The organism is Amycolatopsis sp. NPDC049252 (assembly GCF_043197175.1).
Taxonomy (GTDB): Bacteria; Actinomycetota; Actinomycetes; order Mycobacteriales; family Pseudonocardiaceae; genus Amycolatopsis.
The window spans coordinates 1-57,671 of record NZ_JBICSQ010000032.1; the positions used below are offsets into that span (position 1 = coordinate 1).

The 57,671-nt window shown below is 71.5% G+C and carries 41 protein-coding genes and 1 pseudogene (1 of these 42 running past the window's edge); 25 read left to right on the top strand and 17 right to left on the bottom strand.

Going from position 1 to position 57,671, the window contains the following annotated elements; translation table 11 throughout:
• Positions 1-2,701, top strand: a 2,701-nt coding sequence (locus tag ACGFMK_RS27935) for an amino acid adenylation domain-containing protein (RefSeq protein WP_392769125.1), incomplete at its 5' end; no start/stop codon positions are given.
• 69 nt (positions 2,702-2,770) lie between these two features.
• On the opposite strand, the gene ACGFMK_RS27940 is transcribed toward ACGFMK_RS27935, so the two are convergent.
• Positions 2,771-4,006, bottom strand: a complete 1,236-nt coding sequence (locus ACGFMK_RS27940) for a cytochrome P450 (protein WP_392769127.1) — start codon at positions 4,004-4,006, stop codon at positions 2,771-2,773.
• 249 nt (positions 4,007-4,255) lie between these two features.
• Between ACGFMK_RS27940 and ACGFMK_RS27945 the strand changes: the two genes are divergently transcribed.
• Positions 4,256-5,029 (top strand): ABC transporter ATP-binding protein, encoded by a 774-nt coding sequence (locus ACGFMK_RS27945; protein ID WP_392769129.1) that lies wholly within the window; start codon positions 4,256-4,258, stop codon positions 5,027-5,029.
• On the top strand, positions 5,014-6,978 hold the full coding sequence (locus tag ACGFMK_RS27950) for a hypothetical protein (protein ID WP_392769131.1): 1,965 nt from the start codon (positions 5,014-5,016) through the stop codon (positions 6,976-6,978). Before ACGFMK_RS27945 ends, ACGFMK_RS27950 begins: the two co-directional genes overlap by 16 nt.
• Before the next feature lie 70 nt (positions 6,979-7,048).
• Here ACGFMK_RS27950 and ACGFMK_RS27955 read toward each other — a convergent pair whose 3' ends face one another.
• Genes ACGFMK_RS27955 through ACGFMK_RS27965 form a run of 3 tightly spaced genes read right to left on the bottom strand, consistent with a single transcriptional unit; the run spans position 7,049 to position 9,417 of the window.
• Complete coding sequence (locus tag ACGFMK_RS27955) at positions 7,049-7,600, bottom strand: DUF1707 domain-containing protein (protein WP_392769134.1); 552 nt, start codon at positions 7,598-7,600, stop codon at positions 7,049-7,051.
• Between the two features lie 42 nt (positions 7,601-7,642).
• On the bottom strand, positions 7,643-7,831 hold the full coding sequence (locus tag ACGFMK_RS27960; protein ID WP_392769137.1) for an acyl-CoA carboxylase subunit epsilon: 189 nt from the start codon (positions 7,829-7,831) through the stop codon (positions 7,643-7,645).
• A complete protein-coding gene (locus ACGFMK_RS27965) occupies positions 7,828-9,417 on the bottom strand; it encodes an acyl-CoA carboxylase subunit beta (RefSeq protein ID WP_392769140.1) in 1,590 nt (529 codons plus the stop codon). Before ACGFMK_RS27965 ends, ACGFMK_RS27960 begins: the two co-directional genes overlap by 4 nt.
• A 218-nt stretch (positions 9,418-9,635) precedes the next feature.
• Here ACGFMK_RS27965 and ACGFMK_RS27970 point away from each other — a divergent pair, with 218 nt between their 5' ends.
• A complete protein-coding gene (locus tag ACGFMK_RS27970) occupies positions 9,636-10,382 on the top strand; it encodes a thioesterase II family protein (protein WP_392769143.1) in 747 nt (248 codons plus the stop codon).
• On the opposite strand, the gene ACGFMK_RS27975 is transcribed toward ACGFMK_RS27970, so the two are convergent.
• Positions 10,383-14,279 (bottom strand): AAA family ATPase, encoded by a 3,897-nt coding sequence (locus ACGFMK_RS27975; protein WP_392769145.1) that lies wholly within the window; start codon positions 14,277-14,279, stop codon positions 10,383-10,385.
• 476 nt (positions 14,280-14,755) lie between these two features.
• On the opposite strand from ACGFMK_RS27975, the gene ACGFMK_RS27980 reads away from it, so the two are divergent.
• Both ACGFMK_RS27980 and ACGFMK_RS27985 read left to right on the top strand, forming a co-directional pair.
• Entirely contained in the window at positions 14,756-19,273 is a 4,518-nt protein-coding gene (locus ACGFMK_RS27980; RefSeq protein ID WP_392769147.1) for a hypothetical protein, read from the top strand.
• 272 nt (positions 19,274-19,545) lie between these two features.
• Complete coding sequence (locus ACGFMK_RS27985) at positions 19,546-21,213, top strand: phosphotransferase (protein WP_392769150.1); 1,668 nt, start codon at positions 19,546-19,548, stop codon at positions 21,211-21,213.
• Positions 21,214-21,238: 25 nt separating this feature from the next.
• On the opposite strand, the gene ACGFMK_RS27990 is transcribed toward ACGFMK_RS27985, so the two are convergent.
• Positions 21,239-21,676, bottom strand: coding sequence for a hypothetical protein (locus tag ACGFMK_RS27990; protein ID WP_392769152.1), 438 nt, complete (start codon positions 21,674-21,676; stop codon positions 21,239-21,241).
• A gap of 464 nt (positions 21,677-22,140) precedes the next feature.
• On the opposite strand from ACGFMK_RS27990, the gene ACGFMK_RS27995 reads away from it, so the two are divergent.
• The 4 genes and pseudogenes from ACGFMK_RS27995 (at position 22,141) to ACGFMK_RS28010 (ending at position 25,111) form a co-directional block, all read left to right on the top strand.
• A complete protein-coding gene (locus tag ACGFMK_RS27995) occupies positions 22,141-23,913 on the top strand; it encodes a trehalose-6-phosphate synthase (protein WP_392769155.1) in 1,773 nt (590 codons plus the stop codon).
• A 76-nt stretch (positions 23,914-23,989) separates the two neighbouring features.
• Positions 23,990-24,202: a hypothetical protein gene (locus ACGFMK_RS28000; protein WP_392769158.1), complete on the top strand. Its 213-nt coding sequence runs from the start codon at positions 23,990-23,992 to the stop codon at positions 24,200-24,202.
• A 70-nt stretch (positions 24,203-24,272) separates the two neighbouring features.
• A pseudogene (locus ACGFMK_RS28005) lies at positions 24,273-24,596 on the top strand (NAD-dependent epimerase/dehydratase family protein); the annotation flags it as partial.
• Positions 24,597-24,607: 11 nt separating this feature from the next.
• Positions 24,608-25,111 (top strand): hypothetical protein, encoded by a 504-nt coding sequence (locus tag ACGFMK_RS28010; RefSeq protein ID WP_392769298.1) that lies wholly within the window; start codon positions 24,608-24,610, stop codon positions 25,109-25,111.
• 350 nt (positions 25,112-25,461) lie between these two features.
• Here the strand turns inward: ACGFMK_RS28010 and ACGFMK_RS28015 are convergent, their stop codons facing one another.
• Both ACGFMK_RS28015 and ACGFMK_RS28020 read right to left on the bottom strand, forming a co-directional pair.
• Positions 25,462-26,886, bottom strand: a complete 1,425-nt coding sequence (locus ACGFMK_RS28015) for a PLP-dependent aminotransferase family protein (RefSeq protein ID WP_392769161.1) — start codon at positions 26,884-26,886, stop codon at positions 25,462-25,464.
• A gap of 12 nt (positions 26,887-26,898) precedes the next feature.
• Positions 26,899-27,951 (bottom strand): glycoside hydrolase family 43 protein, encoded by a 1,053-nt coding sequence (locus ACGFMK_RS28020; protein WP_392769164.1) that lies wholly within the window; start codon positions 27,949-27,951, stop codon positions 26,899-26,901.
• Between the two features lie 257 nt (positions 27,952-28,208).
• On the opposite strand from ACGFMK_RS28020, the gene ACGFMK_RS28025 reads away from it, so the two are divergent.
• Positions 28,209-28,667, top strand: a complete 459-nt coding sequence (locus tag ACGFMK_RS28025; protein WP_392769167.1) for a hypothetical protein — start codon at positions 28,209-28,211, stop codon at positions 28,665-28,667.
• A gap of 412 nt (positions 28,668-29,079) precedes the next feature.
• Here the strand turns inward: ACGFMK_RS28025 and ACGFMK_RS28030 are convergent, their stop codons facing one another.
• Positions 29,080-29,760 carry an HU family DNA-binding protein gene (locus tag ACGFMK_RS28030; protein WP_392769169.1) on the bottom strand — a complete coding sequence of 227 codons (681 nt, stop codon included), beginning with the start codon at positions 29,758-29,760 and terminating at the stop codon, positions 29,080-29,082.
• A 712-nt stretch (positions 29,761-30,472) separates the two neighbouring features.
• On the opposite strand from ACGFMK_RS28030, the gene ACGFMK_RS28035 reads away from it, so the two are divergent.
• Genes ACGFMK_RS28035 through ACGFMK_RS28050 form a run of 4 tightly spaced genes read left to right on the top strand, consistent with a single transcriptional unit; the run spans position 30,473 to position 37,802 of the window.
• Positions 30,473-32,215, top strand: a complete 1,743-nt coding sequence (locus ACGFMK_RS28035) for an ATP-binding protein (RefSeq protein WP_392769170.1) — start codon at positions 30,473-30,475, stop codon at positions 32,213-32,215.
• Between the two features lie 46 nt (positions 32,216-32,261).
• A complete protein-coding gene (locus tag ACGFMK_RS28040; protein ID WP_392769171.1) occupies positions 32,262-33,422 on the top strand; it encodes an exonuclease SbcCD subunit D in 1,161 nt (386 codons plus the stop codon).
• 1 nt (position 33,423) lies between these two features.
• Positions 33,424-36,825, top strand: coding sequence for an AAA family ATPase (locus tag ACGFMK_RS28045; RefSeq protein ID WP_392769173.1), 3,402 nt, complete (start codon positions 33,424-33,426; stop codon positions 36,823-36,825).
• The gene (locus ACGFMK_RS28050) at positions 36,822-37,802 is read left to right on the top strand and encodes a hypothetical protein (RefSeq protein ID WP_392769175.1); all 981 of its coding nucleotides are present in this window, start codon (positions 36,822-36,824) and stop codon (positions 37,800-37,802) included. Before ACGFMK_RS28045 ends, ACGFMK_RS28050 begins: the two co-directional genes overlap by 4 nt.
• Before the next feature lie 57 nt (positions 37,803-37,859).
• Here ACGFMK_RS28050 and ACGFMK_RS28055 read toward each other — a convergent pair whose 3' ends face one another.
• Positions 37,860-38,360 carry a hypothetical protein gene (locus ACGFMK_RS28055; protein ID WP_392769178.1) on the bottom strand — a complete coding sequence of 167 codons (501 nt, stop codon included), beginning with the start codon at positions 38,358-38,360 and terminating at the stop codon, positions 37,860-37,862.
• A gap of 162 nt (positions 38,361-38,522) precedes the next feature.
• On the opposite strand from ACGFMK_RS28055, the gene ACGFMK_RS28060 reads away from it, so the two are divergent.
• Positions 38,523-40,574: a glycoside hydrolase family 3 C-terminal domain-containing protein gene (locus ACGFMK_RS28060; RefSeq protein WP_392769180.1), complete on the top strand. Its 2,052-nt coding sequence runs from the start codon at positions 38,523-38,525 to the stop codon at positions 40,572-40,574.
• 7 nt (positions 40,575-40,581) lie between these two features.
• Positions 40,582-41,115: a hypothetical protein gene (locus ACGFMK_RS28065; protein ID WP_392769183.1), complete on the top strand. Its 534-nt coding sequence runs from the start codon at positions 40,582-40,584 to the stop codon at positions 41,113-41,115.
• Positions 41,116-41,233: 118 nt separating this feature from the next.
• Here the strand turns inward: ACGFMK_RS28065 and ACGFMK_RS28070 are convergent, their stop codons facing one another.
• Together ACGFMK_RS28070 and ACGFMK_RS28075 are read right to left on the bottom strand one after the other, a co-directional pair.
• A complete protein-coding gene (locus ACGFMK_RS28070) occupies positions 41,234-41,809 on the bottom strand; it encodes a hypothetical protein (protein WP_392769186.1) in 576 nt (191 codons plus the stop codon).
• Positions 41,810-41,871: 62 nt separating this feature from the next.
• On the bottom strand, positions 41,872-42,129 hold the full coding sequence (locus ACGFMK_RS28075; RefSeq protein ID WP_323331844.1) for a hypothetical protein: 258 nt from the start codon (positions 42,127-42,129) through the stop codon (positions 41,872-41,874).
• A 113-nt stretch (positions 42,130-42,242) separates the two neighbouring features.
• Between ACGFMK_RS28075 and ACGFMK_RS28080 the strand changes: the two genes are divergently transcribed.
• Complete coding sequence (locus ACGFMK_RS28080; protein ID WP_392769190.1) at positions 42,243-42,557, top strand: nuclear transport factor 2 family protein; 315 nt, start codon at positions 42,243-42,245, stop codon at positions 42,555-42,557.
• A gap of 22 nt (positions 42,558-42,579) precedes the next feature.
• On the opposite strand, the gene ACGFMK_RS28085 is transcribed toward ACGFMK_RS28080, so the two are convergent.
• Positions 42,580-43,281, bottom strand: a complete 702-nt coding sequence (locus ACGFMK_RS28085; RefSeq protein WP_051183801.1) for an IclR family transcriptional regulator — start codon at positions 43,279-43,281, stop codon at positions 42,580-42,582.
• A 153-nt stretch (positions 43,282-43,434) separates the two neighbouring features.
• Between ACGFMK_RS28085 and leuC the strand changes: the two genes are divergently transcribed.
• From leuC to ACGFMK_RS28105, 4 genes are all read left to right on the top strand, one after another.
• The gene (gene leuC, locus ACGFMK_RS28090; RefSeq protein ID WP_392769193.1) at positions 43,435-44,862 is read left to right on the top strand and encodes a 3-isopropylmalate dehydratase large subunit; all 1,428 of its coding nucleotides are present in this window, start codon (positions 43,435-43,437) and stop codon (positions 44,860-44,862) included.
• A 22-nt stretch (positions 44,863-44,884) separates the two neighbouring features.
• Positions 44,885-45,487: a 3-isopropylmalate dehydratase small subunit gene (gene leuD, locus ACGFMK_RS28095; protein WP_392769196.1), complete on the top strand. Its 603-nt coding sequence runs from the start codon at positions 44,885-44,887 to the stop codon at positions 45,485-45,487.
• 209 nt (positions 45,488-45,696) lie between these two features.
• On the top strand, positions 45,697-46,431 hold the full coding sequence (locus ACGFMK_RS28100; protein ID WP_392769199.1) for an HU family DNA-binding protein: 735 nt from the start codon (positions 45,697-45,699) through the stop codon (positions 46,429-46,431).
• A 576-nt stretch (positions 46,432-47,007) separates the two neighbouring features.
• Complete coding sequence (locus tag ACGFMK_RS28105) at positions 47,008-49,746, top strand: BTAD domain-containing putative transcriptional regulator (protein WP_392769201.1); 2,739 nt, start codon at positions 47,008-47,010, stop codon at positions 49,744-49,746.
• 96 nt (positions 49,747-49,842) lie between these two features.
• On the opposite strand, the gene ACGFMK_RS28110 is transcribed toward ACGFMK_RS28105, so the two are convergent.
• From ACGFMK_RS28110 to cofC, 3 genes are read right to left on the bottom strand one after another with little or no spacing between them, the layout of a single operon-like run.
• Positions 49,843-50,796 carry an NUDIX domain-containing protein gene (locus ACGFMK_RS28110; protein ID WP_392769204.1) on the bottom strand — a complete coding sequence of 318 codons (954 nt, stop codon included), beginning with the start codon at positions 50,794-50,796 and terminating at the stop codon, positions 49,843-49,845.
• Complete coding sequence (locus ACGFMK_RS28115; RefSeq protein WP_392769207.1) at positions 50,793-53,162, bottom strand: RNA degradosome polyphosphate kinase; 2,370 nt, start codon at positions 53,160-53,162, stop codon at positions 50,793-50,795. Before ACGFMK_RS28115 ends, ACGFMK_RS28110 begins: the two co-directional genes overlap by 4 nt.
• A gap of 55 nt (positions 53,163-53,217) precedes the next feature.
• Positions 53,218-53,850 (bottom strand): 2-phospho-L-lactate guanylyltransferase, encoded by a 633-nt coding sequence (cofC, locus tag ACGFMK_RS28120; protein WP_392769209.1) that lies wholly within the window; start codon positions 53,848-53,850, stop codon positions 53,218-53,220.
• A 481-nt stretch (positions 53,851-54,331) separates the two neighbouring features.
• Here cofC and ACGFMK_RS28125 point away from each other — a divergent pair, with 481 nt between their 5' ends.
• From ACGFMK_RS28125 to ACGFMK_RS28135, 3 genes are all read left to right on the top strand, one after another.
• Complete coding sequence (locus tag ACGFMK_RS28125; protein ID WP_392769211.1) at positions 54,332-55,036, top strand: lysophospholipid acyltransferase family protein; 705 nt, start codon at positions 54,332-54,334, stop codon at positions 55,034-55,036.
• Entirely contained in the window at positions 55,036-56,052 is a 1,017-nt protein-coding gene (locus ACGFMK_RS28130) for an NAD(P)H-dependent glycerol-3-phosphate dehydrogenase (protein WP_392769214.1), read from the top strand. The genes ACGFMK_RS28125 and ACGFMK_RS28130 overlap by 1 nt, the downstream gene beginning before the upstream one ends.
• Positions 56,053-56,253: 201 nt before the next feature.
• Positions 56,254-56,739, top strand: a complete 486-nt coding sequence (locus tag ACGFMK_RS28135; RefSeq protein WP_392769295.1) for a cysteine dioxygenase — start codon at positions 56,254-56,256, stop codon at positions 56,737-56,739.
• A gap of 59 nt (positions 56,740-56,798) precedes the next feature.
• Here ACGFMK_RS28135 and ACGFMK_RS28140 read toward each other — a convergent pair whose 3' ends face one another.
• Positions 56,799-57,671, bottom strand: the 3' portion of a protein-coding gene (locus tag ACGFMK_RS28140; RefSeq protein ID WP_392769216.1) for an asparaginase. 105 nt of this gene lie beyond the right edge of the window; the window shows 873 of its 978 coding nt (coding positions 106-978); its start codon lies beyond the right edge, outside the window; the stop codon is at positions 56,799-56,801.

Below are 57,671 nucleotides of genomic sequence, written 5' to 3' on the forward strand. Positions count from 1 at the left end.
CCTCGTCTTCGACACCATTTCCGCCGCCGTCTTCTGCACCGAACTGGCGAAGGCCTACGAAGCGCTGGCCGTCGGACGCTCGTGCCCGGCCGTGCTGGCGGGCGAGGTCCGCGCCACCCCCGACGTCGTGCCGACCGAGACCGGGATCGCCTACTGGCGCGAACACCTCACGGGGTTCGACGCCACCGCTCTCGAGCTCTCGGTCGGCACGCCCGAGCCGTCCGGGTCCGTCCTGGACGGGGACTTCGTAGAACACCGGCTCTCCCGCGAGGCCCTCGCCGCCCTCGACCGCCTGCGGCGCGAGCTGCGGGCCCCCGACGCGGTCGTCCACATGGGCGCCTACTACCTGCTGCTGGCCCGGCACGGCGCCGGGCCGGACCTGGTCGTCGGCACGCCGGTGAACACCCGGCCGCCGCACGTCCAGTCCGCCGTCGGCTACCACGTGAACGTGCTGCCGCTGCGGGTCGGTGTGGAGTTCGGCGCCGGCTTCGCCGACCTCGTCGCCCGCACCCGCTCGGTGTACTTCGACGCGCTGGCGCACGCCGACGTCCCGGTCGACCTGCTCCTCCCGGAGCTGCCGCGGGCGAGCTCCGACTGGCGCAGCACGATCTTCCGGCACCTGTTCAACTACCAGCCGGGCGGCGGGCTGCCGCGCTTCGGCATCGGCGGGGTGCACACCCGGCCGGTCAGCGTCGAGAACGGCACCAGCAAGTTCGACCTGGAACTGGTGGTGCAGGCGGACGCGGACGCCACCGTCCTCAAAGGACGGTACGCGACCGGCTCGCACACCCGCGCCGACGTCGAGGCGCTGCTGCGGCGCTACGACGCGCTGCTCGTCGCCGCCGGCGCCGACGCGCGGCGGCCGGTGGGGGAGCTGCCGCTGTTCAGCCCCGCCGACCGGGCCGTGGTCGACGCGGCCAACAAGACCCGGCGGCCGGCTCGGGCGCGCACAGTCCTCGAGGCGGTCGCCGACCACGCCGCCACCCAGCCGGCCGCGGTCGCCGTCCGCGACGGCGACCGGGCGGTGACCTACCGCGAGCTGTGGCTCACCGCCCAGGCTACCGCCGAACTGTTGCGCGGCCAGGGGGTCGGCCCCGGCGAGGTCGTCGGCCTCGTCGGCCGGCGCGGCGCCGAGCTCGTCGCGGCGGTGTTCGGCTGCTGGCTGATCGGCGCGGCCTACCTGCCGATCGACCCCGACCACCCGGCGCACCGCGTCGAGCACCAGCTCACCGACTCCGGGGCCCGGGTACTGCTGGCCGGCGACGGCGTCTCCCTCGACTCTCTCGGTGTCGAAGGCCGGACCGTGCTGCCGCTGCCGGGCATCACGGCCGACGGACCGTCCGTTCCGGACACCCTTGTCGTGGAAGGTGACGAGGCGGACAACGCACCCGCGTACCTGATCTACACCTCGGGCTCGACCGGCAAGCCCAAGGGCACGGTCCTCGCGCACCGCAACCTCGCCAACCTGGTCACGCACTTCCGGGCCGAGACCGGGCTGGGCCCGGGCGACGGCGGGCTGTGGATGACGACGTTCGCGTTCGACATGTCGGTGATGGACCTGTTCCTGCCGCTGTACGCCGGGGCCACGCTCGTCGTCGCGCCGGACGAGGCCCGCACCGACGGCAAGTCGCTGCGTGCCGTGCTTTCCGAGCACCGCGTCGACTTCCTGCAGGCGACGCCCACGACGTGGCGGCTCGTCCTGGACGACGTCGCCGACCTCCTGGCCGGGGTCAAGGTGGTCTGCGGCGGCGAGCCGATGCCGCCTGCGCTGTTCCGGCGGCTCGTCGCCACCGGGTGCGAACTGCGCAACCTCTACGGCCCGACCGAGACGTGCGTCTGGTCCACCGCGGCGCGGCTGACCTCGCCGGACGACGCCGTCGTCGTCGGCAGGCCGATCCGCAACACCACGGTGTTCGTCGCCGACGACGCCGGGCGCGAGCTCCCGCCGGGGGTGCACGGCGAGCTGTGCATCGCCGGCGGCGGCGTCGCCATCGGCTACCACAACCGGCCCGAGCTGACCGCGGACAAGTTCCGCGAGCACCCGGTGCACGGGCGCTTCTACCGCACGGGCGACCAGGGCCGCTGGCGCCACGACGGCACGCTGGAACTGGTTGGCCGGGTCGACCGGCAGATCAAGCTGCGCGGCAACCGGATCGAGCTCGGCGAAGTCGAAGCCGTGCTGGCCGAGCACCCGGAGGTGTCCGGCGTTGCGGTCGTCCTGGTCGGCGAACCGAGTGCGGGCGGCATCCTGGTGGCGTTCGTCGAAGGGGCGGACTCACCGGGGCTGGCCGACCGGCTGTGGCAGCACGCCCGGGCCGAGCTGCCCCGGGCCGCCGTCCCGCACGAGTTCGTCCCCCTCGACCGGCTGCCGACCACGGTGACGGAGAAGATCGACTACCCGGCCCTGACCCGCCTGGCCGCCGCCCGGCGCACCGAGGCCGGGCAGGAACCGGGCTCCCCGGCCGCCGACGGCGACCTGCTGGACACGCTGATCGGCCTGTGGGCCGGCCTGCTGGGCCGCCAGGACGTCGCGGCGGACACGAACTTCTTCGTCGTCGGCGGGCACTCCCTGCTCGGCGTCCAGCTGGTGCAGCACGTCGAGGACCTGACGGGCGTGGGTTTGAAGCTCACGGACGTCTTCTCGATGCCCACCCCGGGCCAGCTCGCGGACCACGTCCGCGACCTGCTCCGGACCCCCTGACCACCCTCCCCCTCGGACCCCGGCGCGCCCCTCCGCGCCGGGGTCCCTCCTTTTTTCGGCGCGGGAGGGTCAGGCGGTCACCGGGAACGCGTGCAGGCCGCGGATGAAGGGGGACGTCCGGCGCGTCACCTCGCCGGCTCGTTGCAAGGTCGGGAAGCGTTCCTGCAGCACGCGGAACGCGACGTCACCCTCCAGGCGGGCCAAGGGGGCGCCGACGCAGTAGTGGATGCCGCTGGAGAACGAGATGTGGTCCGGGCCCGGCGGGCGCCGCAGGTCGAAGACGTCCGGGCGGTCGAACGCCTCCGGGTCGCGGTTGCACGCGCCGGTCAGGATGGTCACCTGGCTGTCGACCGGGATCCGCTTGCCGCCCAGCTCGACCTCCTCGTGCGCGAACCGCGCCTGCATCAGCACCGAGGTGTCGTAGCGCAGCGCCTCCTCGACGGCCTTCGGCGCGAGGTCCGGTTCGGCGCGCAGCAGGTCCCACTGCCCGGGGTGCTCCAGCAGGGCGAGCGTGCCGTTGCCGATCAGGTTGACCGTGGTCTCGGTGCCGGCCAGCGACAGCATCCCGCACATCGCGACCAGCTCGTCCGCGGTCAGCTTGTCGCCGTCCACCGACCGCAGCAGCCGGCTGACCAGGTCGTCGCCCGGTTCGACGACGCGCATCGCGAGCAGCTCGGTGAACAGCGCCGTCATGCCGTCGACGGCGTCCTGCAGCCGCTTGGCCTCCTCGAGCGAGACGACGCCGTCGAGCACCAGGCTCAGCCCGGCGGCGAGCTCGTCGAACTCCGCCTGGCGCGATTCCGGAATTCCGAACAACGTCGCGATCACCGCGCACGGAACGCGTTTGGCGTATTTCTCCATCAAGTCGAACGGTTTGCTGGAATCGACGTCGTCGAGCAGTTCACGGCACGCCCGTTCGATATCCGGGCGCAGCGCCCCGATGGTCTTCGGGCTGAATGCCGGCATCGCGAGTTTCCGCAGCCGGGTGTGTTCCGGCGGGTCCATCGCGAGGAAGGAATTGTCGAACGTGGACGTGCCCTGCGGCCAGTAACCGCCGAGCGTGCGGCGGCCGAACCGGCGGTCGCGCAGCACGCTGTCGGCGAGGTCGCGGCCGAGCACCGCGTAGATCCCGATCCGGCTCTTCTGCACCGGCCCGCGGGCCCGCATCTGCGCATACACCGCGTACGGGTCCTCCGGGCCGAGCATCAGCGTGGCGATCCGGTCGCCCAGCGCGCCGAGCGAGGTCAGCCCGGCCCGCGCGGTGCGGAGCTGGGCCTCCAGGTCGCTGTCGGTCGATGTCGTCATCGGCTCTTCCCTCGGCTCGGAATTGCTTTTGCTGCCCGGGGTGGTTAGTCTGATTCGGCCGGTTTGGTCGACTTGGCAGTTGGCTGCCACCTTATTTGCGCGACACGCCGATTCGTAACCCCTATGCCCACCCTTATCCGGGGGCACGAACTGTTCAGTTGTGCCGCGTTCTCTTTTCCCCGCCCGGCCGCTACGCTGTGCCCGGTAAAGCGCGGCCGGCGGGCCGCCCGAACCATGGGGATGAGCCACGTGCCTACGATCGACGAAAGTGCACCCGCGCTCCGGCTGTCCGGGTTGCGCAAGAGATTCGGCCGGAAGGTCGCGGTGGACGGGGTCGACCTCGCCGTGCCGAAGGGTTCGTTCTACGGCCTGGTCGGGCCCAACGGGGCGGGCAAGACGACGTCGCTCTCGATGGCCGTGGGCCTGCTCCGCCCGGACGCCGGCGCGTCGCACATCTTCGGCGTCGACGTCTGGGCCGATCCGGTGCACGCCAAGGCCCTCGTCGGCGTGCTGCCCGACGGCATGTCCCTGCCCGAGCGCCTCACCGGCCGTGAGCTGCTGACGTACCAGGGCCTGCTGCGCGGGCTGCCGGAGGCGCAGATCGACGAACGCGCGAGCGAGCTGCTGGAGGTCCTCGAGCTGACCGAGGCCAACCGCACCCTGGTGATCGACTACTCCACCGGCATGCGGAAGAAGATCGGCCTGGCGACGGCGTTGCTGCACGCGCCCAAGCTGCTGGTGCTGGACGAGCCGTTCGAAGCGGTCGACCCGGTCTCCGCGGCCACCATCCGCACGATCCTGCAGCGCTTCGTCGCCTCCGGCGGCTCGGTCGTGTTCTCCAGCCACGTGATGGCGCTGGTCGAGCAGCTCTGCGACCACGTCGCGGTGATCGCCCGCGGCCAGGTCGCCGCGTCCGGGCCGGTGGACGAGGTCCGCGCCGGCCGCGGCCTCGAGGACGTCTTCGTGGAGCTCGTTGGCGCCCGCACCGGGGGGATGGAGGGGCTGGCGTGGTTGGCGTCCTGATCCGGATGAAGCTGGCGGTGCTGCGCCGCTCGATGAGCGGGCAGCGCGCGGCCAGCATGCTCGCGGGCGGGTCGATCGGCCTGGTCCTCGCGATCGGCACGCTCGTGGTCGGGTTCTCGCACTTCGGCTCGCCCGAAACCGCGGTCGCGGTGCTGTCCCTGCTGCTGATGGTGTGGACGCTGGGCTGGCTGTTCGGCCCGATGCTCACCGGCGGCGACGCGGTGCTGCGGCTGGAGTACTTCACCCTGCTGCCGATCCGCCCGCGCACCCTGGCCATCGGCATGGTCGGCGCCGGGTTCGTCGGCATCACGCCGGTGGTCGCGCTGGTCGCGTTCGCCGTGCTGATCGTCTACGGCGCGCACCTCGGCCTGGTCGCGGCGCTGGTCGCGATCCCCGCCGTGCTGCTGCAGCTGTGGTTCGTCGTCGTGCTGTCGAAGGTCGGCATGCAGGCGCTGGGCCGGCTGGTCCGGTCGCGCTTCGGCTGGGAGCTCTCGTCGTTGGTCGTCGGGTTCGTGCTGGGCCTGCAGAACACCGGCTGGATGGACATCGGCCTGGCGATCCGCACGTTCAGCGGCGGCTGGGCCGACGGTGGCGGCATCGTGCTGCGGATCCTCCCGTCCAGCTGGGCGGTCGTCGCGGTGGACGCGGCGGCCAAGGGGAACTGGGGCACCGTCGCACTTTCCCTGGGCGGTCTCGCCGTCCTGGGCGCGGTGCTGTTCTTCGTGTTCTCGGCGCTGCTTTCGCGCCAGCTGGTCCGGGGTCTCTCGGACGGCGGCACGACACAGACCGGCGGCGACAGCCTGGCCACCAAGCGAATCCTGCCGGGCGGGCCGTTCGGTGGCGTGCTGGGCAAGGAACTGCGGCTGTGGGTCCGTGACCTGCGCCGCGCCCGGTTCCTGAGCATCGCGCTCTGGGCGGGCCTGTTCAGCGGGCTGTTCCCGCTGCTCGACGGCAACACCGTGATGCTGCCCTTCGCGGGCGTGATCACCGCGCTGTTCGCCGGCGCGCTGTCGGCGAACGTCTACGGCCTCGACGCCGGCGCGCTGTGGCTGACCCTGGTCGCCCCGGCGTCCGAACGCGTCGACGTCCGCGCCCGGCAGGTCGCGTGGCTGCTGCTGGTCGCCGTCCCGGTGCTCGTGCTGACCGCGCTGCTGACGCTGGTCAGCGGGCAGGGCTGGGCGTGGCCGTGGGTGCTGGCCGTGCTGCCGGCGATGCTCGGCGGGGCGGCGGGCCTGGTGCCGCTGGTTTCGCTGGTCGGTGTCGCGCCGTTCCAGGACCGCCCCGGCGGCAACCCGATGGACGGCTTCACCGACGAAAGCGGCGACCAGGTCCGGCTGAAGATCTTCGGCATGCTGTTCGGTCAGATCCTGCTGGCCGTGCCGGCCGCGGTCGTCGTGCTGATCGGGTTCCGCACGGACAACACGCTGCTCGGCTGGGCGGGTGTCGCGGCGGGCCTGCTCACCGGCGCGTTCTACTACTGGCTGTTCGGCAGGCTTGCCTACCGCCGCCTGGAGAAGGCGGGCCCGGAGATCCTCGACCTGATGCGCAAGGGCGTCCGGGCCGAGGTCAAGGTCTCCGCCGACGAGCTGGCGGAGGGCGAGCAGGAGGAGCCGGAGAAGAAGGACGACCTCAGCGGCCCCCAGAACGCCTTGGTCGCGCTGTTCGTCCTGCTCGGTGTCCTGCTGGTGATCCCGCAAGGGTTCGTGTCGCTGGGCCTGAGCCTGTTCGGCGCGACCCTGCCGGGCTGGTTCCTGGTCGCCCACGTGCCGTCCGGGCTGCGGGTGCTGGTGGCCATCGGCTCGATCGTGCTGGGCGCCTGCTCGTTCGGCATGGTCGTGCTGATGCACCGCGTCGCCAAGCGCAAGGCGGAAGCCTTGGCGGCGGCGGAGGAAGCCGAAGAGCCGGAAGAGGAGAAGGAGAACGGCCGCGAGCACGCGGCGGCCCGCTGAGCGCAAGAGAAAGGCCCGGCTCACTCGGTGAGCCGGGCCTTTTCGCGGGTGCGTGGCAGAACGGCGGCGTTCAGCGGGGGTGGCGGAAGCGGATGTTGCCCGCGGTGACCCGGCAGTGCGCGCGCAGCACCGGCAGGCCGGGCTCAGGCGGTGCGGTGACCTTGTTGGTGATGTCGCCGGCGCCGGTCTCCATGGCCTCGAACACCAGGGTCCAGCCGCGCGGCACGATGACGAGGATGGTGCCCCAGCCGCAGTCCAGGTTCAGCGTGACCTCCCGGTGCGGGCACGTCGCTTCGCTGAAGTCGATCCGGACGTCGCCGGAGGAGCACTTGGCGTCGATGCGGCTCGGCACGTCCCACGGGCCGGTGCGCTTGACGTCGCCCATGCCCGCCTTGAGCACCAGCGGCGGCGTCTCGATCGCGGCGAGCGGTGCTTCGTGGGCGGCGGGCAGGTCGGCGAGCAGCGGCGCGAGGTCGCCGCGGGTGCGCGCGGCCGCCGCCGCGGCCGAGCGCTGGGCGAACTCTTCGATGTCCAGCATGCCTTGGCCGAGCGCGTCCTGCAGCAGGCGCGCGGCGCGTTCTCTGTCCACATTGGACACACGGAGTACGTCTTGGTCGCTCATGCTTCCACGCTAACCAGCGGGCAAGAACGAAGGCACCCCTACTTATCGGGTGCGGCTCATCCAGGCGCCCGGTGGGGTGTACCCCGCGGCGCGGCGCCACGGTGCGGGGGTGGGCGGCCGGTCCCGCTTCGGGCGTTTCGTGCGGCCCAGCGCGCCGAAGACGGCGAGCACCGCGGCCAGCTCCTCGTCGTCGGGGTAGCCGTTCGACACGGTGAGGAAGAGGTCGCTCATACCGGCGGGTTCCCGTGCTTGCGCGCGGGCTGCGCGGCGTACTTGGTCCGCAGCACCGCGAGCGCCTCGATGAGGACCGGCCGGGTCTCGGCAGGGTCGATCACGTCGTCGACCAGGCCGCGCTCGGCGGCGTGGTAGGGGTGCATCAGCTCGGTCCGGTACTCCTTGATGCGCTGGCGGCGCGCCTCTTCCGGGTCGTCGGCCGCGGCGATCTCGCGCCGGAACACGACGTTCGCGGCCCCCTCGGCGCCCATCACGGCGATCTCGTTGGTGGGCCAGGCGAAGGACAGGTCACAGCCGATCGAGCGGGAGTCCATCACGATGTACGCGCCGCCGTAGGCCTTGCGCAGGATGACCTGCACCCGCGGCACGGTCGCGTTGCAGTAGGCGTAGAGCAGCTTCGCGCCGTGTCGGATGATGCCGCCGTGCTCCTGCTCACGGCCGGGCAGGAACCCCGGCACGTCCACGAGGGTCACGAGCGGGATGCTGAAGGCGTCACACGTCTGGACGAACCGCGCGGCCTTCTCCGACGCGTGGATGTCCAGCACCCCGGCGAAGGACGACGGCTGGTTCGCCACGATCCCGACGACCTCGCCGCCGAGCCGCGCGAGCCCGCACAGGACGTTCGGCGCCCAGCTCGCGTGCACCTCGAAGAAGTGCCCGTAGTCGACGATCTCCTCGATGACCTCGCGCATGTCGTAGACGCGGTTCGCGTCGACCGGCACCAGGTCCAGCAGCGCCGGGTTCGGCCGGTCCACCGGCTCGCCGGGCGGCAGCGACGGCGGCAGCTCACGGTTGTTCGACGGCAGCATCGAGATCAGGTGCCGGACCTCTTCGAGGCACTCTTCCTCGGTGTCGTGGACGAACCCGGCGGCGCCGGACACCCCGGCGTGCACGTCCGCGCCGCCGAGTTGCTCGTGGGTGATGTCCTCGCCGGTGACCGAGCGGACGACGTCCGGCCCGGTGAGGTACATCTGCGCGATGTCGCGGACCATGAACACGAAGTCGGTCAGCGCGGGCGAGTAGGTCGCGCCGCCGGCGCACGGGCCGAGCATCACGCTGATCTGCGGGATCACCCCGGACGCCTTGACGTTGCGGCGGAAGATCCCGCCGTACCCGGCCAGTGCGGCGACACCCTCCTGGATCCGCGCGCCAGCACCGTCCGAAAGGGACACCAGCGGCGCGCCGGCGGATTCGGCGAGGTCCATCAGCTTGTGGATCTTCTCCGCGTGCGCCTCGCCGAGCGAGCCGCCGAAGATCCGGAAGTCGTGGGCGTAGACGAAGACGCGCCGGCCGAAGACCTGGCCCCAGCCGGTGACCACGCCGTCGGAGTAGGGCCGCCGGTCCTCGAGCCCGAAGCCGGTGGCGCGGTGGCGCCGCAGCTGCTCGATCTCGTGGAAGGTGCCCTCGTCGAAGAGCAGGCCGATCCGCTCCCGCACGGTGAGCTTGCCCTTGGCGTGCTGCTGGTCGGTCGCGCGCTGGGAAGGTGACACGGCGTGCGCCCGCAGCTCGGCCAGCTCGGCGACCTTCGCCTCGATGTCGAGCGACGGCAGGTCACCGACAACGAAATCCTCGGTGGCGGTCATGACTCACCCCATGGTGTTATTTCGGCGGGTTCCCCTCGCGGCCGGATGCCGGTTCCCGGTAAGCCATTCAAACCGGCGGGCATCGTCCAAACCAGCACGTCGGCCCCCTGTCTGCCCCGCCCGGCCCCCAGAACCCCTGATCCGGAACCTAGGGGTCGACCCGCGCTTTCCCGCCTGAGAGATTCGGCGTGTACAGCCGAAACGCGGAAGGACCGGCCATGACGCTCTCCCTGGACAGCCAGCTGTGGATCCGGCGGTTCCACCCGGCCCCGGCCGCGAAGGCCCGCCTGGTCTGCTTCCCGCACGCCGGGGGCTCGGCGAGCTACTTCCACCCCGTGTCGTCGGCGCTTTCGCCGTCGGTGGAGGTCCTGGCCGTCCAGTACCCGGGCCGCCAGGACCGCCGTAACGACCCGCTGGTGGACGACCTGTTCGTGCTCGCCGACCAGCTGGCCGAGATCCTCGGCGCCGAGCCGGGTCCGCTGGCGTTCTTCGGCCACAGCATGGGCGCCAGCCTCGCCTTCGAGGTCGCCCGCCGCCTGGAAGCCCGCGGCACGAAGCTGCTGGGCCTGTACGTCTCGGGCCGCCGCGCGCCTTCGGCGTTCCGCGACGAGCGCTACCACCTGGAAAGCGACGACGGCCTGCTCGCCGAGGTCAAACGCCTGAGCGGCACGGACGCCAAGGTCCTGGAGGACGACGAGATCATCCGCATGGTCCTCCCGGCGCTGCGCAACGACTACAAGGCCGCGGAGACCTACCGCTACCGCCCGGGCCCCGACGTCAGCTGCCCGATCCTGGCCCTGATCGGCGACCACGACCCGAAGGTGACCTCCGAGGAGGCCCGCCAGTGGGCGACGCACACGTCGGGGGAGTTCGAGCTGCGCACGTACCCGGGGGCGCACTTCTACCTGAACGAGCACCACGTTTCCGTCAACCGCCTGATCGCGGCTCGCCTGGCCCAGGGATGATCAGCACTGTGGGTCGTAGGAGCGGTCAGGCACATAACGCGACCACTCCTGCTCGGTGATCCGCTGGCCGACGGCGGCGCAGATCCGGGCGGCCGCCCGGTCCGGATCGGTTTCCCAGAGCCGGATGGCCTTTTCCGAGGTGCCGGCGGTGAGGGTGCGTCCGTCGGGGGCGAACTCGACGACGAAGACCGAGTCCTGGGCCGCTGTCAGCGTTGCGAGCCACCGCGGCGACCGCGGATCGCTGATGTCCCACGTCCAGATCGTGTGGTCGTAGCCGCCCGCGGCGAGGGTGGCACCATCGGGGCTGAACGCCACCGAGTAGACGTAGTTGGTCGCGCCGACCAAGGGGTTGCCCAGCACTTCGGGGGCCGCGGGATCTTTCAGGTCCCACAGCCGGACCGTCTTGTCCGCACTGCCTCCGGCGAGGAGCCGGCCCTTCGGGGCGAACACCACCGAGTGGACGTAGCCGGCGAACCCCTCCAACGGCTGGAGGCGGCGCGGCGAATCCGGGCGGCTGATGTCCCAAAGCCAGACCTTGCTGTCGAGGCTGCCCGCCGCCAGCAGGGTGTCGTCGGCGCTGAACGTCAGTGAGTACACGCTGTTGCCCGGGCCGTCGAGGGTGGCTACCCGGGTGATCGACTTGAGATCGGTCAAGTCCCAGAGCGTGACGACGTGTTCGTCGGTGCCGACCGCGAGGTGCCGGCCGTCGCGACTGAACTCCAGGGTCTCCACCAGGCTGTCGCTCGCGTGCAGCGGCGGGCCGAGAACCACGGGAGCGGCCGGGTTCGACACGTCGAACAGGACCACGAGCCCGTCGTCGAGGCCGGTCGCGGCGGTCCGCCCGTCCGGGCTCAGGGCCACCGAGCCGGAGAAGTTGTCACCTGCGTGGGGGTTCGACAGAGCCGCACCGCGCTGCACCGGGTGTGCCGGGTCGGTGGTGTCCCACAGTTCCGTCGTGCTCGATGTGTAGCCCGCGCTCGTGATCAGGGTGTTGTGGTCGACGGCGTACTCCAGCGACAGAACGCTGTTGGCCCGGTTCCCGATCCGCTGTCCCGGTACCGGCCACAGCCGTGTGACGCCGTCGGCCGCCACCGTGGCAAGCACGGTTCCGCCGTCGAGGAACTCCACGCCGGTCACGGGACCGGGGTGCGGGAGGGACACGATCACGCGGCCCGTCGTCCGGTCCCAGACCCGGACCGAGCTGTCGGAACTGCCCGCCGCGAGGGTGACGCCGTCCGGTCCGAAGGCGATCGCGTTGACCCGTCCGGTTGCCCCGGTCAGTGTGGGGGCCGGGACCGGTCGGCGGACATCGGTGGTGTCCCACAAGTAGACGCTCTTGTCCGCGCTGGCCGCCGCGAGCGTGTGGCCCTTGCCGGCGAACGCCACGGCCAAGACCTTGCCTCCCGGTCCGCTCAGCGGTTCACCGAGCAGGACGGGGCGGCTCGGCTCTCCCAGATCCCAGAGGTGCACCGTGTGATCGGCACCGCCCGCGGCGAGCGTGTGGCCGTCCGGGGCGAACGCAACCGTTTGGACGAAGCCGGTGAAACCGGTCAACGTCGTCACGAGCGCGGGGCGTGCCGGATCGGTCATCGAGAAGAGCCGGACCGTGTTGTCCGCCGATCCCACCGCGAGCAGCGTGCCATCCGGGCTGAACGCGGTCGCGTAGATCGTGTTGCCGAAGCCGGCGATCGGGTCGCCGATCGGTTCGGGATGCGCCGGGTTCGTGACGTTCCACAGGTGGATTCGGCGATCACCGCCGCCGGCCGCCAGGAGGTCCCCGCGTGGCCTGAGGGCCAGCGTGAAGATGGTGTCACCGGCCCCGTCGAGGGGCGGGCCCGCTTGAACTGCCGGTTCACCGGGCCTGCGGGTCCACAGCTGGACCTGCTTGCCGGTACCGCCGGTCGCGAGCAAGGAGCCGTTTTCGGTCGCGGCGACGGCTTGCAGGACCTGCAGCGGACCGAGGAGCCTGGCCGCGAGAGGGCTTGCAGTGGAGTCGAGGAGGCTCGCCCTCGCTTGCGGTGTGGGCGAGATCCGGTACGCGGCGAGGCTCAGTTGCGCGGCCAATGACACGTCGCTTGTGCGGAACCGATCTGCCTGAGAGGCGAGTTCTCGTGACTGGCTCAGGTCCCGTTGCCGCGTCGACGCCGCCGACTGGGTGATCGCGTAGGTGATCATGGCGCTCGCCAACAGCACGCAGACGGCGATGATCGAGATGAGGCCACGCCGGATCCGGCTTCGGGTACGCAGGTCCCGCTGTTCCTCGCCGTGGCGCACGTTCGACGAGGCCAGGAACTCGCGCTCCGTGGCGTTGAGCAGGTTCCGGTGGCTCGCCTTCTCCGCCCATTCGTTCGCCGCCGTGAGGAGGCCACCACGGTAGAGCAGATCCACGTCGTCGCCGGCGTCCTGCCAAGCTCGTGCGGCCAGCCCGAGCTTGCGGTGCAGAGCGTGGCCGGCCCGGTCGTCGTCCAGCCAGTTCCGAAGCCGTGGCCAGGCAAGGATGAGTGCCTCGTGTGCGATTTCGACGCCGTCCTCGGCGATGCTGAGCAACCGTCCCTGGACGAACCGGTCCAGTACCTCGGCCGAGACCTCGTCGGCCGAACCGTCCTCGATCTCGGCGGCGGGTATCCGGCGGCGGGTGTCCGGCAGCGCGTCACCGGTGTGGACGAGGCGCAGGAAGATGCTGCGCGCCCGCGCGCGGGCCGCGGGCTCGAGCTGCTCGTGGATGGCGTCGGCGGTCTGCGCGACCGCCTGCCGGATGCCGCCGCAATCGCGGTACCCGGTCACCGTCAGACTGCCGTTCTCGCGGCGCTCCCAGGTCATGCGCAAGGCGTGGGCGAGCAGCGGCAGCGCACCGGAATCACAGGCCGCGGCCGAGCCGGCCGGTGCGAGGTCACGCAGGATGAGGTCGACCAAACCGGGCTCGAGAGACAGGTTCGCCTTGGCGGCCGGGCCGGCGATGACGTCCGAGAGTTCCTCACGGGACATCGGCCCGATGACGACCTGGCCGTCGTTGAGCGCTGTGGCGAGCATGGGATCATCCGTCGCCTGCGGGAAGAAGTCCGCGCGCATGCCCAGCACCACGACCGTCGGCCCGGCCCCGCTGGCGTGCCGGTCGGCGAGGTAGGCGATCGTGCGCAGGAAAGCCTGGCGGTCGGTGTCTCCGACTTCGGCGCTGAAAATCTCTTCGAACTGGTCGACGATCAGCACCGCGCTGTCGCGGCCGTCGTCTTCGAGACGTCGCCGCAAAGCCGGGTGCAGGAGCAACCAGGCCACGTCCGCCGGTTCCGTCTCGAGTTGCCGTACGACATCGTCCTGTTCGACTCCCAGCAGAGCCGCGAGCCGTACACACGGGTTCGTGCCGGGCGTCATGAACATGACAAGCCGGTCGCCCTCGGCCGGGGTGGCGAGGGCCGGCATCACACCGGCCTGCAACACCGAGGACTTGCCGACACCGGAGGAACCCACGACGAACAGCGGACGGCCGCGCGAGTCCCGGCTGCGGATCCTGCTCAGGATGAGGTCCGTTATCTTGGACCTTCCGAAGAACCACTCCGTGTCCTGCTCGCCGAACGCTTCCAGGCCGCGGTAGGGGACGGGGCTGCCCGCGGGTTCCGGGCCTGGGCGTCTGCGGAGGCGTTCGATCGCGTCGAACCACCTCTGACGGAGCTCCTCGTCGTGCACCCCCAGCACTTCCAGCAGTTTGGCGAAGGCGGCTCTGCCGCTCCTTTGGGGGAGATTGCGACCACGCTTGTAGCCGTTCAGGGTGGTGACCGGAATCAGGGCCCGGCGAGCGGCCTCGCGCCCACTCAGGCCGGCCCGCAGGCAGAGCTCTTCGAGGGCTTTGCCGAATTCCTCGCGGTTGTTGAACCGGCTCGGTTCGATCTCTGGATCGGGCACGAGTCGGTGCTCCTTTCGCCTCGGGCATGATCTTTTCGTGCAGGTCTGCTGTGCGTAATCAGGAATAATCGAGAAGCGAAACCGGCCGGATTCGCCCGAACGGCGGAACGAGGACCTGTTTCCATCTGTACGAGAACGTACGAGGAACTGCGTCGAGTCCGTACGAAGATGTTCGGGTTTCTCGTGAGCCATCCCGTTGGATCGGGGATCGCGCTTGACTGGGGCAACGTCCGGCGAAAACACCGAGATCGCGGGTTGCGGTGTCAGGCGGATCGGCGGGCATGGGAAACCTTTCGGAATCGTGACCCACCACCAAACCTCGGTGTGCGGGTCCCGGTCAAGGACAGACCCTGGACAACAAGCTGCAAAAACGGGCGGGGAGAGGGATTCGTGATCGAATGGGGAAGACGACGATCTTTCAATGATTCTTCCACGTCACAGGAAACGGTGACCTGCGCATCGAGGGGATATCGAGAATGATCGTTTACCAGTTGCCCTGCCTGCTGACGGTCGCCGCTTGGGAGAAGTGTCTGGGCGCAGCCGACCGGCCCTTCACCGACAGCGGCGCCTGGCGTCGTTCGGCGGTCGAAGGCGGAATCCGACTCGACTTCTCGCTGGTGGAGTTCGTGCACTTCGAGGTGCTGGCTCGCGCCTTGGTGCTCTTGGACGGTGCCGTTCGCGATCGCGTTCCGGCGACCGTGGTCCTGCCCACCGGGGCACTCCCCGTCACCGGGATCGGCGAGATCGGGGAGCCGGCGGACGGGACCGCGTTGGAACCGATCGAGCGGCAGGTGGCCTGGCAGGCGAGGGCACGGGAGGACGCCCGGGCGTTCATGCGGGACGTCGGTTTCTTCGACGCGCTGCGTCCCGGTCATTGGGCTGACGGCGCGGTGTGCGTCGAGGACTCCGCGGCCCCGCGAACCGACCGGCTCCGAGGCGACGGTGCTCCTGGCGGGGGGGCCGAACAGCTTGCCGAGTCTAAGCTGCTTCGCCGTCGCCGCATCCTGCCGTTCCGCTGGATACCAGTCGACGCGAACGGAACCGTGGGACCTGATGTCGTCAGTGAGGCACTGCGGCGGTTCACCGACATGAGCTTGTCGCGGTCGGACGCCCGGGCGATCACCCAGGCTGTCCTCGCGGAACTCGTCGAAAACGTCGGCGCGCATTCCCGAGCCGGCTCGGCGGGGCCGGCGCACGCACTGGTCGCGGCCGTCTTGGTGGACGACGACCTCTACGTCAGCCGCCTCGACGATCTGCCACGGTCGGCGAACAGCCTCGTCAGCGCGCTGCAGCCAGGTGGCACCGGCGGCCGGGTGCTGCAACTGGTGGTCGCCGACTCCGGGTGCGGCCTGCTCCGCCGGCTGGGACGGGAGCGCAGCGCCGAAGCATCCCGTCTGACCGCCCATGACCTCGCGCTGAGCGCGTTCGACCGGTACACCGACGGCAGCGGGTCGGCTGAAAGCGGCGCGACGGCCGGACTGTGGCGGGTCGCGCGACTCGTCGGCAGCTACCACGGCAGTGTGATGATGCGGTCCGCCGACGTCGTCGCCGGCAAAGTCTACGCGGGTACCGAAACCGAAGATTTCGGCGAGCACCTGACCTCGTGGACACCAGGCACCCTGGTCGAGGTCACCCTGGTCATCCGCGACTACCTCACCCGCGCGCTGTCCGTGCCGTGGGCATGGCGCTCGAGTGCGCACGCCGACGCGCTCTGGCAGGTCGTCGCGTGCGAGTTCGACCCGGAACACGGGATCGGGGACGACGATCGCGCCCGCCTGGACGAAGCGGCACTGCTCGCCCAGGACGGCCGCCGCCCGGCCGGCGTGGTCGCGACGACACCGGTTCGGCAGTCGGGCACGGCTGCCACCGACGTCGCCGTGCAGACCGCGCTGTCCCGCGCCATCGACGTGGCCAGCCTGACGCCCCACCAGGCCGCGGTCGTCCTGGTCTTCCCGAACGCCGTTCCCCGGCTCCTCGACCTCAGTGTCGCCGGTCTCAACGCGGACGAGGAGCGCGACGGCGAGCAAGGCCAGCGCAGCCGGACCCGGAGCCCCATCCTCGTGCTGGGCGCGTCCGGCACCCCGCTGTGGTGCGGGGGTTCGGTCTGCCTGCGGGCGGTACTCGAAGGCCTGACCGCGGCCGGAGGCGCGCTGCCGGTCGCCGAGGTCATGCAGTTGTGGGCCGCGGCGGGCCGGGCGGCCGAGGCGTTGCTGCCGACCCTCGGCGCGCACCCGAACCTGGTCACGGTCACCGCGTCCGAGGTCGTTCTCCACGTCTCGGCGGGCGACGCGGTCCGGGCACTCGGCGAGTACGCCCGGGCCCACCTCGCCGAGGCGATCGAACGGGGTGGCCCAGGCGTGTTCTCAGGGTTCTTCCGGACGCCCATGCTGCGCCTGGCCGACCGCTGGATCGATGTCGACCGGCTGGTGGACGAGACGGTCGGGTACGACCTGGTGGCCTTCCTGCAGGCACGGGCCGTCGAAGAGGCCGCTCTCCCGGGCCAGGAGCGCGACCGCTCCCTCGTGGTCGCCAGGGCGTCGACGACCTCCGCACCGCTCGCGGCGCAACTGAGTGAGTGCCTCTACCGCGACGGCCGGTACTACGACCTGCCCGGGGAACTCGACCTGGACGGGATCACGGTCAGCGAGGAGGTGCCACGCCGGGCGAACGTCGTCATCAGCGCCGACATCCTTTCGACCGAGAACACGGCTCGCCGGGCCGCGGCGGCGCTCGTGGGCAAGAGCGCGGTTCCGGTCGCGGTGGCCTGCGTGGTGGACGCGAGGTCGCACTCCGGGCCGATCCGGATGTTCAACCGCGACATCGCGGTGGTGTCCCTGGTCACCGTGGACCTGGGCGGCGACCCGCGGACCGGCAGCACGCCGGTGGACATCGACCCGATACACCGCCGGCCGGTGGACGTCGGCGAAGTGCCGACGCCGCACCGGAACCCGATAGCCGAGGAGACGCTCCTCGAGTGGTGCGCGAGCAACGACGATTCTCTGCGGCTGGGGCACGTGGAGACCATTCCGCGTGCCCGTCACTTCAGTGCTTACCCGCAACTGGACCGTCTGCTGCGCGACAAGGACGTCGGGGACGAGGTGCGTGCCGCGATTCACTGCACCGTGTGCGAGGTCGCTCAGCAGTGGAAATCGGAGACCCCCGGGGCGGCCGATCGGCTCGCCCGTTGCCGGATCTGGCACCCGGGCAGTGCGGACGACTACGCGGGGAAGCTCGCTCTGTTGGTCCAGGAGGTGCTCGTCGCGGACGGAGCGAGCGTGACCGCCGTGGAGTCGATCCCGAGAGCCGTGGCCGGGAACCGGTGGACGTTCCCCGCCAGCCTGCCGGAGCCCCAGGAACTGGGCACGGTGGTGGTCGTCGACTGGGGCGCCCTGAGCTCCACATCGGTCAACCAGATGATGCGGCTCGCGGCGGAAGCCGGGGCATCCGCGATCATGGCGCTCGTCCTGCTCGATCAGCTGGGCGTCGAGGATTCGGACGCGCTGCGTGCGGTCAGTGCGCTGCGAGCCCGCCGGAACGGGCGATCCGGTCCGGCCGTACCGACCGAGGTGCGGTTCCTGGCGACCAGCAGCCTGGGCCGTGTGGCGGTACCCGACTGCTCGCTCTGCGAGATCAGGGATCTGTACGAGGAGTACGCCGAATCGGCTCCGCGGCCCTTGCGCGGTCACGCGAAGAGGCTTCGGGAGCGCACCCGGCTGCGGACCCGTGGCGAGATCTTCGGCGAGGTGCCGGTGGACGTCTTCAAAGTGCCGATCCGGGGTAAGGAGATGGCCGACTACCTACGGTGGCGAGGTCTGCTGCTCCGGGCGTTGCGGGAAACGTCCGCACGGCAGGAGGTTCTGGACCGGATCATCGATCTCGACGATGCCGATCCGGCAGGAGAACCGCGCACGAAGTGGACGAGGGACAGTCTCCTGCGGCTCACCGCCGCCGAACAGACGTGGTTGAAACTGCCTCCCCTCCGGTTCGCCGTCGCGCGGGAGCGGCTGGCCGCGATCTGTGAGACCGCTCTGAGCCGGTCGCAGATCGGCCACCCCTGGTTCCGGACCCAGGCCGTCATGGTGATGGCCGCGGCCGAGGCCCAGACGTTCGTCGAGCTCCTGCCCAAGCTGGTTTCCCGCGCGGTCGCCCTCGACGAACGGGAGTTCAGCGATCAGCTCTTCCTCGAATGCCACCGCCTGCTCCGCAAGCCGTTGGAAGACGTGCCGATCGATCACGCGGCGCTGCGGCTGGCGTTCACCCGATGCCGTGATCGGCTCGAGAGCCTGCTCGGTCCCGGCGAAACCCCGGTGGTGCGCAGGGCCATGGGGGTCGTTAACGAACTGCTGGCGGTGGTCGAGGTGAAGACGAGGCCGCGCCCTCGCAATCCCCAGCACGGCTGGTGGCTGCTTCAGGAGGACCTCAGCCGGTACGTGCAGGCCCACCGGATGGAAGCCGCCCTCCTCCGCGTCCGGGATTTCGTGGAGGATCTCGTTTTCGCGCGACCGCCCAGCACGCGGATCAGGGAGGCGCTGTCCGACTGGGAGCAGTGCGACAAGCAACTCGGCCAGCGTGCGCTGGTCCACATGACGGTGCTGACCGACATCCTCGCCGGCGACTACGTGTCCGATCGCCTCGGTCAACGAGACCAGAGGCGGCTGCTGGCCGCCATTTCCTCCCCGGACTTTCCCGAGCTTCGGTCGGTGCACGACAGGCTGAAGGACCTGATCGAGCGAAGTTGGTCCCCAGATGACCCGATCTGGCGCCACGAGCACGCCGAACTCCTGGCCCGGCTTCGCTGGTGGCACCGGATGTTCACCGCGACCCACCTCGATACTTCCCGCACCGCGCTCTTCGTAGAGCTAGTGGATTCCGCACCGGTCCTGCTCGCCCCCCTCGTCGACCGGACCATGCAGGGGTCGGGTATGGAATTCACGGCCCTGGGCGCGAGGTCGGTGAACGTACCGAGGCCTTCTGTCCTGGGCCACTGCTGGTAGAGGCTGTCGCGCACATCATCGCGAACGTCCGGCAGCACGCGATCCCGGCTGCCACACCCCGGGTAGAGATCGAATACATCATGGCCGATGGGAGGCGAGTGCGCCTGGTCGTCCGCAACACGGCTACGCGACCGAGTGATCACCTCGGGCACGGTCTTCGCTCACTCGACGACAAGCTTCGGCCCTTTGGCGGTTCCATCACCGGAAGGCGCCTCGACGGCGAGTGGACGTTCGCGACGGAGATCGCCCTGTGCGTCTGGCAAGGAGCTTGAATGAAACACGTCATTCGCGGCCTGATGGTCGATGACCACGAGAAGAACCGCAGCTCGATCAGCCTCCGGCTGAACCAGCAGCTGGAAGCGAAGGGCTGGTCGGTCACCTGGACGATGGTCGGCGACCCGAACGAAGCACACCGGCTGATCGCCGACGAGCCGCCGTTCGACCTGTTCGTGATCGATCTGCTCTTCGATCGCGAGGATATGGACGACGACGAGGCCCGGGGACTGGAACTGGTCGAGCGGGCATGCGCTGTCGCGCCCAGCGCTTACGTCTTCGTGATCAGCACCGGCGACAACCACCGCCGCGATCTCTTTTCGCGTGCCACGGAACTGGGAGCCCACAAGGTACTGCGGCGGGCGGAGTTCACCACCGAGTCGATGAGCAACAGTCCTCCCGTGGTGGCCGCCGCCATCCGGGACCACCTCCTCGGCAACGGCAGTGTGGTCGAAGTCGACGTGTGCGCCGACGGGACCGACCCGGCGGTCCAAGCCCTTCTCTTCGACGTCGGCAAAGCGACCTTGACCCAGTTGCACCGGCTGATCTTGGAGGTGACGGACGACGTCGCGGATACCGTCCGGATCAAGTGCCTGATACCGGGAGCGTCCGGGGCCAGCGTCTGCACCACAACCGCGCGGGTGCGGCGCGGTCCGACTGTGCACCACGTGCTGAAGGTGAGTCGTGCTCCCGAAGCGTTGCTCCGCGAGACACGTGGCGTCCTGCGGGCGCGTCAGCAGCTGCCGCAGCGGTTCGTCGTGCCGGTTCAGCCGGAGTGGCCGGTCGGCCCGGTGAACGGCTGGTACGCGACGGGAGCGCACCTCGACCGGGACGCGCTGCCGTTGCGACGATGGCTCGGTGGCGGGCCGGCACCGGAGTCGGTGTGCGACCTGTTCGACTTGCTGTTTTCCGATTGCCTCGGCACGTTGTACGACGCGACCGTCGAAGACTCCGGCTCGACGGCCCTCTCCCTGCTCGGTCTCCGGTTCCAGCGGCAGTGCTTCGTGCTGAAGGCGATGGAGGAACTCGAACCGCTCCTGGTCCATCCCCGAGGAGCTGGGCTTGACGACGTCGGTCAGGTCCTGGCGGACGTCGGGTCGTTCGTCACCGAGGGACGGCTGCCGGGTGTCCAGGAGCGGAATGTGCCGCGGACGAGCCAGGTCTGCGTTAGTCACGGTGATCTGCACGGCGGTAACGTGCTTGTTTACCCGGGGCGGCGTCCGTCCCTCGCGCTCATCGACTTCAGCGAGTTCGGCAAGGCGCATTGGGCCCTGGATCCGGCCCGGCTCGTCGTCGACTTCCTGATGTACGGGATCGATGCCGGCGCGGAGTCCGCATTCTTCCACGGATTTCCGGTGTGGCGGCGGCTGGTGGCGGACGTCGGCGGCCTGTCCGCCGAGCTGCACGCCGTGTCCTGCGACGCGGCGACGACCGCGTGCCTGGGCGGGCTCGGCTGGCTCACCTCCCAGCTGCGGCAGATCTGCCTCCAGCTGCGCGATGACGCCGACTTCCGGCGGAACCGCTGGGAGTGGCATCTCGCGTTGGCCAGCCAGCTGCTTCGGATGTGCTACCACGGCGACATGCCGCCACCGAAGAAGGTGGCGGGCTTGGTCGCGGCGCACGACCAGTTGCTCGCCGCCGCGGCCGCCTTGCCCCCGCGGGAGTGACGACCACGGCCGTCGGCCGGCGGCTTCATGCGGAGGCCGGATGCTGTCGCAGCAGGGAGCGGACGTTCTCCCCGGGGGTGTGGATCCACGCGCGTGTGGCGACTTCCTTCACCGCCACCCGCACTTCCTGGTACGAAGCCTCGTCGGTGCCGCGGTGGCCGTGCCGCACGACCGCTTGGTGGATCACGTCGGAGACGGCGACCGTCAGGTCCGCGCGTGGCCGGCGGACGAGCTCGTCACGGAGGACGGCCGAGTCGGCCAGCCGGCACGTGAGGTTGAGGTCGGTGCCGATCCAGCCGTGCGGGCCGTGGACCACTTCTCCGGCGTGGACGGCGACGCGGACACGGATCCGGTGATCCGCCCGCACCGACTGGTTGTGCGCGCGCAACCGGGTACTCAGCGCGGGAACGAACGGCTGGAGCAGTATCGCTTTGGACACGCTTGCCGGGAGGAAGATGATCATTCCGTCGCCTCGGTTTTCGAACAGGAGCCGGGACCGGCGAACGCCTGAAGCGCGAAAGGCCGCGTGGACGACGGCGTCGAGGTCGGCACGGGCCCGGACCTGGAGCGGATCGGTGCGTGTGCCGAAGCCCGCCAGGTCGATGACGATGATCGACCGGTGCTGCGGATCCTGGTACCGGTTGTGCCGGGGGCCGCGAAAACGTGCCGGCAGGGCTGCTGCCGCTGCCGTTGTCACGAACCGTGTACGCGCCATCCGTGGTGCCATGATGAGCCTGCCTTTCCGCCGCGGGTGTTGCTGAATTGATCGTGGCGAAGCCGCCCCCGGGGTTGACGCACCGCGGAGCGGACGTGACCGTGGCACACGGACGTGAACGGATCCGGACGCGGTCGTGCTCCGTTCCCGCTTGCCCTGGTGATCAGGTGACGCTTTTTGACAGGCTTGAACGCCGGAGCTGAGGAGGCGTCGTGGCACTGAAGCGCGAGACGGCACCCGCCGGGGCGATCACCGAGCTGTTCGACCGTCTCCACGACCTGCACCTCGATGCCGGAGAACCCGGGGTCCGCGAGATAGCCACGGGAATCGGCCGGGGAGTACTCAGCTACACCACGGTGCACAACGTGTTCCGCGGCCCGAGGGTGCCCAAGTGGGGCCACCTGGAGTTGATCGTCGAGCAGCTCGGTGGCGACACCGAGGCATTTCGCCTGTTGTGGCGGGCTGCGCGCCTCGTGGAAATAGCTTTGCCCGGCCCCGAGGGGTCAGTGCCCGCTCGGCCGCCTGAACCCGGCACGGACCAAGCCGGCGCGACCGCTGCCGTGCCGTCCCCACCGGTCGGCGCAGACACGGATCGACAGTTCGACTTCGTCCTGGTCACGAGCAGAATCCCGTTCAGCAACCACAGCAACGGACAGGCGGGTGCGGCCGGAGGGGTTTACGGAGCGGGCCTTGACCAGGTGCTCCGCGATCTGGTGGTCGAGCGGCAGGGAGCTTGGGTCGGCTGGTCCCGTCAGTACGGTGCCGGCGACCCTGAATTGCCGGACGGCCTCCCGTGGCTGCCTGTGTCGTTGTCCGGCCGCGAAGTCGAACAGCACCTCGAGGGACACTGCAACTCGACGCTGTGGCCGCTCTACCACGACGCGATCGAACGTCCCGAATTCCACCGGGCCTGGCGGGACACCTATCGCGTGGTGAACCAGCGCTACGCCGACGTCGTGACCCGCATCGCCGCTCCCGGCGCTACCGTCTGGGTCCACGACTACCAGCTTCAACTGGTCCCCGAACTTCTCCGCACGCGAAGGCCCGACCTGCGGATCGGATTCTTCCTGCACGTCCCGTTGCCGCCCCCGGAACTCTTCACCCGGCTGCCGGGACGTGACGAGACCTTGCGGGGGCTGCTCGGCGCCGACGTCGTCGGGTTCCAGGCTCCGCGGAGCGCCGGAAACTTCCTCCGGCTGTGTCAGGAACTCCTGCACCTGCGGGCGTCGGAGAGTTCGGTGGAACTGGACGGCCGCACGGTGCTGGTGGGCGCCTATCCGGCGTCGATCGACGTCGGCGCGATAGAAAAGCTGGTCGGGCAGTCCCGAATAAAACGACGCGCGCAGCAGATCCGGGCAGAGGTCGGCAACCCCGAGGTGCTGATCGCCGGGATCGATCGCCTCGATTACACGAAGGGCATCGAGCAGCGCCTGACGGCCTACGGCGAGATCCTCAACGACATGCGGTCCGTGGCGAATCCGCCGGTCTTCATCCAGGTGGCTCCCTTGAGCAGGGAACGTGTCGCGAAGTACGCGAGCCTGCGCGAACGTGTGGATCGGCTGGCCGGGCACCTCAACGCCAGTTACGGACGGATGGGTGGGCCGGCACTGCGGTACACGAACACCGTGCTCGGCTTCGGCGAAGTCGTGGCTCTGTGCCGAGCCGCCGACATCCTGGTGGCGACCCCGCTCAGTGACGGCATGAACCTCGTGGCCAAGGAGTACGTCGCGAGCCGTCTCGACGACAGAGGGGTGCTCGTGCTGAGTGAATTCGCCGGGGCCGCGGCCGAACTCGGCGAAGCCGTCCTGGTGAACCCGAACGACACCGACGACCTGAAAGACGCGATTCTGCGCGCCATCGCCATGCGGCCCGCAGAACAGAGCCGGCGGATGAAAGCGATGAGGAAGCGGCTGCGAGCGCACGATGGCCGAGCATGGGTAACGTCGTTCATCACCGCCCTCGAAAGTGTCTCCCGGCCGGTCTGACGGATGGCAACCGGTCCAAGGCGGACGTCGGAAAGTGGACCATTCACAGGCTGCCCGCGCGGCTTAGCATGGGTTCATGACCAACTCCGTGCTCACTATGCTGGTGTCGCAGGCTCCGTCCATTCCGGACGGTGCCCACGTGATGACCGCCAGGATCGAGTTGCCGCCCGGGGACGAGCCCGAACGCGTCATCAAAACGAGTGAAGCGTTTTGGGAGCCCGGTGGTGACGTGATTCACCGCCAGGCCGCGAACAACTCGCTGATGCGTGGAGCCGGTTCGTCGTGGTGATGCTCTGCGCGCCCGGCCAGGAGATGCTGACGTTGGTGGGTCCCGGCGAGCCAGCCGCGCGGGCACGATGATGCGGATCTTCGTCGCCGGTGCGTCCGGCGCCATCGGCCGTCGGCTCGTTCCCGCGCTGGTCGCGCAGGGGCACGACGTCGTCGGCTTGACCCGGCGTGCTTCCTCTCAGGTCGAAGCGCTGGGCGCGACCGCCGTCGTCGGTGATGTGTACGACGCTGCCGGGCTCGCGGAGGTCGTTCGCGCCGCGCGGCCGGACGTCGTCGTGCACCAGCTGACCGACCTGGGCGCGGGTGATCGCGCGGCCAACGCCCGCGTGCGCACGGCCGGCACGCGCAACCTGGTCGACGCGGCCCTGGCGGCCGGTGTGCGGCGGATCGTCGCCCAGAGCATTTCGTGGGCCTACGAGCCGGGCCCGGGCCCGCGACCGAGGACACACCGCTCGACCTCGGCGCCGCGCCCGAACGGCTCGGTACCGTCGACGGGGTCGCGTCGCTCGAGGCGGCCGTCGCCGAGCTGCCCGAGTGGGTCGTGCTCCGCTACGGCACGCTGTACGGGCCGGGCACCTGGTACGAGCCCGGTGCGCTGATGGCGCGGCTGGCCCGGGACAGGAAGCTGCCCGCCACCGCGGACGTCTCCAGTTTCGTCCACGTCGACGACGCCGTTTCGGCCGCGGCCGCCGCCCTCGGCTGGCCGTCGGGCGCGGTCAACGTGTGTGACGACGAGCCTGCTCCGGGTTACGACTGGGTGCCGGTGTTCTGTGACGCTGTTGGCACCCCGGAACCCGAGCGGGTGGTGGGGGAGCGGGTGGGCTGGGCTCGGGGTGCCGACAACGGTCGTGTGCGGAGGCTGGGCTGGGAGGCCGGGATGTCTTGGCGGGGCGGGTTCACGAGGGACTGATTGTGGCGTTGCCGAGCAGTCCGGCGAGCGCATTCGGCGCCGGGCGTCAGACGTCTCCCGGGGGAGTGGGCTGGCTCGCGTGCCGACAACGGTCGTGCGCGGAGGCTGGGCTGGCGGGACGGGTTTACCAGGGACTGATTGTGGCGTTGCCGAGCAGTCCGGCGAACGCATTCACCCCCGGGCGCCAGGCGTCTCGCGGGGGGAGGGGGCTGGTTCGCGTGCCGACAACGGCCGGGCGCGGAAGCTGGGCTGGGAAGCCGAGTCGTCTCGGCGCGGTGGGTTCACCGGGGTGTGATTGCGATGTTGCCGAGCGGTTCGTCCCAGGCGGGCAGCGCGCGGAGACCCGGGGCTCACCATGACTTGATCGCGGCGTCCCGGAGCAACTCGGCCAACGCGTCCAAAGCTGGTCGCCAAGCGTGCTGTGGTGGGGTGGCGTAGCCGATGATGAGCCCCGCCTCCGGCCGGTCGGCGGACTGCCAATACCCCGCCGCGTTGATGCCCTGCAGCTGCAACCCCGCCGCGAGACCCGCGTCGATCACACGCTTCTCCTCCTGCCGCGAAGCCAGCGGCAGGAGGGCGTGCAGCCCGGCCGGAACCCCGTCGAGCGGGACGTCCGTGAGCGTGGCCAGCCGGTCGGCCAGCTCGGTCCGGCGTCTGCGGTAGGCCTGGCGGGCCCGGCGGACGTGCCGGTCGTAGTCGCCGCGGTCGAGCAGGTCGGCGATCGCCAGCTGGGCGGGGGTGCCGACCGTGGTTCCGGTGGCGGCCACGGCGTCCAGGACCGGGACGCGCAGGCGTTCGGGCACGACCAGCCAGCCGATCCGCAACCCCGGCGCGAGCGCTTTGCTGGTGCTGCCGGCGAAGACGACGTGCTCGGGCGCCGCCGCCTGCAGGGCGCCGACGGGTTGTTCGTCGTAGCGGAACTCGCCGTCGTAGTCGTCCTCGATGACGATCCCGTGATGCTCCCGCGCCCAGTCCAGGAACGCTGCCCGCCGAGCTGGGCTCAGCACGACGCCGCGCGGGTGCTGGTGGGCGGGTGTCAGCAGCACGGCTCCCGCGCCGTCGGGGACGCCGGCCGGGTCGGCGCCGTGCGGGCCGACGGACAGGGGCACCGTCGACAGGCCGGCCGCGCGGATCACCGTCCGGTGGTGGACCAGCCCGGGGTCTTCGGTGGCGACCGTGCGGACGCCCAGAGCGCGCAAGGCGCGCGACAGCAGCGCCAGGCCGTGGGTGAAGCCGCTGGTGACCACGACCGCGCCCGGCTCCGCGCGGACGCCCCGGGCGCGGGAGAGGTACGTCGCGACGGCGTCGCGCAGCACCTTCAGCCCGGCCGGATCGCCGTAGTCCAGGGCTTCCCGGCTCGCCGCCGCCAGCGTGCGCTTGACGCTCGCGGCCCACAGGGCGCGCGGGAACAGGCTGAGGTCCGGCCGCCCGGGGCGCAGGTCGAAGACGGGACGCACCAGGGTGCGGGCAGACCGGACCGGCAGGCGCGAGGTGTCGGCGACCCGGGTCCCCGAGCCGGTCGCGCTGACGAGCCAGCCTTCGGCCACGAGCTGGGCGTAGGCCTCGACGACGGTGCCCCGCGCGATCCCGAGGTCGTCGGCGAGGCTGCGCGTGCCGGGCAGCCGGGTCCCGGCCGGCAGCCGCCCGGAGCTGACCGCCTCCCGCAGCGCCGCCTCGATGGTCCGTGCCCTGGCCCCGGCCCGGCGACGTCGAGGTGCAGGTCGACACCGAGCACGCCCTTGCCCACCGCTCACCTCCGACGCCGGTGAGCCCATTGTCCACGACGGTCACTCGAAGAACTTGAGGCTCCAGCCGGTGTCGGTGGTCGCGCCCGGGACGTTGGCCCGGCGGTAGGTCGTCGAGCCCCACCAGCAGAACGTGCCGCTGTACCAGTACCGGTTCGCCCACGAGTACGGCGTTCCCTTGGGCACGGCGTGGAACGCCAGCGGGAACCTCGGCCCGGCGGGCGGGCTCGTCGCGATGTCGCCGTTCAGCAGGACGAAGCTGTGGCTGCCCGGGCCGTCGACGTAGAGCGTCGGGTCCCAGCCGGCCATCATCGTCTCGCGGTGGGAACCGAACAGGCAGCCGTTGGCCTTGTACCAGTCCCAGACGTACGTCGGGTCGCCGCCGGCGCGCAGGCGGATCTCGGAGATGCAGTACTGGTCGCTCCAGCTGCCGTTGGCCGAGTAGGTGATGTGCAGCTGCCCGTTGGGGTCCTTGAGCGGCGCGGGCGCCTCGTTGATGAACGGGTTGCCCACCACGCGTTCCCAGCTCTCGCGCGGCTGCGAGATGACGTACCGCGCGCCGGTCGGCGTCGTCGGGCTGCTCATCCGGGCGATGTAGAGGTTCTGCTCGACGTTCGTGTCGCCGGCCCAGCCCGACCAGACGAACCAGCGCTGCCCGCCGAAGGTGAACATCGTGCCGTCGATGGCCCACTTGCCGTCGGGCAGTGCGAGCTGCGTCTCGGCGGTGTAGCCGCTGTCGGCGACGGCGGAGCTGATGACGTACATCCGGTGCGCGCTCCCGGTCCCGGCCGAGAAGTAGATGTAGTACCGGCCGCCGTCGACGACGATCTCCGGCGCCCACACCTCGCCGCGGCCGCGGGTGTCCGACCAGACCTGCCGGGCGGGCGCGCTCGCGGCGGCGTCCGGGGAGGAGCCCTGCCGGACGGCGATCCCGCCACCGGTGGACTGCGCGGCGAAGTAGGTGGAGCCGACGCGCAGCACGCTCGGGTCGGCGGCCCGCAGGCTCGTCTGCCCGGCTTCGGCGGCGGCCGGCGGGAGCAGGCAGGCGGCGGCCGCGAGCAGGACGACGGCGGCGCGGCGGAGGATCCGTTTCATGGCCACATCCCTGGGTCAAGACGGAAGGTCCGAGGTTCGCGCGCCGCTAGCACCCGCCGGTAGAGCCGGGAGATCTTGTTCGGTTCAGCCGGGACGAAATTGGTCTGTTCCAGTGACCGGATCGGCGTCCGGCCGGTCCGGTGCACCGACGACGTGATCCCCGGCCATCGCGGCGGCATGGTCGTGGCCGACCGGCTCGCCCCGGCGCCGGCCGGCTCCTGCAGCCGATCACCTCCTGCACGATCCGTCGAACCGGCGTGAGCACGCTGCCGGTGGTCGCCCGTCCCACGATCGCGCCGGGCAAGGACGCCATCATGCGCGTGCGGCAGCGGTCGCACGATCCACCCGCACTGCACGGTCGACGGCCCGGAGCCTTGCCCGCGCACCCCAGCGAGCCGTGGACGGGCGCCCAGGGCCCGAAGGCCCTCGCGCTCACCGGCCGGATCGGCGGCGGCCGGCCGTCGCCGATCCCCGTCCCACCCGCAGTACGAGAAGCGGGCGTCGGCGCATCGCCCAGCTGGTCGGCACGATCACCGGCACCCTGGGGAGCTCCGGGTCGAGCACGGCTCGGCACAGGCACGGGGAACGGCGGAGCAGTGGGGGACTGGCTGACGCGGCTCGCGGCCGAACAGCCGTTCACCGGCTTGGGGTTCTGGTCGGAGGGGCGGCGTCCGGGTCAGGTGGTCCGGCTGGCCCGCGACATGGCCCGGCGGTGAAGCGGTGCGGCTTGTGGTGGAGCGGTGGTGCACCGGCTTGGGGTTCTGGCCGGAGAGCAGAGGCTGGACCAGGGGTTCCCTTGGCCCACGGCGTTGTCCCGCCGGTGCGTGCGGCGGCGTGGCGGCGCGGCTGGGGTTCGCCGGTTTGGTGTTCTGACCAGAGGAGCAGAGCCCGCCGAGTGGTTCCGCTGGTGTAGCAGCACAGCCGGGCTGCCCATTGTTCGGCGGACCGTGTGGTGGCTGTGTGGCCCGATCCGATTCCGGGTTCTGCGCCCGTTTTGGAACGAGTCCGTTATTGGGCCGGGCGAATGTCTGGCGAATGCCCGATGTCCGGGATGGGACCGGACGGCCCCGGGAATGCGGAAGGGCCCCGCACCAGTGGTGCGGGGCCCTTCCGGCGTCAGAAGCTACTTCACTTCTTCTTGGCAGCCGACGTGCGCTTGGCCGGGGCCTTGGCAGCGGCCGGCTTCTTGGCGGCGGCGGTCTTCGTGGCGGCCGGCTTGGCGGCCGCCTTCGCCCGCGTGGTGGTCGCCTTGGCGGCGGTGGCCTTGGCCGGGGCCTTGGCGGCCGCGGTCTTCGGGGCCGCCTTGGTGGCGGTCGCCTTGGTCGCGGTGGCCTTGGCGGCCGGCTTCGCCGCGGTGGCGCGGGTCCGCGTGGCCGTCGCGCGGGCGGTGGCCGGCTTGGCCGCGGCCGCGCGCGGGGTGGTGGCCCGCGTGCTGGTGGTCTTGGCCGGGGCCGACGCCTTGGCCACGGACGCACGAGTGGTCGTGCTGGCCGCGGTGGCGCGCTTGACCGGGGTGGCCTTGGGCAGCTTCTTCGTGCCGGAGATGACGTCCTTGAAGGTGGTACCGGCGCGGAAGGCGGGCACGTTGGTCTTCTTGACGCGGACGGCCTCGCCGGTGCGCGGGTTGCGAGCGGTGCGGGCCGCGCGGGCACGCTTCTCGAACACGCCGAAGCCGGTGATGTTCACCTTCTCGCCCTTGTTGACCGTCCGGATGATGATGTCCACCAGACCGTCAACGGCCTGCGAAGCCACCTTCTTGTCGCCCAGACGCTCCGACAGCGCCTCGATCAGCTGGGCCTTGTTCGTCATTCCAGTCCTCCATAGTGGAACTACTCGTACACGGCCCATCTCGGCCGACACTGCACACGGTATTACCAATACCGCACAAAATCCAACCGGGGGTCGAAATATTTCCTTGTACGGGGGCGGGTTCCGCCCCTCCGGCGGCCCCGGCCCGGCCCGGGCCGGAACCGGCCCGGGATGCCGACCATGGCCCTGAGCAGGCAAAACCCGGTTCCGGTGTCGTCCACAGTGGTCGTCCATATAGGACCGGCGGGGTCTTCGAAGACTTTTTGGCCGACACGCCGAAGAGGGCACGTCCGGCGTGTGTCGGATGCCACGCCGGCCCCGATCCCGCGCTGCGATCGGGGATCGCGGGCCCTCCGGCGGCCTCCGTGCGGCCCCGCGGAAGGGCCCTCCGGCGGCCTCGAGGCACCCCCGCGGCGCCGCTTAGCCCTGGAGCCAGCGGGAAGTCCGGGAGGAGGCCGGGCGAAAGCCGTGGCGGCGGGCGGTAACGCCGTGCCCCGCCCGGACGACCTTCCCGGCGAACGGGGCGCCGCCCGAAATGCCTGTGGTGACTAAAAGATCTTCTCCGAAGGGTGAACTCACTCGTTCGGCCCAGCCGTGGCGTGCGGTGACGTCCCCGGTACCGCGGGAGCCGCAACGCCGTGTTGGCCGTGGCCACGGAGTTCCGGCGGGCTAGTCTGCGGCCGGAGGAAGCGCCGGGCGGACAGGGAGAACCGTGGACCAGGAGACTCTCACCACCGTGGTCGGACGGGTGGCGGGTACCGAGGATTCGACGCCGCTGCAGTTCTGCGTGGCCATCGATCCGGATGCCTATCTGCAGCTCGACGACGTCGTCGTGACACGGCGGGACCTGCCGGGGCGCGGCGAAGTCGTCTCCTACGGGGTGGTGACGCAGGTGAGCGCGCGGCACGAAGGCGCCAGCTTCGGCAGCGACGTCTTCCTGATCTCGGACGGGGTCCTGCCCGCGCAGGTGCAGGAGATCGCCGAGATCGCCACCACCCGCGTGGAGCCCGAGTGCTACGTGCCGCCGCGGCCCGGCGCCGAGGTCTCCCGTGCCGTGGGGGAGGATCGCGCACAGGCGCTGTACTTCGACAACATGACGCGGCAGGTGCCCGTCGGCCTGGGCCGTGACGGCGAACCCGTGTACCTCAACCTGGACTTCCTCGACGGGACGCGGGGTGCGCACGTCAGCATCAGCGGTGTCTCCGGCGTCGCCACGAAGACGTCGTTCGCGTTGTTCCTGCTGCACTCGATCTTCCGCGGCGGCGCCCTGTCCAACGCCCACAACGCCAAGGCCCTGGTGTTCTCGGTCAAGGGCGAGGACCTGCTGTTCCTCGACACCCCCAACATCCACCTCGACGAGAACCTCAAGGCCGAGTACGCCAAGCTGGGCCTGCCCGCGGAGCCCTTCGCCTCGGTCGGCTTCTACGCGCCGCCGACGCCGTCGGACACCACGGGGAAGCCTTACGTCACCGGGCGGACCTCCGGCGTCGGCGCCTTCTGGTGGACCATCGCGGAGTTCTGCGCCGGCGACCTGCTGCCCTACGTCTTCGCCGACGCCGAGGACGAGCGCAACCAGTACACGATGGTCATCCACCAGGTCGCGAACCGGTTGCGGCTGGACAGCACCCCGGCCGGGAAGGACGGCGCGGCCAACGTCGACGGTGTGCTGTGCCGCACCTACGCCGAGCTCATCGACGTCATCTGCGACCGCGTCACCGACGAGGAAACCCGCGCGAGCTGGGCGGGTGCGGTCACCGGCGCGGGCACCGTCAACGCGTTCATCCGCCGCCTGCGCTCCAGCCAGCGCGCGCTCAACGGCCTCATCCGCGGCGACCTCACCGATCACGCCGCCCGCAAGCTGTCCACGGAGAACCAGCAGGTGACCGTGGTGGACATCCACAACCTCGTCGAGCGCGCGCAGCGGTTCGTCGTCGGCGTGACGCTCGCCGCGGAGACCGCGCGCAAGGAAGCGGCCGGCCCGGGCGGGCTGCTGTTCACGATGCTGGACGAGCTCAACAAGTACGCGCCGCGCGAAGGCAGCAGCCCGATCAAGGAAGTCCTGCTGGACATCGCCGAGCGCGGCCGGTCCCTCGGCGTGATCCTGATCGGCGCGCAGCAGACCGCGTCCGAGGTCGAACGCCGGATCGTCAGCAACAGCTCGATCCGGATCGTCGGGCGCCTCGACGCCGCGGAGGCCTCGCGCCCCGAGTACGGCTTCCTCCCGGCCAGCCAGCGGGTCCGCGCGACGCTCGCCACGCCCGGCACGATGTTCGTGAGCCAGCCGGAGATCCCGGTGCCGATCGCGGTCGGCTTCCCGTTCCCGGCCTGGGCCACGCGCCTTTCCGAGGCGGGCACGATCCCGACGACCACGGCCGGGTCGAAGAACGCCGATCCCTTCGCGGGCCTGCCGACGCGCAGCGACGATCCGTTCGGCGACGACCCGCCGCCGTTCTGAGCTCCCCTCACCGGTTGGCCACAGGCGAAGAACGGAAGGACGTCGCGTGAAGTTCCTGCACACCTCCGACTGGCACATCGGCAAGACGCTCAAGGGCCGCAGCCGCCTGGACGAGCAGCGCGCCGTGCTCGGCGAGATCGTCCGGATCGCGCGGAAGGAGACCTTCGACGCGATCCTCGTCGCCGGTGACCTCTACGAGACGTCGGCGCCGTCGGCCGCCGCGCAGGAACTCGTGGTGCGGGCCCTGATGGCGCTGCGCGAAACCGGTGCCGAGGTCCTGGCGATCGCCGGGAACCACGACCACGCCGCGACGTTCGAGGCGTACCGCCCGCTGTTGCGGGCCGCGGGCATCCAGCTCTCCGGCGACCCGCGCCCGGCCCCCGACGGCGGGGTCGTCTCGTTCGACGCCCGTTCGACGGGCGAGCGGGTCAACGTCGCCGTGCTGCCCTTCCTTTCCCAGCGCTACGCGGTGCGCGCCGCCGAGCTGCTCACCGGGACACCGGCGGACAACGTCGGCCAGTACGACCAGCGCGTGCGCGACATCCTGGAACACCTCAAGTCCGGCTTCACCGACGGCGCCGTCAACCTCGTCATGGCGCACCTGACGGTGACCGGCGGCGCGATGGGCGGCGGGGAACGCGCGGCGCAGTCCATCTTCGAGTACCACGTGCCGGCCACGGCGTTCGGCGCCGAACCGCACTACGTCGCCCTCGGGCACCTGCACCGGCGCCAGTCGCTGCCCGCGGCCTGCCCGGTGCACTACAGCGGCGCGCCGATGCCCGTCGACTTCGGCGAGCAGGACAACACGAGCGTGGTGCTGTCGGTGGAAGTGACGCCGGCCACACCGGCGAAGATCACCGAGATTCCCCTGACGTCGGGACGGAAACTGCGGACCGTCCACGGCACGGTGGCCGAACTCGTCGGCCGCGCCGCGGAGTTCGGCGAGGACTACCTGCGGGTCTACGTCCGGGAAGCGACCAGGGCCGGGCTGCGCGAGGAGATCCAGGAAGCCCTGCCGAACGCGCTGGAGATCCGCATCGACCCGGAGTTCGCGGCGCCCATCACGGCGTCGGGCAGCGAACGCGCGGTGGCGGACCGGTCACCGGGTGAGCTGTTCGCCTCCTACTGCGAGGAACGCACGGTGGACGACAAGAGGGTGCAAGCGCTCTTCGCGCGGCTGCACGACGACGAGACGAGCGGGGTGTGACATGCGACCGGTACTGCTGGAAATGACCGGCTTCGCGTCGTTCCGCGAGAAGACCGAAGTCAGTTTCGAGGACACGGACTACTTCGCGCTCGTGGGGCCGACCGGCGCCGGCAAGAGCACGGTCATCGACGCGCTCACCTTCGCCCTCTACGGTTCCGTGGCCCGCTGGGACCACGAGGGTCTCGTGGCGCCCGCCCTGGCCCCGACGGCGAACCGCGCCACCGTGCGGCTGGTCTTCGACGCCGGGGGCATCCGCTACCACGTGGTGCGGGAAGTCCGGCGCAGTGGCGGCAAGAAACCCACGGTCAGCGTCAAGAACGTCCGCCTGGAACGGCTCGCGGACAACACCGCGCTCGGCGGTCCGGACGACGACGCCGACGCGATCGCCGCGGACTCCGAGGTCACCCCGGCGATCGAACGCCTGCTCGGGTTGACGTTCAAGCACTTCTGCACCTGCGTGGCGCTGCCGCAGGGCGACTTCGCGGAGTTCCTGCACGCCAAGGCCGCCGACCGGCAGAAGATCCTCATCAAGCTGCTGGGCCTGGAGGTCTACGAGCGGATCGGCCGCCGCGCCAACGTGACCGCGGAGCAGCAGGCCCAGCGCGCGAAGGTGCTGGAAGAGCAGCTTGGCAGCTACGCCGACGCCACCGAAGAAGCCGTCGAAGCACTGGCCGCGCGCATGACCGCGCTGGCCGAGCTGGACGCGCGGGTGGAGGCGGCGCTGCCGGGGCTGACCGACGCGACCCGCGCGCACGACGAAGCACGGCAGCTCGTCACCACGCTGACGCGGGAGCTGGCCGTCCTCGACGCATTGGAACGCCCGGACGGTGTCGAGGATCTCGAGGCCCGGCGCCGGACCGCGGCGGCCGCGGCCACGGCCGCGCGGACCACTCTCGACACAGCCGAAACGGCGGACGAGGCGGCCCGCGCCGCGCTGGCCGCCGCGCCGGACCGGGGCGAGCTGGAGCGGATCCGCGCCGCCCGCACGGAACTCGCCGACGCCGAGACCGCCCTTCCCGGCCTGGAGAAAGCCGCGAAGGCGGCATTGCAGGCGAAGGAGGCTTCGGCCGCCGCGGTCGCCGAAGCCGTGTCTCTTGTCGAAGCGGCGCGCAGGACCCGCGACACGACGGCCCGGGCGGCCGAGAACGCCGCTGCCGAAGCCGCGCGCGTCCGCGGAGAGCGGGATCGGCTGGCCGGGGTGCGGCCGCCGGCGGACCTCGGTGACCTGTCCGCGGAGTCCGCGCGCGTCGCGAAACGCGCGACGGACGCGGCGTCCCGGCTGACCGCGGCCGAGACCGCCGACGCCGAAGCGCGCGCCGCGCTGGCCGTTCAGCCGGACGGCGCCGCGCTCACCGCGGCCCGTACCGACGCCCGCACCCTTTATACGGTGTGCGAGACCCAGCGGAAGGCCCTGCCGGAGCAGGCGGCCCGCCGGACCGAACTCGAAGCGGCGCGGGCGGCTTTCACCGAGTCCGACGCGGAACTCGCCGCGGCCCGGGCCGCGGTGTCCGAGGCCGAACGCGCCGGGCAGGCGCTGGTCCTGCGGGCCGGGCTCGCCGTCGGGCACCCGTGCCCGGTGTGCGAGCAGGAAGTCTCCGCGGTGCCGGCGCACGACGGCCACGCCCACGTCGCCGAAGCCCGCGAGCGCCAGGACAAGGCGGAGAAGCGGCGCGCGGCGGCCGAAACCGCCGTCCGCAAGCTGGAACGGGCGGTGGACCGCGACGCCGACCAGTCCGCTTCGGCCGCCGCGCAGGCGGAAGAGCTGCGCGTGGCCCTCGCGGACGTCGAAGGGCCGCCGGAATCAGCTTTGCTGCGACGCCCGGTCGAGGCCGGGTTTTCCGAGCAGGACTTCACCGATCTCATCACCGCCGTGCGCGAGCGGGGGGAGTGGCTGTCCGCGACGCTCGAGGCCCGCGCGCGCGTCATCGAGGCTGCGCGCGCCGCCGACGCGGAACTGGCGGCCGCCCGCGCCGAGCGCGCGCAGGCGCAGCGCGACGCCGAAGTGGTGGAAAAGTCCGCCGTGGCGGCGCGGGAAGCCCTGCGCGCGGCGCGGGATCCGCTGGTGGAGCTGGGGGTGCCCGCGGTCGACGCCGACGACGTCGCGGCGGGCTGGCAGCGTCTCACCGCCTGGGCGGCTTCGGCGCTCGAGGAACGACGTACCGCGTTGGACGCGCTCGAAGCGGCTGCCGAAGCCGCGGGTAAGGAGGCTGTCGTCGCGGCCGACGACCTCGCCTCGGCCGAGCAGGCCGCGGAAACCCGCCGCACGCAGGCGAACGACGCCGGACTGGCCGAGCAGGCGGCGCGGTCCCGGTGGGAAACGACCACTCAGCGAAAGGACGAACTGGTCGTGTCGCTCGCCGAAGCACCCTCCGCCGACGTCGTCACAGCGCAGCTGGCGCAGGTCGCTTCGCTCGAACAAGCCGCGCGGGCCGCCGACGCGGACCTGCGCAAAGCGCGTGCCGCGGCGAAGCAGGCGGCCGACGGCCAGACGAGCGTCGTCAAGGAAGTCGAGGCCGAGCGGCAGAAACTGTCCCGCGCCCGCGATCCCCTCGTCGGTTTCGGCGCCCCGCCGATCGACGGCGAAAGCCTCCTGGACGCGTGGACGTCGTTGACGAACTGGGCGGCCGGACAGTCGAAGGATCGCCGTGACCGGCTGGCCGCCTCGGAGACCGCCGAGGCCGCGGCCGCGGAAGCGTTGCGCGGAGCCGAACAGCAGGTCGCCGACGACGTCACCGCGCTCGGGATCACGCTGCCCGCGGGACCGGTGCGCGACCGGGTGCCGGTCGCGCTGGCCACCGCACGCGCCCGCGCCGAGGCCGACCACACCGAGATGCGGCGGCGGGTGGCCCACGTCGAAGGCCTGCGCGGCGACATCGCGGGCGCGGAGTCGGAGTCGCAGGTCGCGAAGCTGCTCGCGGATCTCCTGCGCTCGGACAAGTTCCCGCGCTGGCTGATCGCCGGGGCGCTCGACACGCTGGTCGCCGAGGCGTCCGCGTCGCTGCTGGAGCTGTCCGGCGGGCAGTTCGAGCTGACCCACGACAAGGGCGACTTCCTGGTGGTGGACCACAACGAGGCCGACGCCCGCCGCCCGGTGAAGACCCTCTCGGGCGGGGAGACGTTCCAGGCGTCGCTGGCCTTGGCGCTCGCGCTGTCGTCGCAGCTCGGCGCGATGGCCGCGGCCGGCGCGACCAAGCTGGAGTCGATCTTCCTCGACGAGGGGTTCGGCACGCTCGACGAGGCCACCCTCGACGTCGTAGCGTCCACATTGGAGAACCTGTCCGCGTCCGGCACCCGGATGGTCGGCGTGATCACGCACGTACCGGCGCTGGCCGAGCGCGTGCCGGTGCGGTTCCAGGTCAGCCGGGACGGCAGCGGCTCGCACATCAGCAGGGAGGGCGCATGACCGCGGTGGCGGGGATGAGCTTCAACGTCGACGCCTGGGACCCCGGTTACGGCAGCTCGATGGAGGCCGAGGAGCTCGCCCGGTCGCAGGCCGAGGTCGAGCTCGACGTCGAGGTCCCGGCGGCCGAGTGGGCGCCGATCGACCCGTCGCCGGTGCCGTCGCCGCCGGACGCGGTGCTGTTCGTCGACGGCGTCCGCCGCATCGACGCCCGCGTGTGGATCGACGACCCGGAGGGGGCGAACTCCGCGTCCATCGGGATCTGCGCGTCCTACGCGGCCGGGGTGGTGTGCTGCTGCGCGGGGCGCGCGCACGTCGTCGGCGCCAACGTCCGGCGCGGGCTGTTCACCGTGGCCCCGGAGGCCGCCGGGATCCAGACGTCGGCCGGGCGCTACGAGGCGTTCCGCGCGACGGCCAAGGACGACAAGCCCCTCGCCGTGGTGCTGTCTTCGGCGCTGCAGAGCGAGCTGGCCGACGTCGAGCTGGCGACGGCCGAGGAGGCGCGCCGGGCGATCGCCGGGCACGTGAGCCACGACCTGCTCGTCGTCGACGGGCCGCTGAGCGGCCGCACGCACCTGCCCCGGGCCGTCGGGTTCATCAAGAGCCACCAGACGACCTACCTGCCGGGTGAGCTCAACGCGATGGTCGGCGAGCTCGGCCCGCACCAGCGCACGCCGGTGTTCCTGATGGGCACGACGTGGGTCCGGCACTCGTGGTACCTGCGGCTGCCCTCGGCCGGCGGCCCGCCGTGGTCGGGGGTGGTGCGCGTCGAGGCGGCGCCGCACCTCGCGCGCGAAGACGTGACGGACCTGGCGAACGTCACGCAGTCGGTGCTGGGGCGGTTCGCGTCGGTCCCGTACAAGGACTCACGGGCGCCGCAGAACCTGTACCCGATCGCCGGCCTCGAGCGCGACCTGCGGCACCGGCTGGGCGACCAGCAGTTCGTCTACCGGGCGCTGCGGCTGGCCGCGGCCCGCTGAGGCCCCGGGACGGCCGCCTGGGGATACGGCCGGTCCCGGGGTGTCCTTTGTGGAGGGTCAGCTCAGTGACCCGTCCCCGGTCTGCGGCGCGCCGGCCGGCTTGACCGCGACCTGCGGCTTCGCCGGCTTGGCTGGCTTCGACGTCGTGGTCGACGGCGGCTTCGGCTTCGTGGTGGTCGGCTTCGGCCTGGTCGTCGACGTGGTCGACGGCGGCGTGCCCAGGATGGTGAAGCCCTGGGTCGCCTTCCGGCCGTCCGTGCAGGGGAACGACGCGGTGTACTTGCCCGGCGTCTTGATCGCCGTGGTGTACCCCGCGTGCTTGCCCCAGTTGCCACCCTCGGTCCACTGCAGCGGTGCGGCGAACCCCTTGGAGGTGACGGGGCCGGTCGGGGTGCAGCCGTTGCCCACCCCGGAGAGCACCTGCGCGTAGATCTGTCCGCCCGGCTGCACTTCGGGTGTCATGCCCCACGTGACCTCGTCGGCCGCGCTCGCCGGGGCCGCCGGCGCCAGCGACACCGCGCTCGCGGCCATTAGTCCGATCAGTGTTTTCTTGACCATTGCTCGTCCCCTCTCGTTCGTACCCCCTCCACGCCTGAGCCGGGGAAATGGTTGAGTCTTGGGAGAGTTCAAGTACGTGAACGACTATCGAGTCTATGTTTTCCCGTCACGTATGAGTTAGCTTGTCCGCCGTTGAGCCCGTTCAGTGGCGAGGGAGACTCGATGCGGTACAGCCGGCTGGTTCTTGCCTCGCTTCTGGGGATTTCGCTGACGGTCCCGCTGAGCGGGATGGCGGCCGCGCAACCTTGGCGTGACGCCCGCCAGTCGCCCGATCGCCGCGCCGCGGAACTGATCGCGGCGATGACGCTGGACGAGAAGATCTCCCAGCTGCACCTGCAGCCCGACGCCGAGCACCAGCGGTTCGTGCCGCCCGTCCCGCGTCTCGGCGTGCCCGGTTTCCGGATCGCCAACGGCCCGGCCGGCATGGGCCCGGCCGACGACAAACCGCAGAAACCGGCGACCGCGCTGCCCGCCACGATGGCGCTGGCCTCGACGTTCGACACCGACGTCGCGCGCCGCTACGGCCGGCTGATCGGCAGCGAGACCCGCGCGCTGGCGCACAACGTGTCCGAGGCGCCCGACATCAACATGGCCCGCGTCCCGCGCAACGGCCGGACCTTCGAGGGCATGGGGGAGGACCCGGTGCTCGCCGGCGCGCTGGCCGCCGCCGACATCCGCGGCATCCAGGAGAACGGCACCATCGCCGAGGTCAAGCACTACGCGGCGAACAACCAGGAGACGCAGCGGCAGAGCATCGACGAGCACATCGACGAGCGCACGCTCAACGAGATCTACCTGCCGCACTTCGAGCAGGCGGTGACCGAGGGCGGCGCCGGGTCGGTGATGTGCGCCTACCCGAAGATCAACGGCGTGTTCACGTGCGAGAACCCCGCGCTGCTGCAGGGAAAGCTGCGGGACGACTGGGGTTTCAAGGGGTTCGTCCAGTCCGACTGGGGCGCCGCGCACAGCACCGTCGGCTCGGCGGACGCGGGCATGAACCTCGAGATGATCGACGGCACCTGGTACGGCGACAAGCTGAAGCAGGCCGTGCTCGCCGGGCAGGTCACCGAACAGCGCGTCGACGAGCTGCTGCGGCCACGGTTCCGGACCATGTTCGCCTTCGGCCAGTTCGACCACCCGCCGGTGCTCACGCCGCTGCCGGCCGCGGAGCACGACGCGGCCGCGAAGCAGTTCGCCGAGCGCGGCATGGTGCTGCTGCGCAACGAACACGCGCAGTTGCCGCTCGACTCCTCTTCGGTGCGCTCCATCGCGCTCATCGGGCCGTTCGCGACCCGGGCGAAGACCGGTGGCGGTGGCAGCTCCGCCGTCATCCCGACGTCCACAGTGGACCCGTTGGCGGGCCTCCAGCAGCGGGTTCCCGGTGCCGCGGTGACGCTCGACGACGGCAGCGACCCCACGCGGGCGGCGTCGCTGGCGGGCACGTCCGACGTCGCGATCGTGATGGTGGGCGACAACGAAGCGGAGGGCAAGGACCGGGCGAGCCTGGCGCTGGACGGCAACCAGGACGCGCTCGTCGCGGCGGTCGCCGCGGCCAACCCGCACACGGTGGTGGTCGTGAAGAGCGGCGGCCCGGTGCTCATGCCGTGGGCGTCGTCGGTGCCCGCGATCCTGCAGGCCTGGTACCCGGGCCAGCAGGACGGCGCGGCGGTGGCCGGGGTGCTCTTCGGTGACAGCAACCCGTCGGCGAAGCTCCCGATCACGTTTCCCGCGGCGGACGCCGACACCCCGGCCAACACGGCGGCGCAGTTCCCGGGCGTCAACGGCGTGGCCACGTATTCGGAGGGGCTGCAGATCGGTTACCGCTGGTTCGACGCGCAGGGCAAGACGCCGCTGTTCCCGTTCGGCTACGGCCTGTCGTACACGACGTTCGCCTTCTCGGGCCTGTCGGTCCGCACCACGGGTGACGGCGCGACGGCGACGTTCACGGTCCGCAACACGGGCCGCCGCGCGGGCGCCGAGGTCGCGCAGCTGTACCTGGGCTTCCCGCCCGCGGCGGGCGAACCGCCCCGGCAGCTCAAGGGGTTCGAACGGGTCCAGCTGGCGCCGGGGCGGTCCCAGCGCGTGACGATCCACCTGGACCGGCGCGACTTCTCGATCTGGGACAAGACATGGACCCCGGTGCACGGCGCCTTCACGATCCAGGTGGGCGACTCGTCACGGTCCCTGCCGCTGCAGGCGTCGCTGCGACGATGATGGCGGGGTGACGTACTTCGGGATCGAGGGCTACGAGCCGCACTGGCTCGAGGGCCGCTACATGATCACGGCAGCCCACGGCGCGCGGCTCGCTGCGCTGCGGAGCCGCCGGCTCGACCACGCGTGGCTCGCCTGGGACCTCGACGAGGACGGGTGGTTCGCGGACTGCCCGGTGCTGTTCGACTTCGCGGGCGAGCAGGTCGAGCTGAGCCACCAGAAGTTCACGGACTTCTCGATCACCTGGAACACGGTGGACCCGATCGGCCGGCGCGCCTGGGAGTCCGAAGGCGAGCCGCCGTTCCGCCTCGCCTGGCGCGAGGACGCTAACCCGGACCTGGCCGCGTTGCGGGGTCGGGAGCTGCGCTCGGTGGGGCTGGTGGAATGGGTGGGGAAGGGCGCGGACCTGGGCCACGGCATGGTGGCGCCCCGCTTCGTCTTCGACGACGGCGCGGTCGTGGTGGCCAACGCGCTGGACGAGAACACCCTGGAGTTCGGCGACTTGGATCCCGCCTACCGGGCCTATCCACTGCCGCCGTCGTGAGGTGCCGACCCGCGGCCGCGCTGAACCCTCGACTCTCCGGCTTCCACGACCCGACTGGGGACCTGCGACTGCGACTGCCCCAGGCGCCGAGCCCGCAGCCGAGCGCGTCGCGGCCGAGCTACATCTTGCAGCCGGGGGCCGTCGCGGTGGCGAGGAGCAGGTCCTGCGACCCCGCCAGCGGGGCCACCGGGTCGTAGGTGCCGTCGAGGTCCCGCTGGGCCTTCTCGACGGCGTCGCCCGCCGGGGTCTGGGAGGCCTCGTCGCCCGGCTTGGCGCCGTCCAGGGTGGTCTTGGCGCGGGCCGCGCGGTCGCGGGACGTCGTGAACTTCCGGAGGAACGACGTCCGGACCGTCTCGGCCAGCGGGACCGGCGCCGCCGGGAGGGCCGTCAGCTTGTCGACCACTTCGCCCGTTCGCGCCGCGAAGGCGCCCAGCTCTTCGCTGAGCGCCTTCTGCGCTTCCGCGACCGTCTTCGGCTCGGGCCGGCCCGGCTCGGCCTCGGCGTTGGTGCGCTTGCGGTAGCCGTTGACCGCGGCACAGAACCCGTCCACCCAGCTCACCACGGCCGGATCCGCGGTCGGGGTCGCCGGGAACGGGGCGGGCGCGGTCACCGTCACCGGTGAAGGCGCCGCGGTCGTCCCGGAACACGCGGTCAGTGTCAGGCCCGCGGCCAGCAGGCCCACGGCGAACTTCATGATTGCCCCCCTCGCGGCGATCTGTGACGCATACACGCGCGACGCGGCCGAAGGGTTGCATCTCAGGCGGCGAGCGGTTCACCCAGGGCGAGGCGGCCGCCGTCGGTCAGCTCCGCGGGCGCCCACTGCCCGACGGCGACGGCCGGGCCCAATGCCGGCCGGATCAACCCGGCCCGGGCGAGGTCGTGCGCGGTCGCCTGGTCGCAGCACGGCAGGCCGTCGATCCGCAGGTCGGGCTCGCAACTGCAGGTCAGCTCGGCCCGCCCGGCCCCGACGGCCCGCAGCATGGCCAGCGCCCGGCGGTTCAGCGTGGTGGACATGGTGTTCCCCCTCCATGGTTCCGACGGGAAGGAGACGTGACCGCGGTCACCGAATACGCCACCGTCGTCAGATTCCCCCGAACGGTGCACACCCGGCGTGCTGGGATGGGGTCATGACGGACCAGATCGGCGACCCGGCGGTGCGCGCGTTCGTCGACGCGCTGAACGCGGGTGACCGCGCCGCGTTCCACGCCTCCCTGACCCCGGACGCGACGATGTCGGACGACGGCACCGAGCGCGACCTCGGCGAGTGGACCGAGCGGGAGATCTTCTCCAGCCAGGGCCACCTCGCCGTCGAGAAGGCGGACGACGACGGCCGCGCGTTCGTCGCGAACTACGCGAACTCGACGTGGGGTGCGATGCGCACCCGCTGGAAGTTCACCGTCCGCGACGGCAAGGTCGCCCGCTTCGAGACCGGCCAGGCGTAGCCACCGTGTGACGCCGGGGGCGTCAGAGACGCTCTTGGAGCGCGTCGGCCGCCGCGAGGAGGTCCGCGGCCCAGCGGGCGCCCGGCTTGCGGCCGATGCGCTCGATCGGGCCGGACACCGACACCGCCGCCACCACCGTGCCGGCGGAGTCGCGGACCGGCGCCGAGATGCTCGCCACACCGGGCTCGCGCTCGGCCACGCTCTGGGCCCAGCCGCGGCGGCGGACCTCCAGCAGCGTGCGCTCGCCGAAGACGGCGTCCGCGAGGATCGTGCGCTGCGTGTGCGGATCCGCCCACGCCGCCAGCACCTTCGCGCCCGAGCCGGCCGTCATCGGCAGCCGGGAGCCCACCGGGACCGTGTCGCGCAGGCCCGACGGCGGTTCCGCGGTCGCGACGCACACGCGCTGAACGCCGTCACGCCGGTACAGCTGCACGCTTTCGCCGGTGACGTCACGCAGTTTCGGCAGCACCACACCGGCGGCGTCGAGCAGCGGGTCGGTCGAGCCGCCCGCGAGCTCGGCCAGTGCCGTGCCCGGGCGCCAGCGCCCGTCCGGACCGCGGCGCAGCAGGCGGTGCACCTCGAGACCGACCGCGAGCCGGTGCGCGGTCGCCCGCGGCAGACCGGTCCGCGTGCACAGTTCCGCCAGTCCGCAGGGGTCGTCGGCCACCGCCTGCAGAACGGCCACTGCTTTGTCCAGTACTCCGATACCGCTATGCTGTCCCACGACCCGATACTAGCGTCCCGCACTTTGGGAAGTCCAGCATCTGGGAAAACCCTGAACTCGAGCTGCGCCCCTCCCTTCGCGGCTCGCACCAGTCCCGCAGGTGTGCGCCCGAGTTCCACCACCACAACAGACAGACCGTGGAAGGAGCCGGAGATGACCAGCGCGACCGGCAAGGCCCGCACGCTCGCGGAGAAGGTGTGGGAAAGCCACCTCGTGCGCCGAGGGGAAGGCGCCGAACCGGACCTGCTCTACATCGACCTCCACCTGCTGCACGAAGTGACCAGCCCGCAGGCCTTCGACGGCCTCCGGCTGGCCGGGCGGCCGCTGCGCCGCCCCGACCTCACCATCGCGACCGAGGACCACAACGTCCCGACCGTGGACATCGAGCTCCCCATCGCCGATCCGGTCTCGCGCACGCAGGTCGACACCCTTCGCCGCAACTGCAAGGAGTTCGGTGTCCGGCTGCACCCGATGGGCGACGCCGAGCAGGGCATCGTGCACGTCATCGGCCCGCAGCTCGGCCTGACCCAGCCCGGGATGACCGTGGTCTGCGGCGACAGCCACACCTCCACGCACGGCGCGTTCGGCTCGATCGCCTTCGGCATCGGCACGTCCGAGGTCGAGCACGTCATGGCCACCCAGACGCTGCCGCTGCGTCCATTCAAGACGATGGCGATCACCGTCGACGGCGAGCTGCGCCCCGGCGTCACGGCCAAGGACATCATCCTCGCGGTCATCGCCAAGATCGGCACCGGCGGCGGCCAGGGCTACATCCTCGAGTACCGCGGCAAGGCCATCGAGGCCCTGTCGATGGAGGCCCGGATGACCGTCTGCAACATGTCGATCGAGGCCGGCGCCCGCGCCGGGATGATCGCCCCGGACGAGACGACGTTCGAGTACCTGAAGGGCCGCGCGCACTCGCCGAAGGGGGCCGACTGGGACGCCGCGGTCGAAAACTGGCGGCAGCTGCGCACCGACGACGGCGCCGAGTTCGACGAGGAGGTGCACCTCGACGCGAGCGCGCTGACGCCGTTCGTGACCTGGGGCACCAACCCCGGCCAGGGCCTCCCGCTGGGCGCCGAGGTGCCCGACCCGGAGCAGATCCCGGACGAGAACGACCGCGTCGCCGCCGAGAAGGCCCTGTCCTACATGGATCTCAAGCCCGGGACGCCGCTGCGGGAGATCTCGGTCGACACCGTCTTCCTCGGCTCCTGCACCAACGGCCGGATCGAGGACCTGCGGGCCGCGGCCGAGGTGCTGCGCGGGCGCAAGGTCGCGGACTCGGTCCGGATGCTGGTCGTCCCCGGCTCGATGCGGGTGCGCAAGGCCGCCGAAGAGGAGGGCCTCGACACGGTCTTCACCGACGCGGGCGCCGAGTGGCGCCAGGCCGGCTGCTCGATGTGCCTCGGCATGAACCCGGACCAGCTGAAGCCGGGTGAGCGCAGCGCGTCGACGTCCAACCGCAACTTCGAGGGCCGGCAGGGCAAGGGCGGCCGGACGCACCTGGTCTCGCCGCTGGTCGCCGCCGCGACGGCCGTGCGCGGCACGCTCTCGTCCCCGGAAGACCTCGTCACCGCCTGACCTCCCGAGAGGAGCTCCCACCATGGAACCGTTCACCCAGCACACCGGCGTCGGCGTCCCCCTGCGCCGGTCCAACGTGGACACCGACCAGATCATCCCGGCGGTCTACCTCAAGCGGGTCACCCGGACCGGCTTCGAGGACGGCCTGTTCGCCGCCTGGCGCGGCGACGAGCAGTTCATCCTCAACCAGGAGCCGTTCAGCACCGGCAGCGTGCTCGTCGCCGGGCCCGACTTCGGCACCGGCTCGTCTCGCGAGCACGCCGTCTGGGCGCTGATGGACTACGGCTTCCGGGCGGTCATCTCCGCCCGCTTCGCCGACATCTTCCGCGGCAACTCCGGCAAGGGCGGCCTGGTGGCCGCCCAGTGCGAGCAGCACGACGTCGAACTGCTCTGGAAGCTGCTCGAGAACGAGCCCGGCACCGAGGTCACGGTGGACCTCGAGACCAAGACCGTGCGGGCCAAGGACTTCACCGCGCCGTTCCAGATCGACGACTACGTCCGCTGGCGGCTGCTCGAAGGACTCGACGACATCGCTCTCACGTTGCGCCATGCCGGTGAGATCGACGCCTTCGAGACGAGCCGTCCGTCCTGGAAGCCGACGACCACGCCGATCGCCGCCGGCTAGTCCGGATCAAAGGCGGGATCCCTTGTCCGGCAGGGGATCCCGCCTTTTTCGTGCCGCGGCCGACGGACATCCGAAGGTCACCTTCGCGCGGCGGAACCCGCCTCGGGGCAACGGAAAGAGCCGGCGGGACGGCTGGAGTTTGCGCTGCGTTGGTAATACCGTGTCATCCAGCCGGCCGACGTGGCCGTTGCTCCTTCCGGGAGGACTGGATGGCGAACAAAGCCCAGCTGATCGAGGCGCTGACCGAGCGCCTGGGCGACAAGAAGGCCGCTTCCGCGGCGGTCGACGGTCTGGTCGACATCATCATCCGGACGGTCAACAAGGGCGAGAAGGTCAACATCACCGGCTTCGGGGTGTTCGAGAAGCGCGCTCGCGCGGCTCGCACCGCCCGGAACCCGCGCACCGGCGAGGCGGTGCGCGTCAAGAAGACCACTGTGCCGGCGTTCCGTGCGGGGACCACCTTCAAGGACGTCATTTCGGGCGCGAAGAAGCTGGCCAAGGCCGCCCCGGTCAAGCGCGCCACGGCGACTCGGGCCACGACACCCCGTGCGGCCGCGGCGAAGCCCACCGCCGCCCGCGCCACGGCCACGCGGACCCGCGCCACCACGGCGAAGCCGGCCACCACCAGGACGACGGCCCCGAAGGCGGCCACGACCAGGACCGCGGCCAAGCCCGCCACGACTCGCGCGGCCGCCCCGAAGACGACCACCACACGCGCAAAGGCGGCCCCGAAGGCGACGGCGGCCAAGACCACCACGGCCAGGACCACAGCGGCCAAGACCACAGCAGCCAAGACGACGGCAGCCAAGCCCACGGCTGCGAAGCCCGCCGCGACGAGGACGACGGCAGCCAGGACCACCGCCGCGAAGACCGCCACCGCACGCAAGCCCGCGGCCGCCAAGGCCCCGGCCAGGCGGACTTCGGCCACGGCCAAGAAGAGCTGACCCGGGTTTTCCCAGGCAGGGCCCCGCACAGCAGCACGCGGGGCCCTGCCGCACGTCCGGGCCCAGTGGGACAGAAGCGATCCGCACACAAGGGGTCGACCCGCGTACCCGCAGAGTCGGTTCACGTACCCAGGGAGTCGGTTCGCGTACCCAGGGAGTCGGCTCGTGTACCCAGGGAGTCGTCTCACGTACCTAGAGGGTCGGCTCGCGAGCTGACTGTTCGGGTACGCGAGCCGACCCTTCAGGTACGCGAGCCGACTGTTCGGGTACATGAGCCGACTGTTCGGGTACGCGAGCCGACTGTCGGGGTAAGAGCGTCGGGTGCGGGAGCGATTGTTCGGCTGCCGCACAAGAGTTACTCACGGGCACGAGTCCTTTCCCGAAAGGAAGCCGCACACCGCCACCCGGGTCACTCCTCGGCGCCGGGACCGGTTCCGCCCAATTTCGCAAAGGTGCTTGAGCGCCCGGCCGAGTGGTGCCACGCTGCGTTTCTCGGGACCCGCGGACGGCGGGGTCCGGCGCTAGGCGAACCTGGGGGCGACCACCATCGACATCCGGCTTCTCGGTTCCTTCCAGGTGCTCGTCGACGGTTCGCCGGTCCTGCTGACCAGTTCCCGTCAGCGCGCGCTGCTCGCGACACTCGCGCTGTCCGCGGGCCGCCTGGTCTCGATCGACACCCTCGCGCGCGGGGTGTGGGGCGAAGCCCCGCCCGCGCACATCCGGGGGAGCCTGCAGACGTACGTCATGCGCCTGCGCCGGCTCTGCGGCGAGGACACCGTCGTGACCGAACCGGAGGGGTACCGGCTGGTCGTGGACCCGTCCCGGGTGGACGCCCTGCGTTTCCTGCGCACCCTGGACCAGGCCGCGGCCACCACGGGGCCCGCGGCGCGGCGCGCGCTGCTCACCACCGCGCTCGACGCCTGGGCCGGCACGCCGCTCGAAGGCGTCGGATCACCCACGCTGACCGCCGAATGGGGACCGCTGCTGACCGAGCGGTACCTGTTCGCCGTCGAGCAGCGGATCGACCTCGACGGCGGGCTCGTGCCGGACGCGCGGCTCGTCGCCGAGCTCACCGACCTCGTCTCGCAGCACCCGCTGCGGGAATCCCTGTGGGAACGGCTGGTGCGTGTCCTGGCCCGCTCCGGGCGCCGCGCCGAGGCCCTCTCCCGCTACGCCGGGCTGCGCGCGCTGCTGGCCGACGAGCTCGGCGTCGAACCCGGCGAGGACCTGCGCCGCCTGCACGCCGAGCTGCTCGCCGCCGACGCCGAACCCGCCGCCCGCACCGAAGTCCCGCGGCAGCTGCCCTTCGACGTCGCCGGCTTCACCGGCCGCGGCGCCGAGCTCGCCGAGCTGGACCGGCTCCCGCCCGGTGGCGCGTCCGGCGTCGTCGTCATCGAAGGCACCGCCGGCGTCGGCAAGACGTCGCTGGCCGTGCACTGGTCGCACCGCGTGCGCGACCGGTTCCCCGGCGGCCAGCTGTTCCTCGACCTGCGCGGGCACTCCGCGGGCACCCCGGTGACGACCGAGACGGCGCTGGCCGGCTTCCTGCGCGCGCTCGGCGTCCCGCCCGAGACGTGGCCTTCCACAGTGGAGGAACGCTCCGCGCTGCTGCGCAGCAGGCTGGCCGGCAGCCGCACGCTGATGCTGCTCGACAACGCCCGCGACGCCGACCAGGTCCGCCCGCTGCTGCCCGGCGCCGGCAACCTCGTCGTCGTGACCAGCCGCAACCAGCTGCGCGGCCTGGTCGCCCGCGACGGCGCCCGCCGCATCGCGCTGCGCTCCTTCGACGACCGCGACGCCGAAGCGCTGCTCGCCGGGAGCGTCGGACCGCAGCGCATCGCGGCCGAACCCGGCGCCGTCGCCGAGCTCGTCCAGCTCTGCGGCCGGCTCCCGCTGGCGCTGGCCCTGGCGGGCGAACGCGCGTCGCGCTTCTCCGGGGTGTCGCTGGCCGGGATCGTCGAGGAGCTGCGCGACCAGAAGCTGCGGCTCGACACCCTGCGCGACCCGCAGGACGCCGGTACCGACCTGCGCGCCGCGTTCTCCTGGTCCTACAAGGCGTTGCGCCCGGCCGCCGCCCGGTTCTTCCGGCTGCTGGGCCTGCACCCCGGCCTGGCCTTCAGCCTGTCTTCGGCCGCCGCGCTCGCCGGCGCCGACCTGCGCGAAGCGCGTGAGCTCGCCGACCAGCTCGCCGCCGCGCACCTGCTCAACCAGCCCGGCACCGACCGCTACCAGTTCCACGACCTGCTGCGCGTCTACGCCGCCGAGCTCGTCGAGTCCGAGACGACCACGACGGAACGGGAGGCGGCGCTGCGACGGCTCGTCGACTGGTACCTGGCCAGCGTCGCCGAGGCCAACAAGCTCGTCCGCCCCGACCTGCTCACCGACGACATCACGCTGGACCCCGCGCCGGTCCCGGCCGTCCGCTTCGCGCAGCACGAGGCCACGATCGCCTGGTACACCGCCGAACGCCCGGCCCTGACCGCGCTCGTCGGCCTCGCCGCGGACCGCGGGTGGGTCGCCCACGCGTGGAAGCTCGCCTGGCTGCTGCGCGGATTCTTCGCCGAACGCCACGACCGCGACGACTGGATCGCGACGGCCGGCGTCGCCGTCACCGCGACCCGCGACGCCGGGGACAACACCGGTCTCCAGTATAGCGCCAACAACCTCGGCTCGGCCTACCTGCGCACCCTCCAGCCCGACAAGGCCCTCGAAGCGCTGGAAGAAGCGCGGACGGCGTCCGAAACCGGGAACGACACGGCGCTGACCGTCGCGATCCTGTCCAACCTGTCCGGTGCCTACTACGTCCGCGCCGAGTACGCCGAAGCCGAGCGCTACGCCCTCAAGGCCGTCGACCTCGCCCGCGACCGTGGCCAGCGCACCTTCGTCCCGCACGCGCTGCTCAACGTCAGCGCGAGCCGCATCGGCCTGCACGACTACGACCACGCCGCCGAAGCCGCCCAGGCCGCGCACGAGGCCTTCGCCGAACTCGGCGACCGCTACCACGCGGCGCTCGCGCTGGGCAACGTCGCCGAAGCCCTCGAAGGCGCCGGCCGGCACGACGAAGCGGAGAAGGCGGGGCTCGACGCCCTCGCCGAGCTGAAGGAGCTCAACGCCGACTACGGCACCATCGACGTCCAGATCACCCTCGGGCGGCTCAAGCACCGCACGGGCCGGGCGCGGGAGGCCGGGACCCACTGGGCCGAGGCGCTGGCCGTCAGCCAGCGCCTCGGAGATCCCCGGGTGCCGGAGATCCAGGCCCTGCTGGCCACGGTGCCACCAGACGAGCCCCCGGCGAAGGACGCGCCGTACCCCTAGCCCGGCGCGGCCCAGCGGGGGACCGGAACCAGTACACCAACATCCACTGTCACGGCGCTGTCTTCGACGGCGTCGATTCCTTCAGTGCCGATTCCTTCAGTGCCGGCTGGGAGCCGGGGCGGGCAGGGCACTCGGGTGGTAGTCCGCCGCGACCAGGACCGGGCCGTCTTCGGCCGTCGGCGGGCGGAACGACAGGACCCAGAACGAGCCCTTCTTGCTCGGCACCACACCGCCGCGCGCCGCGCTCAGCTCGACGCCGTCGCGGTCCGCCAGGGCGCTCACCAGGTCCGGGATCACCCCGCCCTGGCTGGCCACGACGGGTGTCCCGCCGTCACCGGCGATCGCCAGCAGCCGCGCCATCCCCAGCACCGGGTCCGGCCAGTAGCCCTCTTCGGAGAAGAGCGGCTCGTGCCGCACCTCGGTGCCGATGTCCTCGGCGATCCCGCCCACCGTCTGGACGCACCGCAGCCGCGGCGCCGACAGCACCCGGTCCGGGGCGGACAGCGCCAGCACCCGCCGCAGCCCCGCCGCCTGCCGCAGCCCGGCTTCCGAAAGCGGCCGCAGGTCGTCGTCGCCGTTCCAGCCGTCGCGCTTGCCCGCCTTCGCGTGCCGCACCAGCAGCAGCGTCGTCAGCCCGACCGGCAGCTCGCAGAACGCGCGCAGCACCCGGACGTCCTCGCGCCGCGTCAGTGTTTTCTCGGCGGCGGTCGGCTCCAGCCAGCGCAGCTCGTCGACCTCGTCGTTCTCCTCGAACGCGCCGGACACCGCTTCGGCGCTGAAGTAGTCGACGGTCTTCGGGACCGTGCCGGACCCGTGCTTCGCCGGCACGTCGTAGGAGGTCCGGGCCAGGTACCGGCCCAGCACCGCGCGGAAACCGGTCTCCTCACGGATCTCCCGCACGGCGGCCTCGGCCGTCGTCTCGCCCGGATCGAGCTTTCCCTTGGGCAGCGACCAGTCGTCGTACCGCGGGCGGTGGACCAGGGCGACCTCGACCGCCCTCCCGGCGAGGCGCCACAGGACCGCGCCGGCCGCCCGTACCTCCTGGGTCATCCGGCGGCCCCGTGCAGCTTGGCGAGTTCGAGCTGGTGATCACGCACACGCGAACCCTCGGCCGGGGACGGCGCCCATTCGCCGCTCGCGGTCAGCACCCAGCAGCGGGTCTCCGGGTCCAGCGCGGACTCGAAGATGTCGTCGAGCTGGCGCGTCAGCTTCGGGTCCTTGACCCGCACCAGCGCCTCGATCCGCCGGTCCAGGTTGCGGTGCATCATGTCGGCGCTGCCGATCCAGTGCGTGCCGCCGGCGCGGAAGTTGAAGATCCGCGAGTGCTCCAGGAACCGGCCGAGGATCGACCGGACGTGGATGTTCTCCGACAGGCCTTCGACGCCGGGCTTCAGCGTGCAGATCCCGCGCACCACGATCTCGACCGGGACGCCGGCCTGCGACGCGTGGTAGAGCGCGTCGATGATCTGCTCGTCGACCAGCGAGTTGCACTTGATCCGGATGCCGGCGTGCTGCCCGGCCCGGGCCAGCTCGATCTCCTCGCCGATCGCGCGGACGATGCCCCGCCGGATGCCGTGCGGCGAGGTGAGGATCGTCCGGTAGGTGTCCTGGCGGGAGTAGCCGGTGAGCACGTTGAACAGGTCGGTGACGTCCGCGCCGATGCTCGGGTCCGCGGTGAACAGGCCGATGTCCTCGTAGAGCCGCGCGGTCTTCGGGTTGTAGTTGCCGGTGCCGATGTGGCAGTAGCGCCGGATGGTCGAGCCCTCCTGGCGCACGATCATCGACACCTTGCAGTGCGTCTTCAGCCCGACCAGGCCGTACACGACGTGCACGCCCGCGCGCTCCAGCGTCCGCGCCCAGGTGATGTTGGCCTGCTCGTCGAACCGCGCCTTGATCTCGACCAGCGCGACGACCTGCTTGCCCGCCTCGGCGGCGTCGATCAGCGCGTCGACGATCGGGGAGTCGCCCGAAGTCCGGTACAGCGTCTGCTTGATCGCGAGGACCTTCGAGTCGGCCGCGGCCTGCTCGATGAACCGCTGCACGCTTGTGGAGAAGGAGTCGTACGGGTGGTGCACCAGCACGTCACCCTCGCGCAGCGTCGCGAAGACGCTCTTCGGCGTCTCGCGCTCGCCGAACGCCGGGTGCGTCGCCGGCACGAACGGCCGGTCCTTCAGCTCCTTGCGGTCCACCCCGGACAGCTGGTGCAGGCAGGTCAGGTCGAGCAGGCCGGGGACCTCGACGACGTCGGCCGGGTCGACGTCCAGCTCGCGCAGCAGCAGCTCGAGCATGTGCTCGCTCATGTCCTGCGCGACCTCGAGGCGCACCGGCGGCCCGAACCGGCGCTGGGCCAGCTCGCGCTCGAGGGCCTGGAGCAGGTCTTCGTCGCGGTCCTCGTCGACCTCGAAGTCGGCGTTGCGGGTGACGCGGAAGACGTGGTGCTCGGTGACGTCCATCCCGGTGAACAGCTCGCCCAGGTGCGCCGCGATCAGCTCCTCCAGCGGCAGGAAGGTCGCGGTGCGGCTGGTCCGCTCGTTTTCGACGCGCATCAGCCGGGGCACGTTGCTGGGCACCTTGACCCTGGCGAAGCGCTCGGTGCCGCCTTCCGGGTCGCGGACCGTGACGGCCAGGTTGAGCGAAAGGCCGGAGATGTACGGGAACGGGTGCGCCGGGTCGACGGCCAGCGGCGTCAGCACCGGGAAGATCTGCTCGGAGAAGTAGCTGGACAGGCGCAGCTGGTCGGCGCCGGCGAGGTCGGCCCAGCCGACGATCCGGATGTCGTGCTCGGCCAGCAGCGGGCGCAGGCCCTTCTCGAACGCGCCGGTCTGCTGCTCGACCAGGTCCTGGTTGCGCTTGGCGATGTAGTCGAGCTGCTCGCGCGGGGTGAGCCCGTCCGCGCTGCGCACCAGCAGGCCGGTCTCGTCGCGGCGCTTCAGGCCGGCGACGCGGACCATGTAGAACTCGTCCAGATTGGACGCGAAGATCGCGAGGAACTTCGTGCGCTCGAGCAGCGGCTGCGACTCGTCCTCGGCCAGCGCGAGCACGCGGGCGTTGAAGTCCTGCCACGAGAGCTCACGGTTGAAGTACCGGTCGTCCGGCAGCGTCTCCACGGCGCTGGGCGCCGCGGTGACGGCGGGCGGCGCCGACGGCACGGCGCGGAACTCCTCGGCCCCGCGCGCGTTGCCGTGCGCGGAGCTGCGGCGGCGAGGGGCCGCCGCGGCGGGGGTGCTCTTGCGGACTCTGGCCTTCCCGGCCGTGGCACGGGCGGCGGTGTCGCGCGCGGTGGACTTCGACGGGACCTTCTTCGCCGCGGCCGGCTTGGCCGCGGTGGTCTTCTTCGCCGTTTCGGATCCGGTCGCCGGGTTCCGTCGCCTCCGCGGTGCGGGCGTGCCGCCGTCGTCTGTGCTCACGCGGCCCATTCTTCACTAAGCGAGGCGGAATTGCTCCGGTCGTGGTGAAGGTCAGATGAACACCTCACCCGGGCGTGGCACAGGGCTCGCCGAGCCGGGCGGCGGTGTGTTTCCCGACACCCAGGCTCCGGACGTGGGCGAGGTCTTCGGGCGTGTCGACGTCGCTGCGCAACGAGGGGAGTTCGCCGCCTAGGGCCACCGCTCCCGAGGCTCGGTGCGCCCGCGCGGAACCCGGCCCGAACCGCGGGTCCAGCGGCGCGCCGGGGGCGGTCAGCAGCAGGGTGGTGCCGGTGCCCTGCCGGTCGGCGACGAAGGCGCGGCGCCCCGCGGCTTCGTCCAGCGCGGCGGAGAGGTCACCGGCGCGCAGGGCGGGGAGATCGGCCTGCAGGGCGCCTATCACGCCGCCCGGGTCGTCTCGCCGCAGGAGCCCGGCGCCGTGCCGGAAGGCTTGGTTGAGCCCTTTTTCGCCGTGTTCGCCGACGATCTCGATCCCGAGGTCCCGGAGTTCGGCGACGGCCGCCGGTTCGGCGGCGACGAGCAGCACCCGCCGCACCCGGGCGGTCGCGGCGACCGCGGCGAGCGTGTCGGCGGCGAGCGCCAGTACCAGCGAGGGGTGCCGGTCCGCCTCCACGGCGCCACGCAGCCGCGACTTCCCGTCACGGGGGTGTTTCATCGGTACGACCAGGTCCACGTCCACCCGTCCATCTTTACCCGAAACAGCGGCGGGCGGGGCGCGGGCGGGTGGTTGTCCACAGGCTCGCGGTGTTGTGGACAACTCGGGGGACGGGGGCGGCCGGGGCGGGGTTTTTGGCGGGTGCGGCCGATACCGTTGAGACGGGGTGGCCCCCAGGGAGGGTGGGTTCTGTCTGGCGGCGGGCGGCGCGCGGAATTGGGCCTGGTGCTGGGGATTTGCCGAGCGTTCGGCTGCCGCGGGGCGAGTTGCGGCCTGGTGCCGGTGCGAGGAGCGCGGCAGGTGCGGCGTGGGTGGACGTGAGTGTTTAGCAGTGTTCCAACCCTTCTGAACACTCACGACCCCGAGCCGCGCCCGGCGCGACCCGAGCCCCGCTCGATGAGCCGTTCCACCTGGGCTCGCGCTCCCTGAGCCACCCTCCCTGGACCGCCCGGACCCCGGCGCGGCAGGATCAAGGGCGGACGTGAGCTCGTGGAGGAGGAAGACTGTGGCCCGGCGTGAAAAGGGCGGCTTCTGGGTGGGACTCGCCGCCGTACTGTTCTACCCGCTGACCGCCATCGGGCGGCGGGTGTACGTCGGGAACGAGAAGGTTCCCCGGCAGGGGCCCGCGCTGCTGGTGATGAACCACATCTCGCACCTCGACCCCGTGGTCGACGCCGTCTTCGTGCACCGGCAAAAGCGCGTTCCGCGCTTCCTCGGCAAGGAGTCGCTGACCCGGACGCCGATCTTCGGGAAGATCTTCGTCGGTGCCGGGCAGATCCCCGTCTCGCGCGGGTCGGCCGCGGCCGGAGACAGCCTCAAGGCCGCGCACGATGCCCTGCAGCAGGGGAAGCTCGTCGTCATCTACCCCGAGGGCACCATCACCAAGGACCCGGCCGGCTGGCCGAAGGAGTCCTTCACCGGCGCCGCCCGGCTCGCGCTGCAGAACGACGTCCCCGTCATCCCGATCGCGCGCTGGGGCACCAGCCAGATCTTCGACGGCTACACGAAGAAGTTCACGCCCTTCCCGCGCAAGACCGTCACGCACTCCGTCGGCGACCCGCTCGACCTGTCCGCCTACCGCGACGGCAACACGCGCAGCGCGTCGAAACTGCGCGAGGTCACGAAGGTGATGATGGACGACGTGACCCGGCTGCTCGGCGAGATCCGGCACGAAGAACCGCCTTCGGCGAAGCCGGGGGACCCGGTCTGATGCGCGCCGACGTCCAGCGGGTCACCGTCCTCGGGGCCGGTTCGTGGGGCACCGCCTTCGCGAAGGTCCTCGGCGACGCCGGGCGCGACGTCACCATGTGGGCGCGCCGCGAGCAGGTCGCCGCGGACATCCGCGAGCGGCACGCCAACTCCGCGTACCTGCCCGGCATCGACCTGCCGGACCGCATCACCGCGACCACCGACCCGGCCGAGGCCCTCGACGGCGCCGAGGCCGTGGTGCTGGCCGTGCCCAGCCAGAGCCTGCGCGCGAACCTCTCGGAGTGGCGCACCCTGCTGCCCGCCGACACGGTCCTCGTCAGCCTCGCCAAGGGCGTCGAACTCGGCACGCTCAAGCGGATGAGCGAGGTGATCGCCGAGATCGTCGAGATCCCGGCCGGCGAGGTCGTCGTCGTCACCGGGCCGAACCTCTCCAAGGAGATCGCCGCGGGGCAGCCGGCCGCGTCCGTGCTCGCCTGCGCCGACCACGAGCGCGCGGTCGCGATCCAGCGCGCCAGCGCCAACTCCTACTTCCGGCCGTACACCAACACCGACGTCGTCGGCTGCGAGCTGGGCGGGGCGTGCAAGAACGTCATCGCACTCAGCACCGGGATGGCCGCGGGCCTCGGCCTCGGCACGAACACCATGGCGACGCTGATCACCCGCGGCCTGGCCGAGATGGCCCGGCTCGGCGCGAAACTGGGTGCGGACCCGCTGACGTTCGCCGGGCTCGCCGGGGTCGGCGACCTGGTCGCGACGTGCTCGTCGCCGCTGTCGCGCAACCGGACGTTCGGGGAGCACCTCGGCCGCGGCGACACGCTGGAGCAGGCCCAGGCCGCTGCCGGCGGCCAGGTCGCCGAGGGCGTCATGTCGTGCTCGTCGATCCGGGCGCTGGCCCACAGCGTCGGTGTCGACATGCCGATCACGGACGCGATGCACCGCGTCTGCCACGAAGGTGTCGACCCGCGCCAGGCCGGCGCGGAACTGCTGGGACGCTCGCAAAAACACGAGTGGTCCTGAACCGAAGGCCGTACCGCCCGGATGCTGGGAGCCGCTTGACCGGTCGCCGGGCGGCTGGGAGATTGTGCGTCATGTTCGCGCACACCATGACCGAGCCGCGGGGTCGTCACGACCTCCGCGCCGTCGTGTGCGCGTGTCGCTGTTGTCGGTGAACCCCGCCCCGGCCCAGCTCGACACCCCTTTTCTCCCGTGAGGACCCTCATGTTCGCCGTCCCGGACAACACCCTGCTGCGTCCCGAGAACCCCGCGCTGCGCCACCCCGTGCGCGTCGCGCTGGAGGTCGCCGCCGACCGTGACCAGTGGCGCCACCTGCTGCGCTACGACCCGGACGAGCGTTTCGCGACGCTCGTCTCGAAGGACGAGCAGCAGGAGGTCTGGCTGATGAGCTGGCTGCCGGGCCAGCGCACCGACCTGCACGACCACGCGTTCGCCAGCGGTGCGTTCACCGTGGTCAGCGGGCACCTGACCGAGGTGGTGGCCCGCCGCGCCCCGGACGGCCGCGCGATCACCGAGCTGCACCCGCTGGAGGCCGGGCAGTCGCGGGTGTTCGGCCCGGGCTACGTGCACGAGGTCCGCAACGAGGGCCCGGACCCGGCGATCTCGATCCACGTCTACCGCGACGCGGCCCGCGCGATGCGCCCGTACCACCTGGACCCGCTCGGCGGCCCGATCCGCGACCTGCCGTGAAGGCCACCTTGAGGGACTCAGCGTCCCGCAAGGTGGCCTTCACGGCACTTGGCCGGGGGTCAGTCCAGGTCGCCGCGCAGGCGGAATTCGCGTTCGATGCGGGTGCGGTCGGCGCCGGTTGCCAGCAGCGTGTGCAGCAGGATGCGGGACTTGCGGGCGTCCAGCCAGCCCGCCATCGTCGCGCCCAGCGCGATCAGGCTCGACTCCGAACCGCGGAAGCCGTACGTCGAGCGCAGGGTCGGGCCCGCGCCCGTCCGGGACGCGACCACCACCGGCAGCCGCGCGACCAGGCGCTCGACGACGTCGGCCGTGCCGCCGGAGACGTGCCCCACGCCCGTCGCGGCCAGCACGATCCCGCGCACGCGCGGATCCGCGGCGACCAGCTCCAGCACCGCGCCCGAGTCGTCCAGACCGGACTCGACCACCGGCACCAGCCCGCCGAAGTCGTCGCCGGAGAGCACCGGCGGCCGCGGCGGTGACGGGTGGAACCAGTGCACCGCCTGCTCGACGACCATGCCGAGCGGGCCCGCGGGCGCCGACGAAAACGCGTCCAGGTGGCTCGAATGCGCCTTCCGCACCCAGCGCGCCGCGTGGACGTCGTCGTTCAACGTCACCATCGCGCCCCGCCCGCGACCGCGCGGATCGGCCGCGATCGTCAGGGCGTTGCGCAGGTTCGCCGGGCCGTCCGGGCTGAGCAGGCCCGCGTTGCGCATCGCGCCGGTGACGACCACCGGGATCTCCGACGGCCAGCACAGGTCCAGGAAGTACGCCGTCTCCTCGAGGGTGTCGGTGCCCTGGACGACCACAAAACCGTCGGCTTCCTGGGCCAGGCCCCAGTCGCGGCAGCGCAGCAGCGTCGCGAAGTCCATCGACGCGCTGCCGATGCCCGCCAGCGTCTCGGCCCGCACCTCGAACGGCAGGTCGCCGAGACC

What these genes read in the sequence shown, in the direction of transcription:
- ACGFMK_RS27940 (WP_392769127.1), bottom strand. Translation starts at nt 4,006, where the DNA reads ATGACGACATCGACCGACAGCGACCTGGAGGCCCAGCTCCGCACCGCG.
- ACGFMK_RS27955 (WP_392769134.1), bottom strand. Translation starts at nt 7,600, where the DNA reads ATGAGCGACCAAGACGTACTCCGTGTGTCCAATGTGGACAGAGAACGC.
- ACGFMK_RS27960 (WP_392769137.1), bottom strand. Translation starts at nt 7,831, where the DNA reads ATGAGCGACCTCTTCCTCACCGTGTCGAACGGCTACCCCGACGACGAG.
- ACGFMK_RS27965 (WP_392769140.1), bottom strand. Translation starts at nt 9,417, where the DNA reads ATGACCGCCACCGAGGATTTCGTTGTCGGTGACCTGCCGTCGCTCGAC.
- ACGFMK_RS27970 (WP_392769143.1), top strand. Translation starts at nt 9,636, where the DNA reads ATGACGCTCTCCCTGGACAGCCAGCTGTGGATCCGGCGGTTCCACCCG.
- ACGFMK_RS27980 (WP_392769147.1), top strand. Translation starts at nt 14,756, where the DNA reads ATGATCGTTTACCAGTTGCCCTGCCTGCTGACGGTCGCCGCTTGGGAG.
- ACGFMK_RS27985 (WP_392769150.1), top strand. Translation starts at nt 19,546, where the DNA reads ATGAAACACGTCATTCGCGGCCTGATGGTCGATGACCACGAGAAGAAC.
- ACGFMK_RS27990 (WP_392769152.1), bottom strand. Translation starts at nt 21,676, where the DNA reads ATGATCATCTTCCTCCCGGCAAGCGTGTCCAAAGCGATACTGCTCCAG.
- ACGFMK_RS28000 (WP_392769158.1), top strand. Translation starts at nt 23,990, where the DNA reads ATGACCAACTCCGTGCTCACTATGCTGGTGTCGCAGGCTCCGTCCATT.
- ACGFMK_RS28015 (WP_392769161.1), bottom strand. Translation starts at nt 26,886, where the DNA reads ATGGGCTCACCGGCGTCGGAGGTGAGCGGTGGGCAAGGGCGTGCTCGG.
- ACGFMK_RS28020 (WP_392769164.1), bottom strand. Translation starts at nt 27,951, where the DNA reads ATGAAACGGATCCTCCGCCGCGCCGCCGTCGTCCTGCTCGCGGCCGCC.
- ACGFMK_RS28030 (WP_392769169.1), bottom strand. Translation starts at nt 29,760, where the DNA reads ATGACGAACAAGGCCCAGCTGATCGAGGCGCTGTCGGAGCGTCTGGGC.
- ACGFMK_RS28045 (WP_392769173.1), top strand. Translation starts at nt 33,424, where the DNA reads ATGCGACCGGTACTGCTGGAAATGACCGGCTTCGCGTCGTTCCGCGAG.
- ACGFMK_RS28050 (WP_392769175.1), top strand. Translation starts at nt 36,822, where the DNA reads ATGACCGCGGTGGCGGGGATGAGCTTCAACGTCGACGCCTGGGACCCC.
- ACGFMK_RS28055 (WP_392769178.1), bottom strand. Translation starts at nt 38,360, where the DNA reads ATGGTCAAGAAAACACTGATCGGACTAATGGCCGCGAGCGCGGTGTCG.
- ACGFMK_RS28060 (WP_392769180.1), top strand. Translation starts at nt 38,523, where the DNA reads ATGCGGTACAGCCGGCTGGTTCTTGCCTCGCTTCTGGGGATTTCGCTG.
- ACGFMK_RS28070 (WP_392769186.1), bottom strand. Translation starts at nt 41,809, where the DNA reads ATGAAGTTCGCCGTGGGCCTGCTGGCCGCGGGCCTGACACTGACCGCG.
- ACGFMK_RS28075 (WP_323331844.1), bottom strand. Translation starts at nt 42,129, where the DNA reads ATGTCCACCACGCTGAACCGCCGGGCGCTGGCCATGCTGCGGGCCGTC.
- ACGFMK_RS28080 (WP_392769190.1), top strand. Translation starts at nt 42,243, where the DNA reads ATGACGGACCAGATCGGCGACCCGGCGGTGCGCGCGTTCGTCGACGCG.
- leuC (WP_392769193.1), top strand. Translation starts at nt 43,435, where the DNA reads ATGACCAGCGCGACCGGCAAGGCCCGCACGCTCGCGGAGAAGGTGTGG.
- leuD (WP_392769196.1), top strand. Translation starts at nt 44,885, where the DNA reads ATGGAACCGTTCACCCAGCACACCGGCGTCGGCGTCCCCCTGCGCCGG.
- ACGFMK_RS28100 (WP_392769199.1), top strand. Translation starts at nt 45,697, where the DNA reads ATGGCGAACAAAGCCCAGCTGATCGAGGCGCTGACCGAGCGCCTGGGC.
- ACGFMK_RS28110 (WP_392769204.1), bottom strand. Translation starts at nt 50,796, where the DNA reads ATGACCCAGGAGGTACGGGCGGCCGGCGCGGTCCTGTGGCGCCTCGCC.
- ACGFMK_RS28115 (WP_392769207.1), bottom strand. Translation starts at nt 53,162, where the DNA reads ATGGGCCGCGTGAGCACAGACGACGGCGGCACGCCCGCACCGCGGAGG.
- ACGFMK_RS28130 (WP_392769214.1), top strand. Translation starts at nt 55,036, where the DNA reads ATGCGCGCCGACGTCCAGCGGGTCACCGTCCTCGGGGCCGGTTCGTGG.
- ACGFMK_RS28135 (WP_392769295.1), top strand. Translation starts at nt 56,254, where the DNA reads ATGTTCGCCGTCCCGGACAACACCCTGCTGCGTCCCGAGAACCCCGCG.